General features: G+C 71.8%; 57 protein-coding genes and 1 pseudogene (1 of these 58 cut by a window edge). 41 read left to right on the top strand and 17 right to left on the bottom strand.

Annotated features, from left to right (window positions below; genetic code table 11):
- From AB0F91_RS40295 to AB0F91_RS40265, 7 genes are all read left to right on the top strand, one after another.
- A protein-coding gene (locus AB0F91_RS40295; RefSeq protein ID WP_360606616.1) for a thiamine pyrophosphate-requiring protein crosses the window boundary here: on the top strand, nt 1-1,598 show its 3' portion. 199 nt of this gene lie to the left of the window's left edge; the window shows 1,598 of its 1,797 coding nt (coding positions 200-1,797); the start codon falls outside the window, past its left edge; its stop codon occupies nt 1,596-1,598.
- On the top strand, nt 1,595-2,695 hold the full coding sequence (locus tag AB0F91_RS40290) for an enolase C-terminal domain-like protein (protein WP_360606614.1): 1,101 nt from the start codon (nt 1,595-1,597) through the stop codon (nt 2,693-2,695). The genes AB0F91_RS40295 and AB0F91_RS40290 overlap by 4 nt, the downstream gene beginning before the upstream one ends.
- A 13-nt stretch (nt 2,696-2,708) precedes the next feature.
- On the top strand, nt 2,709-5,774 hold the full coding sequence (locus AB0F91_RS40285; protein ID WP_360606612.1) for an FAD-binding and (Fe-S)-binding domain-containing protein: 3,066 nt from the start codon (nt 2,709-2,711) through the stop codon (nt 5,772-5,774).
- A gap of 79 nt (nt 5,775-5,853) precedes the next feature.
- The gene (locus AB0F91_RS40280) at nt 5,854-6,162 is read left to right on the top strand and encodes a hypothetical protein (RefSeq protein WP_360606610.1); all 309 of its coding nucleotides are present in this window, start codon (nt 5,854-5,856) and stop codon (nt 6,160-6,162) included.
- An 18-nt stretch (nt 6,163-6,180) separates the two neighbouring features.
- A complete protein-coding gene (locus tag AB0F91_RS40275; protein ID WP_360606608.1) occupies nt 6,181-7,203 on the top strand; it encodes an SDR family oxidoreductase in 1,023 nt (340 codons plus the stop codon).
- A complete protein-coding gene (locus AB0F91_RS40270; protein ID WP_360606606.1) occupies nt 7,200-7,664 on the top strand; it encodes a trehalase-like domain-containing protein in 465 nt (154 codons plus the stop codon). The genes AB0F91_RS40275 and AB0F91_RS40270 overlap by 4 nt, the downstream gene beginning before the upstream one ends.
- A 45-nt stretch (nt 7,665-7,709) precedes the next feature.
- Nucleotides 7,710-8,948, top strand: coding sequence for a glycoside hydrolase family 15 protein (locus AB0F91_RS40265; protein WP_360606604.1), 1,239 nt, complete (start codon nt 7,710-7,712; stop codon nt 8,946-8,948).
- Nucleotides 8,949-9,242: 294 nt separating this feature from the next.
- On the opposite strand, the gene AB0F91_RS40260 is transcribed toward AB0F91_RS40265, so the two are convergent.
- Nucleotides 9,243-9,767, bottom strand: coding sequence for a DUF2188 domain-containing protein (locus tag AB0F91_RS40260; RefSeq protein ID WP_360606602.1), 525 nt, complete (start codon nt 9,765-9,767; stop codon nt 9,243-9,245).
- 2 nt (nt 9,768-9,769) lie between these two features.
- On the opposite strand from AB0F91_RS40260, the gene AB0F91_RS40255 reads away from it, so the two are divergent.
- The 5 genes from AB0F91_RS40255 to AB0F91_RS40235 all read left to right on the top strand — a co-directional run bounded on the left by AB0F91_RS40255 (nt 9,770) and on the right by AB0F91_RS40235 (nt 14,498).
- Entirely contained in the window at nt 9,770-10,786 is a 1,017-nt protein-coding gene (locus tag AB0F91_RS40255; RefSeq protein ID WP_360606600.1) for a DNA topoisomerase IB, read from the top strand.
- A 157-nt stretch (nt 10,787-10,943) separates the two neighbouring features.
- Nucleotides 10,944-11,768, top strand: a complete 825-nt coding sequence (locus AB0F91_RS40250; protein ID WP_360606598.1) for an SDR family oxidoreductase — start codon at nt 10,944-10,946, stop codon at nt 11,766-11,768.
- A 232-nt stretch (nt 11,769-12,000) separates the two neighbouring features.
- Nucleotides 12,001-12,186, top strand: coding sequence for a hypothetical protein (locus AB0F91_RS40245; protein WP_360606596.1), 186 nt, complete (start codon nt 12,001-12,003; stop codon nt 12,184-12,186).
- A gap of 140 nt (nt 12,187-12,326) precedes the next feature.
- Nucleotides 12,327-13,268: a glycosyltransferase gene (locus AB0F91_RS40240; RefSeq protein ID WP_360606594.1), complete on the top strand. Its 942-nt coding sequence runs from the start codon at nt 12,327-12,329 to the stop codon at nt 13,266-13,268.
- Between the two features lie 21 nt (nt 13,269-13,289).
- Entirely contained in the window at nt 13,290-14,498 is a 1,209-nt protein-coding gene (locus tag AB0F91_RS40235; protein WP_360606592.1) for a glycosyltransferase, read from the top strand.
- A gap of 47 nt (nt 14,499-14,545) precedes the next feature.
- Here AB0F91_RS40235 and AB0F91_RS40230 read toward each other — a convergent pair whose 3' ends face one another.
- The 3 genes from AB0F91_RS40230 to AB0F91_RS40220 are packed head-to-tail and all read right to left on the bottom strand — an operon-like array spanning nt 14,546 to nt 17,141.
- Nucleotides 14,546-15,436 carry a glycosyltransferase gene (locus tag AB0F91_RS40230; RefSeq protein ID WP_360606590.1) on the bottom strand — a complete coding sequence of 297 codons (891 nt, stop codon included), beginning with the start codon at nt 15,434-15,436 and terminating at the stop codon, nt 14,546-14,548.
- Nucleotides 15,415-16,269: a glycosyltransferase gene (locus AB0F91_RS40225; protein WP_360606588.1), complete on the bottom strand. Its 855-nt coding sequence runs from the start codon at nt 16,267-16,269 to the stop codon at nt 15,415-15,417. Before AB0F91_RS40225 ends, AB0F91_RS40230 begins: the two co-directional genes overlap by 22 nt.
- Nucleotides 16,266-17,141: a polysaccharide pyruvyl transferase family protein gene (locus AB0F91_RS40220; protein ID WP_360606586.1), complete on the bottom strand. Its 876-nt coding sequence runs from the start codon at nt 17,139-17,141 to the stop codon at nt 16,266-16,268. The genes AB0F91_RS40225 and AB0F91_RS40220 overlap by 4 nt, the downstream gene beginning before the upstream one ends.
- A gap of 71 nt (nt 17,142-17,212) precedes the next feature.
- Between AB0F91_RS40220 and AB0F91_RS40215 the strand changes: the two genes are divergently transcribed.
- The 8 genes from AB0F91_RS40215 to AB0F91_RS40180 all read left to right on the top strand — a co-directional run bounded on the left by AB0F91_RS40215 (nt 17,213) and on the right by AB0F91_RS40180 (nt 25,111).
- Entirely contained in the window at nt 17,213-18,169 is a 957-nt protein-coding gene (locus AB0F91_RS40215; RefSeq protein WP_360606584.1) for a UDP-glucuronic acid decarboxylase family protein, read from the top strand.
- A 109-nt stretch (nt 18,170-18,278) separates the two neighbouring features.
- On the top strand, nt 18,279-19,949 hold the full coding sequence (locus AB0F91_RS40210; protein WP_360606582.1) for a carbamoyltransferase C-terminal domain-containing protein: 1,671 nt from the start codon (nt 18,279-18,281) through the stop codon (nt 19,947-19,949).
- The gene (locus AB0F91_RS40205) at nt 19,949-20,509 is read left to right on the top strand and encodes an SIS domain-containing protein (protein WP_360606580.1); all 561 of its coding nucleotides are present in this window, start codon (nt 19,949-19,951) and stop codon (nt 20,507-20,509) included. Before AB0F91_RS40210 ends, AB0F91_RS40205 begins: the two co-directional genes overlap by 1 nt.
- Nucleotides 20,506-21,873: a PfkB family carbohydrate kinase gene (locus AB0F91_RS40200; RefSeq protein WP_360606578.1), complete on the top strand. Its 1,368-nt coding sequence runs from the start codon at nt 20,506-20,508 to the stop codon at nt 21,871-21,873. Before AB0F91_RS40205 ends, AB0F91_RS40200 begins: the two co-directional genes overlap by 4 nt.
- A 48-nt stretch (nt 21,874-21,921) precedes the next feature.
- Nucleotides 21,922-22,608 (top strand): SDR family oxidoreductase, encoded by a 687-nt coding sequence (locus AB0F91_RS40195; protein ID WP_360606577.1) that lies wholly within the window; start codon nt 21,922-21,924, stop codon nt 22,606-22,608.
- Complete coding sequence (locus AB0F91_RS40190; protein ID WP_360606575.1) at nt 22,599-23,549, top strand: glycosyltransferase family 9 protein; 951 nt, start codon at nt 22,599-22,601, stop codon at nt 23,547-23,549. The genes AB0F91_RS40195 and AB0F91_RS40190 overlap by 10 nt, the downstream gene beginning before the upstream one ends.
- Nucleotides 23,542-24,861 (top strand): UDP-glucose/GDP-mannose dehydrogenase family protein, encoded by a 1,320-nt coding sequence (locus AB0F91_RS40185; protein ID WP_360606573.1) that lies wholly within the window; start codon nt 23,542-23,544, stop codon nt 24,859-24,861. The genes AB0F91_RS40190 and AB0F91_RS40185 overlap by 8 nt, the downstream gene beginning before the upstream one ends.
- 73 nt (nt 24,862-24,934) lie before the next feature.
- The gene (locus AB0F91_RS40180; RefSeq protein WP_360606571.1) at nt 24,935-25,111 is read left to right on the top strand and encodes a hypothetical protein; all 177 of its coding nucleotides are present in this window, start codon (nt 24,935-24,937) and stop codon (nt 25,109-25,111) included.
- 124 nt (nt 25,112-25,235) lie between these two features.
- On the opposite strand, the gene AB0F91_RS40175 is transcribed toward AB0F91_RS40180, so the two are convergent.
- On the bottom strand, nt 25,236-26,588 hold the full coding sequence (locus AB0F91_RS40175; protein WP_360606569.1) for an aldehyde dehydrogenase family protein: 1,353 nt from the start codon (nt 26,586-26,588) through the stop codon (nt 25,236-25,238).
- 88 nt (nt 26,589-26,676) lie between these two features.
- Here AB0F91_RS40175 and AB0F91_RS40170 point away from each other — a divergent pair, with 88 nt between their 5' ends.
- The 6 genes from AB0F91_RS40170 (at nt 26,677) to AB0F91_RS40145 (ending at nt 30,886) form a co-directional block, all read left to right on the top strand.
- The gene (locus AB0F91_RS40170) at nt 26,677-28,152 is read left to right on the top strand and encodes an HAD-IIIA family hydrolase (RefSeq protein ID WP_360606567.1); all 1,476 of its coding nucleotides are present in this window, start codon (nt 26,677-26,679) and stop codon (nt 28,150-28,152) included.
- Nucleotides 28,152-29,192 carry a glycosyltransferase family 9 protein gene (locus tag AB0F91_RS40165; protein WP_360606565.1) on the top strand — a complete coding sequence of 347 codons (1,041 nt, stop codon included), beginning with the start codon at nt 28,152-28,154 and terminating at the stop codon, nt 29,190-29,192. The genes AB0F91_RS40170 and AB0F91_RS40165 overlap by 1 nt, the downstream gene beginning before the upstream one ends.
- Before the next feature lie 42 nt (nt 29,193-29,234).
- The gene (locus tag AB0F91_RS40160) at nt 29,235-29,402 is read left to right on the top strand and encodes a hypothetical protein (RefSeq protein WP_360606563.1); all 168 of its coding nucleotides are present in this window, start codon (nt 29,235-29,237) and stop codon (nt 29,400-29,402) included.
- Nucleotides 29,403-29,433: 31 nt separating this feature from the next.
- Nucleotides 29,434-29,757 carry a hypothetical protein gene (locus AB0F91_RS40155; protein ID WP_360606561.1) on the top strand — a complete coding sequence of 108 codons (324 nt, stop codon included), beginning with the start codon at nt 29,434-29,436 and terminating at the stop codon, nt 29,755-29,757.
- Nucleotides 29,741-29,998 carry a hypothetical protein gene (locus AB0F91_RS40150; protein WP_360606559.1) on the top strand — a complete coding sequence of 86 codons (258 nt, stop codon included), beginning with the start codon at nt 29,741-29,743 and terminating at the stop codon, nt 29,996-29,998. The genes AB0F91_RS40155 and AB0F91_RS40150 overlap by 17 nt, the downstream gene beginning before the upstream one ends.
- Nucleotides 29,999-30,664: 666 nt before the next feature.
- Nucleotides 30,665-30,886 carry a DUF6480 family protein gene (locus AB0F91_RS40145; protein ID WP_360606557.1) on the top strand — a complete coding sequence of 74 codons (222 nt, stop codon included), beginning with the start codon at nt 30,665-30,667 and terminating at the stop codon, nt 30,884-30,886.
- A 47-nt stretch (nt 30,887-30,933) separates the two neighbouring features.
- Here AB0F91_RS40145 and AB0F91_RS40140 read toward each other — a convergent pair whose 3' ends face one another.
- The 4 genes from AB0F91_RS40140 to AB0F91_RS40125 form a co-directional block, all read right to left on the bottom strand.
- Nucleotides 30,934-31,125: a DUF2795 domain-containing protein gene (locus tag AB0F91_RS40140; RefSeq protein WP_360606555.1), complete on the bottom strand. Its 192-nt coding sequence runs from the start codon at nt 31,123-31,125 to the stop codon at nt 30,934-30,936.
- Nucleotides 31,126-31,318: 193 nt separating this feature from the next.
- Complete coding sequence (locus tag AB0F91_RS40135; RefSeq protein ID WP_360606553.1) at nt 31,319-32,599, bottom strand: ATP-grasp domain-containing protein; 1,281 nt, start codon at nt 32,597-32,599, stop codon at nt 31,319-31,321.
- A gap of 74 nt (nt 32,600-32,673) precedes the next feature.
- Nucleotides 32,674-34,704: a CocE/NonD family hydrolase gene (locus AB0F91_RS40130; RefSeq protein ID WP_360606551.1), complete on the bottom strand. Its 2,031-nt coding sequence runs from the start codon at nt 34,702-34,704 to the stop codon at nt 32,674-32,676.
- A 40-nt stretch (nt 34,705-34,744) separates the two neighbouring features.
- The gene (locus AB0F91_RS40125) at nt 34,745-35,167 is read right to left on the bottom strand and encodes an SPW repeat protein (protein ID WP_360606549.1); all 423 of its coding nucleotides are present in this window, start codon (nt 35,165-35,167) and stop codon (nt 34,745-34,747) included.
- A 167-nt stretch (nt 35,168-35,334) separates the two neighbouring features.
- Here AB0F91_RS40125 and AB0F91_RS40120 point away from each other — a divergent pair, with 167 nt between their 5' ends.
- The 4 genes from AB0F91_RS40120 to AB0F91_RS40105 all read left to right on the top strand — a co-directional run bounded on the left by AB0F91_RS40120 (nt 35,335) and on the right by AB0F91_RS40105 (nt 37,726).
- The gene (locus AB0F91_RS40120) at nt 35,335-35,481 is read left to right on the top strand and encodes a hypothetical protein (protein WP_360606547.1); all 147 of its coding nucleotides are present in this window, start codon (nt 35,335-35,337) and stop codon (nt 35,479-35,481) included.
- 325 nt (nt 35,482-35,806) lie between these two features.
- Nucleotides 35,807-36,073 (top strand): ANTAR domain-containing protein, encoded by a 267-nt coding sequence (locus AB0F91_RS40115; protein ID WP_360606545.1) that lies wholly within the window; start codon nt 35,807-35,809, stop codon nt 36,071-36,073.
- A 206-nt stretch (nt 36,074-36,279) separates the two neighbouring features.
- On the top strand, nt 36,280-36,669 hold the full coding sequence (locus AB0F91_RS40110) for a hypothetical protein (protein ID WP_360606543.1): 390 nt from the start codon (nt 36,280-36,282) through the stop codon (nt 36,667-36,669).
- Between the two features lie 316 nt (nt 36,670-36,985).
- Nucleotides 36,986-37,726 carry a GAF and ANTAR domain-containing protein gene (locus tag AB0F91_RS40105; protein WP_360606541.1) on the top strand — a complete coding sequence of 247 codons (741 nt, stop codon included), beginning with the start codon at nt 36,986-36,988 and terminating at the stop codon, nt 37,724-37,726.
- Nucleotides 37,727-38,110: 384 nt separating this feature from the next.
- Here AB0F91_RS40105 and AB0F91_RS40100 read toward each other — a convergent pair whose 3' ends face one another.
- The gene (locus AB0F91_RS40100) at nt 38,111-38,401 is read right to left on the bottom strand and encodes a hypothetical protein (RefSeq protein ID WP_360606539.1); all 291 of its coding nucleotides are present in this window, start codon (nt 38,399-38,401) and stop codon (nt 38,111-38,113) included.
- An 809-nt stretch (nt 38,402-39,210) separates the two neighbouring features.
- Nucleotides 39,211-40,008, bottom strand: a complete 798-nt coding sequence (locus tag AB0F91_RS40095; protein WP_360606537.1) for an SDR family NAD(P)-dependent oxidoreductase — start codon at nt 40,006-40,008, stop codon at nt 39,211-39,213.
- 247 nt (nt 40,009-40,255) lie between these two features.
- Here AB0F91_RS40095 and AB0F91_RS40090 point away from each other — a divergent pair, with 247 nt between their 5' ends.
- Both AB0F91_RS40090 and AB0F91_RS40085 read left to right on the top strand, forming a co-directional pair.
- On the top strand, nt 40,256-41,392 hold the full coding sequence (locus tag AB0F91_RS40090; protein ID WP_360606535.1) for a glutamate--cysteine ligase: 1,137 nt from the start codon (nt 40,256-40,258) through the stop codon (nt 41,390-41,392).
- A 10-nt stretch (nt 41,393-41,402) separates the two neighbouring features.
- Nucleotides 41,403-42,398 carry an iron-containing redox enzyme family protein gene (locus AB0F91_RS40085; RefSeq protein ID WP_360606533.1) on the top strand — a complete coding sequence of 332 codons (996 nt, stop codon included), beginning with the start codon at nt 41,403-41,405 and terminating at the stop codon, nt 42,396-42,398.
- Here the strand turns inward: AB0F91_RS40085 and AB0F91_RS40080 are convergent.
- The 3 genes from AB0F91_RS40080 to AB0F91_RS40070 all read right to left on the bottom strand — a co-directional run bounded on the left by AB0F91_RS40080 (nt 42,383) and on the right by AB0F91_RS40070 (nt 44,993).
- Nucleotides 42,383-42,598 carry a CDGSH iron-sulfur domain-containing protein gene (locus AB0F91_RS40080; protein ID WP_360606531.1) on the bottom strand — a complete coding sequence of 72 codons (216 nt, stop codon included), beginning with the start codon at nt 42,596-42,598 and terminating at the stop codon, nt 42,383-42,385. The two genes, AB0F91_RS40085 and AB0F91_RS40080, sit on opposite strands and share 16 nt — an antisense overlap.
- Nucleotides 42,585-43,325 (bottom strand): methyltransferase, encoded by a 741-nt coding sequence (locus AB0F91_RS40075; RefSeq protein ID WP_360606529.1) that lies wholly within the window; start codon nt 43,323-43,325, stop codon nt 42,585-42,587. Before AB0F91_RS40075 ends, AB0F91_RS40080 begins: the two co-directional genes overlap by 14 nt.
- A gap of 309 nt (nt 43,326-43,634) precedes the next feature.
- Nucleotides 43,635-44,993 carry a cytochrome P450 gene (locus AB0F91_RS40070; protein WP_360606527.1) on the bottom strand — a complete coding sequence of 453 codons (1,359 nt, stop codon included), beginning with the start codon at nt 44,991-44,993 and terminating at the stop codon, nt 43,635-43,637.
- Nucleotides 44,994-45,234: 241 nt separating this feature from the next.
- Here AB0F91_RS40070 and AB0F91_RS40065 point away from each other — a divergent pair, with 241 nt between their 5' ends.
- Nucleotides 45,235-45,801, top strand: a complete 567-nt coding sequence (locus AB0F91_RS40065) for a hemerythrin domain-containing protein (RefSeq protein ID WP_360606525.1) — start codon at nt 45,235-45,237, stop codon at nt 45,799-45,801.
- 205 nt (nt 45,802-46,006) lie between these two features.
- Here AB0F91_RS40065 and AB0F91_RS40060 read toward each other — a convergent pair whose 3' ends face one another.
- The 3 genes from AB0F91_RS40060 to AB0F91_RS40050 are packed head-to-tail and all read right to left on the bottom strand — an operon-like array spanning nt 46,007 to nt 49,391.
- A complete protein-coding gene (locus AB0F91_RS40060) occupies nt 46,007-46,501 on the bottom strand; it encodes a DUF6098 family protein (protein WP_360606523.1) in 495 nt (164 codons plus the stop codon).
- Nucleotides 46,502-46,512: 11 nt separating this feature from the next.
- Nucleotides 46,513-46,992, bottom strand: a complete 480-nt coding sequence (locus AB0F91_RS40055) for a hypothetical protein (RefSeq protein WP_360606521.1) — start codon at nt 46,990-46,992, stop codon at nt 46,513-46,515.
- Nucleotides 46,989-49,391, bottom strand: coding sequence for a molybdopterin-dependent oxidoreductase (locus AB0F91_RS40050; RefSeq protein WP_360606519.1), 2,403 nt, complete (start codon nt 49,389-49,391; stop codon nt 46,989-46,991). The genes AB0F91_RS40055 and AB0F91_RS40050 overlap by 4 nt, the downstream gene beginning before the upstream one ends.
- Before the next feature lie 91 nt (nt 49,392-49,482).
- On the opposite strand from AB0F91_RS40050, the gene AB0F91_RS40045 reads away from it, so the two are divergent.
- The 8 genes and pseudogenes from AB0F91_RS40045 to AB0F91_RS40010 all read left to right on the top strand — a co-directional run.
- Nucleotides 49,483-50,400 (top strand): alpha/beta hydrolase, encoded by a 918-nt coding sequence (locus AB0F91_RS40045; protein ID WP_360606517.1) that lies wholly within the window; start codon nt 49,483-49,485, stop codon nt 50,398-50,400.
- A gap of 120 nt (nt 50,401-50,520) precedes the next feature.
- Nucleotides 50,521-50,895 (top strand): hypothetical protein, encoded by a 375-nt coding sequence (locus AB0F91_RS40040; protein WP_360606515.1) that lies wholly within the window; start codon nt 50,521-50,523, stop codon nt 50,893-50,895.
- Nucleotides 50,896-50,977: 82 nt separating this feature from the next.
- Entirely contained in the window at nt 50,978-51,661 is a 684-nt protein-coding gene (locus tag AB0F91_RS40035) for a DUF6766 family protein (RefSeq protein ID WP_360606513.1), read from the top strand.
- A 171-nt stretch (nt 51,662-51,832) separates the two neighbouring features.
- Nucleotides 51,833-52,303 (top strand): MarR family transcriptional regulator, encoded by a 471-nt coding sequence (locus tag AB0F91_RS40030; RefSeq protein ID WP_360606511.1) that lies wholly within the window; start codon nt 51,833-51,835, stop codon nt 52,301-52,303.
- Between the two features lie 3 nt (nt 52,304-52,306).
- Nucleotides 52,307-53,137: an EamA family transporter gene (locus tag AB0F91_RS40025; protein WP_360606509.1), complete on the top strand. Its 831-nt coding sequence runs from the start codon at nt 52,307-52,309 to the stop codon at nt 53,135-53,137.
- Nucleotides 53,138-53,280: 143 nt separating this feature from the next.
- A complete protein-coding gene (locus tag AB0F91_RS40020) occupies nt 53,281-53,730 on the top strand; it encodes an ANTAR domain-containing protein (RefSeq protein WP_360606507.1) in 450 nt (149 codons plus the stop codon).
- 888 nt (nt 53,731-54,618) lie between these two features.
- Nucleotides 54,619-55,230 carry a hypothetical protein gene (locus tag AB0F91_RS40015; protein ID WP_360606505.1) on the top strand — a complete coding sequence of 204 codons (612 nt, stop codon included), beginning with the start codon at nt 54,619-54,621 and terminating at the stop codon, nt 55,228-55,230.
- An 8-nt stretch (nt 55,231-55,238) separates the two neighbouring features.
- Nucleotides 55,239-55,420 (top strand): annotated as a pseudogene (locus tag AB0F91_RS40010) (cyclase); the annotation flags it as partial.

The raw sequence follows: 55,420 nt of genomic DNA, 5'->3' as shown, positions 1-55,420 counted from the left end.
GGCCCGGAGTGTGCCTGGCGACGTCCGGGCCGGGCGCGATCCACCTGCTCAACGGCCTGTACGACGCGAAGCTCGACCACGTTCCTGTCGTCGCGATCGTCGGGCAGACCGCGCGCAGTGCAATGGGCGGCAGCTACCAGCAAGAAGTGGACCTGCAGGCGTTGTACAAGGACGTGGCGAGTGAATACCTCGTCGAGGTCAACGTGGCCGAGCAGCTGCCCAACGCGCTCGACCGCGCGTTCCGCACCGCGATGGCAGGGCGGTGCCCCACGGCCCTGATCATCCCGGCCGACCTGCAGGAAGAGCCGTACTCACCGCCGCAGCACGCGTTCAAGCAGGTGCCCTCCAGCCCGCCGAGCACGGCGTGGTCACGGCCGGTCCCGTCGGAGGCTGACCTCGACGCCGCCGCCGAGGTGCTCAACGCGGGTGAGAAGGTCGCCATCCTGGTCGGACAGGGGGCCCGCGGCGCGGCCGCCGAGGTCCGCCAGGTCGCCGAAGTGACCGGCGCCGGCGTGGCGAAAGCGTTGCTGGGCAAGGACGTCCTGCCCGACGACCTGCCCTGGGTCACCGGCTCCATCGGCCTGCTCGGCACCCGCCCGAGCTACGAGCTCATGCGCGACTGCGACACGCTGCTGATCATCGGCTCGAACTTCCCGTACTCGCAGTTCCTGCCCGACTTCGGCCAGGCGCGCGCCGTGCAGATCGACCTCGACGGGCGCGTGATAGGGATGCGCTACCCGACCGAGGTCACCCTCGTCGGTGATGCCGGCGCCACCTTGCGCGCGCTGGTGCCCCGCCTGGCGAGCAAGGAAGACCGGTCCTGGCGGAAGAAGATCGAGAAGAACGTCGCGTCCTGGTGGGACACCGTCGACCGCGAAGCCGCCGTGGCGGCCGAGCCGGTGAACCCGATGAGCATCGTGTCCGAGCTGTCGCGCCGCCTGCCGGACAATGCGATCATGACGGCCGACTCCGGCTCGTCGACCAACTGGTACGCACGCAACCTGCGTATCCGCGGGGACGTCCGGGCTTCACTGTCGGGCACGCTCGCCACGATGGGGCCGGGCGTGCCGTACGCCATCGGCGCCAAGTTCGCTCACCCCGATCGGCCCGTGATCGCACTGGTCGGCGACGGTGCCATGCAGATGAACGGCCTCGCCGAACTGATCACCATCGCCCGTTACCGCAGCCTGTGGAGCGACCCGTGCTGCGTGATCTGCGTGTTCCACAACAACGACCTCAACCAGGTCACGTGGGAGCTGCGCGCGATGGGCGGCGCGCCGAAGTTCGAGGAGTCGCAAAGCCTGCCCGACGTCGACTACGCCGGGTTCGCCCTGTCCCTCGGCTTCACCGCCGTGACCGTCGACAAGGCCGAGCAGCTCGCCAGTGCCTGGGACACCGTGCTCGCCGCCGGCAAACCCGCGCTGCTCGACGTCCGCTGCGACCCCGAGGTGCCGCCGATCCCGCCGCACGCGACGTTCGAGCAGATGAAGTCCGCCACCCAGGCCGTGCTCAAGGGTGACCCCGACGCCCTGCACCTCGTGGTGCAAGGCGTGAAGACCAAGATGCAGGAGTTCCTGCCGAGCCGACGGGACAAATGACGCGCGGCTCGCCCCCGGTCGAGCGCGTCACCGCCCGCGCTCACCGGGTGCCGACCCCCGCACCCGAGGCCGACGGCACCCTCGAGTGGGACAGCACCACCATCGTGGTCGTCCACGTCGACGCCGGGCCGGTGCGCGGCCTCGGCTGGACCTACGCCGACGCGGCCTGCGCGCCGCTGGTCGAGCGCACGCTCGCGCCCGCCGTCCTCGGGGCGCCGGTGGCCGACGTCCGGGTGTGCTGGACAGCGATGCAGCGCGCGATCCGCAACCTCGGCCGCCCTGGCCTGGTCTCCTGTGCACTGTCCGCGGTGGACATCGCATTGTGGGACGCCGCCGCGCGATCGCTCGACGTGCCGCTGAGCCGGCTGCTCGGCCGCGTACACGACGACGTCGCCGTGTACGGCAGCGGCGGGTTCACCACCATGGCCGACGACGAGCTCACCCAGCAGCTCGAAGGCTGGGTGCACCGGCAGAGGATTCCGCGGGTGAAGATCAAGGTCGGCGAGTCGTGGGGTACGCGCGTGGACCGCGACCTCGAACGCGTGGCGCTCGCCCGCGACGTCATCGGAGACCGGGCGGCGCTGTACGTGGACGCCAACGGCGCCTACTCCGCCGGTCTGGCCGGCCGGCTGCTCGAGCCGCTGCGCGAGGCGGGCGTCACCTGGTTCGAGGAGCCGGTGTCGAGCGACGATCTCGACGGCCTGTCCCGGCTGCGCACCCCCGGCGGGCCCGACATCGCCGCCGGCGAGTACGGCTACGACTTGCCGGCCTTCGCCCGGCTGGTGCCTGTGGTCGATTGCCTGCAGATCGACGTCACGCGCTGTGGCGGCTACACCGAATGGCTCCGCGCCGCCGCGCTCGCGGCCGCCGTGAACCGCGAGGTGTCGGCCCACTGCGCGCCGAACCTGTCCGCGCACGTCGCGGTGGCGACACCGAACTTCCGGCACATCGAGTGGTTCGCCGACCACGACCGCATCGAGAACCTGTTGTTCGACGGCTGCCTCGACCCCGCGGGCAGTTCAGTCACTCCATCCCCTGCCGTGCCCGGCCACGGCCTGACCGTCCGGGCCGACGTCGCGGCCGGGTACCCGGCCTGAAGGAGGACCGCTGATGACCCACGTGGACCTGCCTGACCCTGTCGTCCGGCACCCACCGGCACCCGAACTCGACCTCGTCACGCTGGGCGAAGCGCTGCGGGCGCGCGTGCGCGGCGAAGTCCGGTTCGACGACGGCACGCGCGCGGCCTACTCCACCGACGCGTCGAACTTCCGCCAGGTACCACTCGGCGTGGTGGTGCCACGCTCACCCGACGACGCCGTCGAGGCACTGGCGGTCGCGCGCGAGTTCGGCGCTCCGGTGCTCTCGCGCGGCGGCGGCACCAGCCTCGCCGGGCAATGCACGAACACGGCGATCGTGCTCGACTGGTCCAAGTACTGCACGACGCTGGAGTCCGTCGACGAAGCCGCCCGCACGTGCGTCGTGCAGCCGGGAATCGTGCTCGACGAGCTGAACCGGCAACTGGCCCACACCGGCCTGCGGTTCGGGCCCGAACCGGCCACGCACATGAACTGCACCCTCGGCGGCATGATCGGCAACAACTCCTGCGGTGCCACCGCCCAGCGGACCGGCAAAGTCGTCGACAACATCGCGCGCCTGGAAGTCGTACTCGCCGACGGCACGCGCTTCTGGTGCGGCGAGACCACCGACGAGGAGTACGCCGAGATCGAACGTCACGGTGACGCACGGGCCGCGATCTACCGCCAGTTGCGCCGGCTGCGCGACGAGTACGCCGACGAGGTCCGCAATCGCTTCCCGGGCATCCCCCGGCGCGTGTCGGGGTACAACCTCGACTCGCTGTTGCCGGAGCACAACTTCGACGTCGCGGGCCTACTGGTCGGTTCGGAGTCCACTTTGGTCACTGTGCTGCGTGCGGAGCTGGAGCTGGTGCCGGTGCTGCCCGAGCGGACGCTGGTCGTGCTCGGCTACCCCGACATCGCCAGGGCCGCCGACACCGTGCCGAAGATCCTGCCGCACGAACCGGTCGCGCTCGAAGGTGTGGACCACAAGCTGATCCGCGACCAGCAGCTCAAAGACATGAACCCGCAGGCGCTGGCCGAGATGCCGGCGGGCCGCGCGTTCCTCATGGTGCAGTTCGGTGGACAGACCACCGAGGAGGTCGAACGCCGCGCACACGGGTTGCTGGAGGCGTTGCACGACACCGAACACGAAGCCGATGTCGCCTTCCTCGACGACCCCGCCCACGAAGAGGAGCTGTGGCAGGTGCGCGAAGCGGGGCTCGGCGCAACCGCGCACGTGCCCGGCAAGGCCGATACCTTCGAAGGCTGGGAGGACTCCGCCGTCGCCCCGGAGCGGCTCGGCGAGTACGTCCGGAAACTCACCGCTCTCTACGAGGAATTCGGCTACGCCAGTGACACCGGGCCGAGCCTCTACGGTCACTTCGGACAGGGCTGTGTGCACACCCGGATCCCGTTCGACCTCTACACCGCGGACGGCGTGGCCACCTACCGGCGGTTCATGGTCCGCGCGGCCGACCTCGTCGCCGAGCTGGGCGGTTCGTTCTCCGGCGAGCACGGTGACGGTCAGTCACGCGGGGAGCTGCTGCCGAAGATGTTCGGCACCGAGCTCGTCACCGCGTTCGGCCGGTTGAAGGCGATCTTCGATCCGGCCGACCGGATGAACCCGGGCAAGGTCGTCGCGCCCTACCGGCTCGACGAGAACCTCCGCCTCGGCGGCACGTGGTCACCCGCCGACCGGCAGGACCTGTACTTCCGCTTCCCCGACGACGGCGGATCGTTCGCGCAGGCCGCCAACCGCTGCGTGGGTGTCGGGCGCTGTCGCCAGCACGACACGTCATCGGGCGAAGTCATGTGCCCGTCCTACCAGGTCACCGGCGAGGAGGAACACTCGACGCGGGGGCGGGCACGGCTGCTGTTCGAGATGCCGCGCGGCCACGGCGACAGCCCGATCGGCGACGGCTGGCGCTCGACGGAGGTGAAGGACGCGCTCGACTTGTGCCTGGCCTGCAAGGGCTGCAAGACAGACTGTCCGGCCAATGTGGACATGGCGACGTACAAGGCTGAGTTTCTGGCCCACCACTACGAGGGCCGCCCGTGGCGCCGGCCGCGGTCGGACTTCACGATGGGCTGGCTGCCCGCGCTCGCACAGGTCGCCGGGCGGCTGCGGGCCGGGAAACTGGTCAACACCCTCACCCACGCGCCGGGCCTCGCGCGGCTGGCGACGCTCGCCGCAGGCGTCGAGGACCGCGAGGTCCCGGAGTTCGCCGGGGAAACGCTGCAGCAATGGTTCGCCCGCCATCGCCCGGCCGGCAACGGCGCGCGCGGCACGGTGCTGCTGTGGCCCGACACGTTCACGAATCACTTCCACCCGCGCGTCGGCCGAGCCGCGGTCCGCGTGCTGGAGGACGCGGGGTGGCGCGTTACCATGCGCGTGTCGCCGCTGTGCTGCGGGCTCACCTGGATCTCCACCGCGCAACTCGGCGCTGCCAAGCACATCCTGCGACGAACCGTCCGGGAGCTGGCGCCGCATGTGCGCGAAGGAGGCTTCGTAGTCGGCCTCGAACCCAGCTGCACGGCGGTGTTCCGCTCCGACGCGGCCGAGCTGTTCCCCGGCGACCAGGACGTCCGGCGGCTGCGGAACCAGACCGTCACGCTGGCCGAACTGCTCACCGAGCATTCCCCCGGCTACCGGCCGCCCCAGCTCGACACGAAGGCGATCGCCCAGGTCCACTGCCACCAGCACGCGATCATGGGCTGGTCCGCGGACGAACGGCTCCTGGCAGCGGCGGGCGTGGACGCCGAGCACCTCGGCTCCGGCTGCTGCGGCCTGGCAGGCAACTTCGGGTTCGAGAAGGGGCACCGCGAGGTCAGCGAAGCCTGCGCGGAGCGCGTGCTGCTCCCCCGGGTGCGCTCGGCACCCGCCGACACGGTCGTGCTGGCCGACGGGTTCAGCTGCCGCACGCAACTCCACGAGCTCGACAGCGGGGGCCGCGAAGGCGTGCACCTCGCGGAACTGCTCGCCTCCGCCCTCGGCACCTCCGAACCGGAGCCCGCGCGCCGCGGCAAGGGCATCGCGGCGGCCGCCGCGCTCGGCCTCGGTGCGGCCGCGGTGGCGGTGACGCGCCGGGTGCGAGCGTGATGAGGCCGCCGCTCGAGTCCACTCCCCCGTCGGGCGGTGGGCGGCGAGCACCTGGCGACCGTCCTGCGGTGAGGGCACGATGAGCCCCCGTGGAGTCGCGCTCGCGCGGGCCGGCTGGGGTGGGGTCTTGCTCACCGCGGCCCGCACGGTGCGTGGGCGTGAAGGGGTCGTGTTCGCCGGGCTCGGGGTGCGTCACCTCCTGCAGGCTGCGGTGGTGCTGGCTTGGCCGCGCAGCCGCGGCGCGCGGTGGGCGTGGGTACCCGACGTGGCACACGGCGTGAGCATGGTCGGTCTGGCCGGGGTGTCCCGGCGGTGGCGGACACCCGCCCTGGTCGGCGTGGTGGAGGCGGCGGCGTGGGCGGGCGCCGCCCGGACCTCGCGGCCCTGAACGGATCGGAGGGTCCAGATGACGGACAACGCGAACCCGGCTCCGGTGGTGGTCGTGACCGGGGCGAGCGGGGGCATCGGCCGGGCGGTGGCGCGGGCGTTCGGCGCGCGCAAGGCTCGCGTCGCGCTGCTGGCGCGGGGCAAGGAGGGGCTGAGCGCCGCGGCCGAGGACATCCGGCGGGAAGGCGGGACAGCGCTCCCGATTCCCACGGACGTGGCCGACTTCGCGCAGGTGGACGCGGCCGCCACGCGGGCCGAGTACGAGCTCGGGCCGATCGACACGTGGGTGAACGTGGCGTTCACGTCGGTGTTCGCCCGCTTCTCCGACATCCGGCCCGAGGAGTTCCGGCGGGTCACCGAAGTCAGCTATCTCGGCTACGTCCACGGCACGATGGCCGCGCTCAACCGGATGAAGCCGCGTGACCGCGGCACCGTCGTGCAGGTCGGGTCGGCGCTCGCGTACCGCGGGATCCCGCTGCAGAGCGCGTACTGCGGAGCGAAGCACGCCATCCAGGGCTTCAACGAGGCCCTGCGGTGCGAGCTGCTGGCCGAGCACAGCGGGGTCCACGTGACGATGGTGCAGATGCCGGCCGTCAACACCCCGCAGTTCTCGTGGGTGCTGTCGCGGCTGCCCCGCCACGCGCAGCCCGTGCCACCGATCTACCAGCCCGAAGTGGCGGCCGGCGCGGTGCTGTACGCCGCCGACCACCCGCGGCGACGCGAGTACTGGGTGGGCGGTAGCACGGTCGGCACGCTCGTCGCGAACGCCGTCGCCCCCGGGATCCTGGACCGCTACCTCGCGCTGACCGGCTTGCGCTCGCAGCAGACGAAGGAGCCCACTCCGGCTGACCAGCCGGCGAACCTGTGGCAGCCGGCCGACGGGACCGGGGGCCATGACTTCGGCGCGCACGGCGAGTTCGACGCCCAGGCCACCCCGCGCAGCGTCCAGCAGTGGGCCAGCCGGCACCACGGCCTGCTGGCAGCAGCGGGCGGCGCGCTCACGGCGAGTGCGCTCGGCGTGTGGCGATGGGCTCGGGCATGAGCGACTGGCAGGACTTCGCGCCCCACGTCCTGCGCGAGTACGCCCTGCTGGCCGACGGTGAGCGCGGCGCGCTGTGCGGGCCGCGGGGCAACATCGCGTGGCTGTGTGCGCCCGGTTGGGCCGACAGCGCCGTGGTCTCCACGCTCATCGGCGGGCGCGGGAGCTACTCCGTGAGCCCGGTGGAAACCTGCGTCTGGGGCGGGTACTACGAACCCGGCACGCTGATCTGGCGCCACCGGTGGGTCAGCCCGCGCACGGTCGTCGAGTGTCGGGACGCCCTGGCCTACCCCGCCGACCCGCGGCGGGTCGTGGTTCTGCGGCGCGTCGAAGCGGTGGAACGGGACATCGCCGTGCGCGTGCAGCTCGACCTGCGCGACGGATTCGGCGGCCGCTCGATGCGTGAGCTGTCGCGCGACGAGCACGGCGTCTGGACCGCCCGCACCGGCGACCTGCGCCTGTGATGGAGCGGCGGGGCCCGCGCCCGCCCGGACGGAGAAGGCCGGCTCGTGCTGGACCTCGAGCTGCCCGGCGGAACAAGCCACGACCTCGTTCTCGAGATCAGCGCCAGGCGGCTGCCCGAACGACCCGTCGCGGAGGAACTGTGGAGCGCCACGGAGCACACCTGGCAGCGGGTCGTGCCGCCGCTCGACGGCACCGTCGCGCCCCGCGACGCCCGGCACACCTACGCGGTGCTGCGTGGACTCACCACCGCCGCAGGCGGCATGGTCGCCGCGGCCACACTGGGCCTCCCCGAACGCGCGGAGGCCGGGCGCAGCTACGACTACCGCTACGTCTGGCTGCGTGACCAGTGTTATGCCGGGCTGGCCGCGTCCGTCGTCGAGGGCGACCCGCTGCTCGACGACGCCGTCGCGTTCACCTCCGCGCGGGTGCTGGAACACGGCGACAAGCTGCTGCCCGCCTATCGCACCGACGGGCGGCCTCCACCGGACGAGACCACTCTCCGGCTGCCGGGCTACCCGGGCGGAAGACCGATCGCCGGCAACCACGTCAACGGCCAGTTCCAGCTCGACACGATCGGCGAAATGCTGCAGCTCTACGGCGCCGCCGCCCGGCACGACCGGCTCACGCCCGACGCCGAACGCGCCGTCGACGTGTGCGTTGACCTGATCACCCGCCGCTGGAACGAGCCGGAAGCCGGCGTGTGGGAACTGGAAGACGACTGGTGGACCCACTCCCGGCTGGCGTGCGTCGCGGGTTTGCGCGCGATTGCCCGGCACCGTGCACCTGCTGCCGCCGCGCAGCTGGCCGGCCTCGCGGATCGCCTGCTCGCCGAGACGACCGACCGCTGCGTCGACCACCGGGGAGCGTGGTTACGTGCGCCCGGGCGCATCGGCACGGACGCCGCTCTGCTCCTGCCCCCGGTCCGTGGCGCCCTGCCCGCCACCGACCCGCGCACCCTCGCGACCTTGCAGGCCGTCCGCACCGAGCTGTGCCAGGACGGCTACGTCTACCGCTTCGCCCCGGACGGCCGCCCCCTCGGCGAGGCCGAAGGGGCCTTCCTGCTGTGCGGCTTCACCATGGCCCTCGCCTGCCGGCACCAGGGCAACGACGTCGACGGCTTCCGGTGGTTCGAACGCAGCCGCGCTGCCTGCGGCCCGCCCGGCCTGCTGGCCGAGGAATACGACGTGCGCCAGCGGCAACTGCGCGGCAACCTGCCTCAGGCATTCGTGCACGCCCTGCTGCTCGAGACCGCCCACCGGCTCGCGGGCGACGCACAGTCTTGACACCGGGTCAGCGACACCGCCCCGGCCCCGCCACGGCGTGCAGCGGGAGCACTGTGGCGCCGAGTCGCCGGGACAGCGGCAGCAACCGCAGCGCCGGCGTCTCCGCGACGTGTTCCGAGTGCCGTGCGGAGACCTCTCGGCCTCGCGCCGGAAGCCGGGCGAAACTCGGTGCGCCGCGCTCGGCGCCGCACGGTCGCCCGGCCCCTGGCTCAGCCGGTAGAGCGCCGGTGTTCCCCGGCGAGCACCCGCGCCGCCATTCGCAGTGAACCTGCCGCGCGTGTCCGAAACCCTGGCTCAGGAACTGGGTTCCACCCGAACACCCTTGTGGCTCTGGCCGTAGTCGTCGTGGCTGACGAGAGAACCCAGCTCGTCGCGCACGCGGTGCGCTACGCGGCGGGCCTTGGCCATATGCCGCCCCGTCTTGACGGCGAGCGCGCGATCCTTGAAGGTGTTCGACGCACGTCGATGACCGTCGATCTTGTTCTTCCACAAGCCATTTTCGTGAAACGTCTCCACGTCGCCGTCCATGAGGCGACCCTCCTCTCGTTTCTCAGGAAAGCGCTGGGTACCCGACGCGGCGCCGTCCACACGCGCCTGTGTCGAAGCACGCCGGTCCGGTAGCCGGCCGGCCACGCGCAGGGCGCGCGACTGTTGCTCGTGCTCTGCGCCACGGCCGCGAGATCGCGCGCGGAATTCGTCACAGACCTCCGCGCAGCACGCGCGATAGACGACCTCGCGCTCGACGACCGGCGCGACGACGTGGCGCGGGCGTGACCCCTCAACGGTGGTTGCCGTGCCCGAACAGCGGGTAACGACCAAGCGTGACCTCGACCAGGCTGCGGCGCAGCGACCCTGCGTCGCCCGGCATCCGGCGCCACCGGCGCGGCCGCGGCTTCTCCTACACCGGCGTCTCGGGTGAACGGCTCGCCGACGCCGAAGCGCTGGCGCGCATCGACGACCTCGTGATCCCCCCGGCCTGGCGCGACGTGTGGATCTGCCCGTGGCCCAACGGGCACATCCAGGCCGTCGGCACCGACGCCGCCGGCCGCCGCCAATACCTCTACCACGAACAGTGGCGGCGTCGGCGCGACGAGGAGAAGCACGACCGCGTGCTGGCCATGGCCCGGCGGCTCCCCCAGTGGCGCGCGGGCGTGGCAGAGGACCTCGCCGGACGCGGCCTCACCCGCCGACGCGTGCTGGCCGCGGCCCTGCGCATGCTCGACCGCGGCATCTTCCGCACCGGCGGCGAAGAGTACGCAGAGGAGAACGGCACGCACGGCGTCGCGACGTTGCTGCGTGAGCACGCCTGCGTCCGATCCGGTACGTGCGTGTTCGAATACCCGGCCAAGGGCGGGATCGACCGGGCGGTGTCGATCGAGGACCCCGAGCTCGCGAAGGTGGTCCGTGCGCTGCTGCGCAGCCGGGCCGGAAGCGACCGGCTGCTCGTTTACCACACTCGTGAGGGCTGGCACGAGATCCACGCCGCCGATGTCAATGACCGTTTCAAGGAGCTCGCGGGCGAGGACTGCACCGCCAAGGACCTACGGACGTGGAACGCCACCGTGCTCGCGGCCACCGCCTTCGCGTCCGCTGAGCCGCCCCGGTCCCAGCGTGGGCGCAAACGCGCCGAGGCCGCCGTGATGCGTGAGGTGGCCGAGGCGCTCGGCAACACCCCGGCCGTGTGCCGCTCGTCCTATGTGGACCCACGGCTGGTCGAGGCATACCGCTCGCGGCAGACCATTGCCGCAGCCGTGAAGCGAGCTGCGAAGCTGGAGGGCGATGCGGCGCGGGCAGTGCTCGAACGCGCCACCGCACGGTTGCTCGCGAAGCTCCGCTGAACCCGGCGCGTGCCCTGGATCTCCTCCGGCCCACACACCCGGCACCGCGATCGGTCGGCCCCACGCGCGGGCCGGCCCGCCGCCCACGTCGGCCGGCTGTGTTTGACGAGGTGGCCCGCGGGTAGCCGCGAGCCATCGAACGGAGGAGGAGAAGTCGATGGCGTTTCCCGCACCCCTGCCCGCGGACACCGACCGGCCCCGCACCGCCATCGTGACCGGCGCGGACTCCGGCATCGGCCGGGCCGTGGCGGTCGCGCTCGCCGGCGGCGGCCTCGACGTGGGCATCACCTACCACTCCGACGGCCAGGGCGCCGAAGACACCGCGGCCGAGGCCCGGGAAGCGGGCGTGACGGCTGTCGTGCGGCAACTGGACCTCACCGAGCTGCCGGGCGCCGCCGAGGTTGTCGACGACCTGGCGGGCAAGCTCGGCGGCGTCGACGTTCTCGTCAACTGCGCCGGCACCGGCAGCCGTGAGCCGGCCGTCGACATGGACTTCGCGAGCTGGCGTCAGGTGCTCGAGGTCGATCTCGACGGGGTGTTCCTGTGCGCGCAACGCGCCGCGCGGCGCATGATCGACGCCGGGCGCGGCGGGCGGATCATCACCATCACGAGCGTGCACGAGCACGTGCCCCGCGTCGGCGCGGCGCCCTACTGCGCGGCCAAGGCCGGTGCGGGCGCACTCACCCAGGTGCTGGCACTGGAACTCGCGGAACACGGCATCACCGTGAACTCCGTCGCGCCCGGCGAGATCTCCACGCCGATGACCGGCCAGACCGACGCCGATCCACGCGAGCAGGACCGGCCCGGCATTCCGCTCGGCCGTCCGGGTCACGCGCGCGAGGTCGCCGCCGCTGTCGCGTTCCTGGCCACGCCGGCCGCCGGATACATCACCGGTGCTTCCCTCGTCGTCGACGGTGGGCTCATGCTGATGGGCGCGCAGGCAGGCACCGCGTTCCCGGACCAGAGCTGGCGCACGCCGTAGGTTCCCGGCGCCGCGCGGGTACTCCCGACGCATGAGCAAGTCGCTGTACAGCCCGCTGTACCTCGTCGGAGGCGCCCTTGGCGGGCTTGCGACCGGCCTGGTGGTCACACTGCCGGGATCGCACAGGACGCGACCTTCGATGCGGTGAAGGCCGCCGCCGAACGGGCCGCCGCAGCCGGCTTCGAGAAGGCGCGCGCCGAGTGGCCCGACGAGGATTGAACCTGGAGGAACCATGGACGACGAACCCCGAACCCGAGAACCGCGCCATCCGGCCGGCGAAGAAGACTCGAGCGGCAATCACCCGGGCGAACCGGCACCACCGCGGCGCAACCCCCGCGATACACCGCTCGAAGACGACGAGGGCCGCGCGCGGCCCGGGCACCCCGGCGGGTCGGAGAACTTCCGCGGCGGCGACTGAGCGGTACCCGGCGGGCCCCGATCGGGGAGGGGGCCCGCCCGGCGTCTGCACCCACCGCGGCACCCACCGCGTAACCGGCGCGGCCGGATACCCCGTTTTCCGGCACGTTTAACGTGCGTTCTGCGGGAAATCAGGGAGCCATGATCGCACCCGATTCCCGGCGTCTTCGTGTGCTGCTGTGGCACGTGCACGGGTCGTGGACCGACGCCTTCGTCCGCGGCCGGCACCACTACCTCCTGCCGGTCTCTCCCGCGAAAGCGCCGTGGGGTCTCGGGCTCGCCGGGCGCGACTGGCCCTCGGCGAGCGAGGTGGCGCTCGACGAGCTGGCCGAGGCGGAACCCGACGTCGTCGTGTTGCAACGGCCCGAGGAACTCGGCGTGGCCGAGCGTCTGGGGGTCCCGGCCGTGTATGTCGAGCACAACGCCCCACGGCCCTATGCGGCGTCGAGCGAGCACCCGCTGGCCGGGCGCTCCGACGTCCCCGTCGTCCACGTGACGCACTTCAACGAGGCCATGTGGGACTGCGGAAGCGCCCCGACGAGGGTGATCCCCCACGGCATCCCCGACCCCGGCGCGCGCTACACCGGCGAGCTGGAGGCCGGCGTCTCGATGATCAACGAGCCGGTGCGCCGCCGCCGGGTGACCGGGGCCGACCTGCTGGACGTGTTCGCCGAGGTCGCGCCCGTCGACGTGTTCGGCATGGGGACCGAGGAGCTGACCGGCCGCGTGCGCGGGCTCGGGGACGTGACGGCACCAGCGCTGCACGACGAGATCGCGCGCCGGCGGGTGTTCCTGCACACCGCGCGCTGGACGTCGCTGGGCCTGTCACTGCTCGAGGCGATGCACCTCGCGATGCCGGTCGTCGTCTTCGCCTCGACCGAAGCGGTCACCGCCGTGCCGCCCGAGGCCGGCGTGCTGTCCACTGATGTCGCCGCGCTGGCCAAGGGGTTCCGCGAGCTGCTGCACGAGCCGGACTTCGCCGCACTCGCGGGACAGAACGCGCGCGCGTACGCGCTCAAGCACTTCGGCCTCGACGCGTTCCTGAGCGCCTGGGACCACCTCCTCACCGAGATCACTCGCTGACCCGAAGGGAGCACCACACCGATGAAGATCGCGATGGTGTCCGAGCACGCGAACCCCCTGGCCGCACTGGGTGAAGAAGACGCCGGCGGGCAGAACGTGCACGTCGCGGAGCTGTCAGCCGCGCTCGTGCGGGCAGGCCACGACGTGACCGTCTACACGCGGCGGGAGGATCACGACCAGAACGATGAGCTCACCACCCCGCACGGCTACCGCGTGGTGCACGTGCCCGCCGGCCCTGCGCGGAAGCTGCCGAAGGACCAACTGCTGCCGCACATGGGCACGTTCGGGAGTTACCTGCGCGACCGCTGGCGCGTCGAGCGGCCCGATGTCGCCCACGCTCACTTCTGGATGTCGGGCGTCGCGACCTCGCTGGCTGCGAATGCCACCGGCACACCGACCGCGCAGACCTTCCACGCACTCGGTGTGGTGAAGAAACGGCATCAGGGCGACAAGGACACGAGCCCCGCCGACCGGATCCGCCTGGAGCGCCTCGTCGGTCGTCGCGCCGGCCGGGTGATCGCCACCTGCTCCGACGAGGTTTTCGAGCTTTCCCGCATGGGTGTGCCCCGCACGCGCATCTCGATCGTGCCGTGCGGCGTCGACCTCAAGCGGTTCACCCCGGACGGCCACGTCGCCAAGTGCCGGGCCGCCCACCGCCTCGTCGCCGTCGGCCGGCTGGTGCCGCGCAAGGGGTTCGACACGGCGATCGCGGCCCTCGCGCGGCTGCCCGACACCGAACTCGTGATCGCCGGCGGCCCGGAGAAGGGCCGGCTGGCATCCGATCCGGAGGCGCTGCGCCTGCGGCAGCTGGCGCAGCGAACCGGGGTTGCCGATCGCGTCCGGTTCGCCGGCCAGGTGTCCCGTTCGACCATGCCGGCGCTCCTGCGCTCGGCCGACGCGGTGGTCTGCACGCCTTGGTACGAACCCTTCGGCATCGTCCCGCTCGAAGCCATGGCTTGCGGCGTGCCCGTCGTGGCCGCGGCGGTGGGCGGGCTCACCGACACCGTCGTCGACGGCGTCACGGGTCTGCTCGTGCGCCCCCGCCGCGCCGACGAACTCGCCGCCCGCGTCCGGCTGCTCATCGAGGATCCGGGGCTGCGCCACGCCTACGGATCCGCAGGCCTTGATCGGGCCCGAGCGCGGTACTCCTGGGATCGCGTGGCGGCGGACACCGTACGGGCCTACCACAAGATCGTGCCGGAACTCGCTGCGACCGCGGAAGCCCGCTGACCGCGGGCCCTGCCCGGGCGGTGCACTCGCTCGGGCAGGGCCCGCGCTCAGCCGACGTAGCGGCGGGCTTTCGAATTCCGCTGCGGCCCCTCCAGCATCTGCAGCCCCTCCTCCACCGCCGGCGGCACCACGCGGCGCTCGGCCAGCACCCACGGCAGCCCCCGCATCACCTCACCCAGCGCAGCCAGCGTCGCGCCGTCCAGAGGCGCCGAGCGCAGCACATCGGCGCCGCGGCGGAAGACCGCGGACCAGGGGCGGCGCAGGAGCAGCGTCCACAGGGTGTTGCGGATCCCGAGCCGCCGGCGGCGGCGGGGATCGCGCAGAGGTGAGGGGGCGTGGTGGATCACGACGTCCTCGGCCCAGCACATCCACCAGCCGCGCGCGGCGAGGTCGAGAGCGAAGAGCTCTTCCTCGCCGCCGAGCCACATCCTGGGCGAGAAACCACCGACTTCACGGAAGGCGTCGACGCGCACGGCGGTGAGGCCGGCCATGATCCCGAGCAGCGCTGGTCCGGGGAGCCAGTCGGGGCCGGGCACGGGTGACCCGCGCAGCTCGGGGGTGATGGGGTCCTCCGCCAGGCCGGGCTCGACGAGGCATCGGCCCGTCACGGAACCGAGCCCGGGGTGCTGGTCCAGCAGTTCGGCGGCGCGGGTGAGGGCACCCGGCTGCCAGCAGGTGTCGTCGTCGCAGAAGGCGACGTGGGGCGTCGTCACCTCGGCGACCGCGACATTGCGCGCGACCGCGCCCAGGTTCTCGTCCAGCCGCAAGAGCCGGACGCCGGGGAATTCGCGCGCCACCATCGACGCCGAGCCGTCGGCGGACGCGTTGTCCACGACGACGATCGGCGCGTTGTCGGGCAGCGACGTCATGTGCGCCAGCGTGCGCCGCAGCTGTTCGCGGCGGTTGCAGGTGATGATCACGACGGAGATGCGGGGCACTTCGCGGTTCCTTCCAGTGTGCGGGCCTGGTGTTCGACGGGGGTGGGCAGCACGCGTCGTTCGCGCACGGCGCGCGGCAGCCGCGGCAGCGCGCCCAGCATGGCCGACGGTGCGGTTCGGGCCGTGCGCAGTACTTCACGCCACGGCCGGCGCAGCACGGCGATGAGCAGCCGGTTGCGGGCTTCCGCACGGCGGCGCCACGACGAAGGCGGCCGCGAGCGCGACGGGTGGTGGTGCGCCCGCAGGTCCTCGACGTAACAGAGGTCCCACCCGCGCGCGGCGAGGTCGTAGGACAGCAGCTGCTCCTCCGCGCCGAAGTGCAGTAGCGGGCTGAAGCCGCCCACCTCCAGGTAGGCCTCGCGGCGCACGATCGCCGAGCACGCCAGGAAGCCGAGCACGAGCGGCCCGGGCGCGTTGCGGGGCCGGCCCAGCGGGCTGTCCGCCATCTCGGGGGTCACGGGATCCTCGCGGCACTCGGGGCCGACGAGCGTGCGGGCGGCGAGCAGACCTACCCGGGGGTACTCGCCGAAGATGCGCTCCGCCTCGCTCAGTGCGTCCGGCGCCCACCAGGAGTCGTCGTCGCTGAAGGCGACGTACGGCGTACCAGCCACCCGCACGCCCAGGTTGCGCGCCGCGGCACCGAGGTTGTGCGGCAGCTTGATCAGACGCACCTGCGGGTACGACGACGCGACGGCCGCGGTGTCGTCGCAGGAGGCGTTGTCCAGCACCACAACCGGAGGTTTCGGCTCCAGTGTCGACAGTTCCGCCAGCGTCCGGTCGAGCTCGCGAGCGCGGTCCCGGGTCACGATGACCACCGTCGTGCGCGCGCTCACCGCGAACCCACCAGCTCTCCGACCAGACCTGCCAAAGTGGACTCCGGCCCCGGCACACCGGTGACCGCGCGGGCGCGCCCGCGCGGCGAAAGGCACCACGCCAGCCGGTCGTCCAGCAGCGCGCGATCGCCCGCGCCCGACGCCGAGACGACCGGCCAGCCCAGTACGTGCCCTTGCACCGTCACCTTGCCGCCTCCCGAGATCGGGTCGACCGCGACCACCGGCACCCCGGCCTTGAGGCCGAGCACCAGCCCGTGCAGCCTGGTCGTCACGACCACGTCCATTCTCGACAGTGTCGTGACGAACTGGTCCGGCGTGGCGCACCGCTGCCAGTCCTCGTGCGCGAGCCGTGAATCCAGCGAGACGCGGGCGCAGTCGAGGCCGGCGAGCCAACCGGTGAGCGCGTCGTGCACCTCGTCGTGGCGGCCGGCCGTGCCGTACTCCGGCTGTCGTGGTGCGAGCACAACACCGAGCACGGGCGCCGGCGACGTGGCCGCGCTCAACGACAAGTCCGGGGCCGACGTCGTGGCGTCGTCACGCGGGAGGATGCGGTGGAACCCGGTCACGGCCGCATCGTCCGGATCGGGCACCGACACGCCCACCGCGATGCGCCGGCACGCCGAGTACCGCTCGTGCAGTTCACGCAGCTGCGGCCCGTGCACGGGGCCGCAGGCGAACACCACGTGCGTGTAGTCCCCAGGTGGCGCTGCGCCCAGGTGCAGCGTGCCCGGGCGGAACGCCGGGCTCCACGCGACGTCGTGGTCGATCCCCGCGGCCGCCAGCGCGGCCCCGGCAGCGCGCAACCCCAGGACGTCACCGGCCGTCGCTTCGCCGTGGAGAAAACTGGCCCAACCCGTGAGCAGAACTCGCATGATCGCCGGATACCCGCCCACGGGCGCCTCACACGGTTTCGCCGCCACCGGTGCCGGGTAGCCGCCACGGCATGACGACCAGGCGATTCGATCGCGCCGTGGTGACCGGAGGCGCCGGTTTCGTCGGCGCTCACCTGTGCGCGCTCCTGCTTTCCGAAGGTCTCGAAGTGACCGCTGTGGACAATCTGGCGACGGCTTGTCCTGCCACGCTCGAAGACCTCCGCCGCCACGACCGCTTCCGGTTCGTGCGCCACGACGTCACCGAGCCGATCCCGCTCGATGACCCGGCGGACGTCGTGTTCCACCTCGCGTCCGCGGCCTCACCGCGCGACTACCTCGCGCTGCCGATCGAAACCTTGCGCGCCGGCTCCCACGGCACGGAGCAGGCGCTCGAACTCGCCCGCCGCGACGGCGCCCGCTTCGTGCTCGCCTCCACCAGCGAGGTCTACGGCGACCCCCTCGAACACCCGCAGCACGAACGCTACTGGGGCAACGTCAATCCGATCGGGCCGCGCAGCGTCTACGACGAAGCCAAGCGCTACGCCGAAGCGCTCACCTCCGCCTATCGCCGCGAGCACGGCGTCGACACGGCCATCGCCCGGATCTTCAACACCTACGGCCCCGGGATGCGCGTGAACGACGGCCGCATGATCCCGGCGTTCTTCACCCAGGCGCTGGCCGGAGAGCCACTCACCGTGACCGGTACCGGCGAGCAGACGCGCTCGATCTGCTACGTCGAGGACACCGTCGGCGGCCTCGTCGCGCTCGCTCGCTCCGGGTACCCGGGGCCGGTCAACCTCGGCAACCCCGACGAGCTGACCGTCCGTCAGGTCGCCGAACGCATCAAGGCGATCGTCAGGTCCGACTCGGCCGTCGAGTACGTCGACGCGGTGGTCGACGACCCGCAGCGGCGGTGCCCCGACATCTCACTCGCGCGCGAGGTCCTGGGCTGGGAACCCAAGATCGACGCGGACGACGGGCTCCGTCGCACGGCGGCGTGGTTCCGGCAGTTCCGTCGCGCTGAGTAGCGACGCCCAGGGCTTTTGCCGTCGGCCGTTTATTTATGACTTCGCCGGGTAGCGCTACGAGCGAACGCGGATCCGCCGGCGGGTCCGCCCGGACGCCAGAGGCAGGTCGATGCGCATACTCGGGATCAACGCCGTTTTCCACGACCCGGCCGCCGCCCTGGTCGTGGACGGCGAGATCGTCGCGGCGGCGGAGGAGGAACGCTTCAGCCGCCGCAAACACGGCAAGCAGGCCGTGCCGTTCTCGACTTGGGAGCAGCCGGCGCAGGCCGCCGCCTGGTGCCTCGAGCAGGCCGGTCTGGCACCCGACGACCTCGATGCCGTCGGCTACTCCTACGACCCCGCCCTGGTCGAGCCCGGCCTGCCCGGGCACGACCACAGCGGCGAGGAGCTGCGGACCGAGTTCGCCGAACGCGCGCCGAAGTTCCTCCGGGCCGCGCTACCCGGGCTGGACCCCGGAATCGTGCGGTTCGTGCGCCACCACGTCGCCCACGCCGCCTCCGCCGCGCTCGCGGCCCCGTTCGGCGACTGCGCGGTGCTGGTCGCCGACGGCCGCGGTGAGAGCACTTCGGCGCTGGCCGGCGAGTACCGCGACGGCCGGTTCAAGGAACTGGCGGCACAACGGCTCCCGCATTCGCTCGGCCTGCTGTACGAAGACCTCACCGAGCACCTGGGGTTCGCGCGTTCGAGCGACGAGTACAAGGTGATGGCACTCGCCTCCTACGGCACGCCCGGCCACCTGGACCACCTGCGCGAAAAGGTCTATGCGACCGGCGACGGCGGGTTCCGCGCCGACGGCGTCGATCTCGCGGAGTTCGCCCCACGGCGTGGAGCCGGTGACGAGCTGACCCGCCGCCACGCCGACCTCGCGGCGAGCGTTCAAAAAGTCCTCGAAGAGGTCCTGCTCGACCTGGTGGGCTGGCTGCACGAGCGCACCGGGCAGCGGGACCTCGCGCTGGCGGGCGGGATCGCGCTCAACTGCGTCGCCAACACCCGCCTGCACGCCGAAGGCCCGTTCGAGCGCGTCTGGGTACAGCCGGCGGCCGGCGACGCGGGTACCGCGCTCGGCGCCGCCCTGCAGCTCGCCGCCGAGGCCGGCGAGGTCGGCTCGCCGATGGTCGGGGCCGACCTCGGCCGCGGCTGGACCGACGACGAGCTCGAAGCCGTGCTGCGCAAGGCGAAACTGCCCTATGAACGGCCCGCCGACCTCGCGGAAACCGTCGCCGAGGCGCTGGCGAACGACGAGGTCGTCGCGTGGTTCCAGGGCCGCGCGGAGTTCGGCCCTCGCGCCCTCGGGCACCGTTCCCTGCTGGCGCACCCCGGCCGTTCGGCCAACCTGGAGCGGCTCAACGATGTCAAGGGCCGTGAGCAGTTCCGGCCGGTGGCACCGATGGTCCGTGCCGAGCGGGCCGGCGAGATCTTTTCGCGCGGCCCCTTGCCCAGCCCCTACATGCTCTTCGTGCACGACGTGGCGGTGGACTGGCGCGACCGCATCCCGGCGGTCACCCACGTCGACGGCACAGCCCGCGTGCAGACCGTCGACGAGCGCGAGAACCCCGTGCTCGCCCGGGTGCTCGCCGGTTTCGAACGCCGGACCGGCCTGCCGGTCGTGATCAACACCAGCCTGAACACCGCGGGCCGGCCGATGGTCGACTCGCCGCGGGACGCACTCGAATGCTTCGGCTCCGCACCGATCGACCTGCTCGCGCTGGGGCCCTTCGTGCTCCGGCGCTCCCCACGGACCGGCGCGGGGGCGCCGGAGGAGAAAGAGGAGGCGCACTGATGGAGGATCATTTCGCCGCGTTGCGGGAAGCTGCGCTGCGAACCAGCCGATCCGTGCCCACGATAACCGCGTGGGGGCGACAGCTCGCGACCGTCTTCACGACCGGCGGCCGATTGCTCGCTTGTGGCAACGGCGGCAGCGCCGCCGAAGCCCAGCACCTGACCGGCGAGCTTGTCGGTCGCTTCCGCGCCGAGCGGCGGCCGCTGTCGGCGATCGCGCTGCACGCGGACACGTCGGCGACCACGGCCATCGTCAACGACTACGGCAACCACGAGGTTTTCGCCCGCCAGGTGCGCGCGCACGGGCGCCCAGGCGACGTGCTGGTGTGCCTGTCCACGAGTGGCAGCAGCCACAACGTCGTCGCCGCCGCGAAAGCCGCGCACGAGCTGGGGGTGACCACGTGGGCGCTGACCGGGCCCGCGCCCAACCCGCTCGCGGCGCTGTGCGACGACGCCGTGACCGTCGAGGCGCCGTCGGTGGCCACCGTGCAGGAGATGCATCTCGCGCTGGTGCACGCCCTGTGCGAGGAGCTGGACAAGGCGCTCGGGGTGGCCGCGTGAAGCCGCTGGTCGTACTCGGCGACACGCTGCTCGACGTCGACGCCGAAGGAACTGCCGACCGGCTCTGCCCGGAGGCGCCGGTTCCGGTCGTCGACCTGACGGCACGGCGTCGCCGCCCCGGTGGGGCCGGGCTCGCCGCTCTGCTGGCCGCGCGGTCGGCGGCCGAGGTCGTGCTGGTGACGCCGCTCGGCGACGACGAGCCGGGGCACGCGCTCACCGGGCTGCTGGAACCCGACGTCACGGTGCTGTCCCTGCCCTTGCGTGGCACCACGGTGTGCAAAACGCGCGTCCGTGCGGGCGGACAGTCGTTGCTCCGTCTGGATTCCGGTAACGGAACGGCGACCGCCGAACCGCTCCCCGAGGGGGTCCGCGAAGCCCTCGGGGACGCAGGAGCGGTACTCGTCGCGGATTACGGCCGAGGCCTCACGCGCAACCCGCACGTCCGCCGGGCCCTGCGCGAACTCGCCGGGCGGGTGCCGGTGGTCTGGGACCCGCACCCGCGGGGCACGGAACCGGTGCGCCACGCCCGGCTCGTCACCCCGAATCTGGCGGAAGCCCACAGCACGCTGCCTGGCCACGACGAACCGGCCGAGCTCGCGAAACTGCTGCGGGATCACTGGCACGCCGAGGCCGTCGCGGTCACCACGGGTGCGCGCGGCGCGGTCCTCGCCGACGGCTACGGGCAGACTGCGGTGCCGATCCCCGCGTCCGCGCGAACGCCGGGCCACGCGGCTCCGGATACCTGCGGGGCGGGTGACCGCTTCGCCGCGGCCGCCACCGCGGCCCTGCTGACCGGCGCGGACACCACCGAAGCCGTCGCGACCGCCGTCGAGGCAGCAGCCCGTTTCGTCGCCGACGGCGGCGCCACGGCACTGTCCACCCACGACGGCCCGACTCCGGAACCGCAACCGGCGACCGATGCGTTCGGCCTGGCACAACGCATCCACGCGGAGGGCGGCCGGCTGGTCGCCACCGGCGGGTGCTTCGACCTGCTGCACCCCGGGCACGTCAGCCTCCTGCGGCAAGCGCGCGCTCTCGGGGACGCCTTGGTGGTGTGCCTCAATTCGGACGCTTCCGTGCGGGGCCTCAAGGGGCCCGCACGGCCGCTCGTACGCGACCGTGACCGGGCGCGGCTGCTCGCCGCACTGTCCTTTGTGGACGCAGTGGCCGTGTTCGACGAACCTTCCCCCGCAGGAGTGCTGGAACGGCTACGCCCGCACGTGTGGGTCAAGGGCGGCGACTACACGCACGCCGACCTGCCCGAACGCGAGGTCGTGGAACGGCACGGCGGCGAAGTCGTGCTCGTCCCGACCGTCCCGGGTTACTCGACGTCGCGGCTGGTCGCCGCGGCCGCGAGTGCCTGACCCGACGGTGCTTGATTCCAAACCGACTCCGACTCACGAAGGAGACCGATGCGACCCCTCGGCAACATCCTGATCACCGGTGGCGCCTCCGGGCTCGGCGCAGCCACCGTCGACGCCGTGCGCAAAGCCGGTGGCACGCCCTACGTCCTCGATCGCGTCCGCCCCGAGGACCCGGCCGAGTACGTCGAAGCCGATCTCACCGACACCGCCGCGACCGAGCGGGCGGTGCGTGAACTGGCCGAGCGCGCCGGGGGGCTCGACGGCGTTTTCACCGCTGCGGGCACCGACGCGTGCGGTCCCCTTTCCGAGGTGGCCACCGCGGACTGGGAACGGGTCGTGAAGGTGAACCTGCTGGGCACGGCCGCCGTCGTGCGCGCCGCGCTGCCGTACCTGGAGCGCTCGCGCGGCACGGTCGTCACGTGCGCGTCGACGCTCGGCGTCAAGGCGGTCAGCGACGCGACCGCCTATTGCGCCTCGAAGTTCGGCGTTGTCGGGTTCACCCGCGCGCTGGCGGCTGAGCTGGCCGGGCGCGTCGGCGTGACCCTGCTGATCCCGGGCGGGATGTGGACGCACTTCTTCGACAACCGCACCGACCAGTACAAGCCGCCGCCCGACGCGAAGCTCAACGAGCCCGAGCACACGGCGAGCACGGTGGTTTTCGCCCTGCAGCAGCCGCCGGGCTCGGAGGTCCGCGAACTGGTGGTCTGCGCGTCGGAGGAGGGGTCGTGGCCGTGAGCGCCGCGATCCTCGTGCTGCGTGCGCTCGGTATCGGGGACCTGCTGACGGCCGTGCCCGCGCTGCGCGCACTGCATGCAGCGCACCCCGACGAGCGCTTGGTGCTCGCCGCGCCGCGGGAGCTGCAGGACCTCGCCGAGCTCATCGACGCCGTCGACGAGTTGCTGCCGGCCCCGGGGCTCGGAGCGCTCGCCTGGTCTGGTCCGCCGCCCAAGCTCGCGGTGAACCTGCACGGCCGCGGCCCCGAGAGCATTCACGACCTGCTCGCCACCGACCCGGGCGAGTTGCTCACCCACCACCACCCCGACTTCCCGAACGTGCCCGGTCTCGACTGGCGCGCTGACCTGCACGAGGTCGACCGCTGGTGCCGGCTGGTCGAGTACGCGCACCTCGAGGCCGACCGCTCGGCGCTGCGGCTGCCGCCGCCGCCCGGGCCGAGCCCCGCACCCGGGGCCGTGGTCGTGCACCCCGGCGCGGCGTTCCCGGCCCGGCGCTGGCCACCCGAACGATTCGCGCGCGTGGCACGTGAGCTCGCCGCCGCGGGCCACCGGGTCGTGGTCACCGGAAGCGTGGCCGAACGAGACCTGGCGCATGGCGTCGCCGACCAGGCGGGGCTGCCCGGGGCCGCGGTACTCGCCGGGCGCACGGGCTTGGCGGAGCTGGCTTCGCTCGTGGCCGAGGCGGCGCTGGTGATCTGCGGTGACACCGGTATCGGACACCTCGCGACGGCGTTCGGCACGCCGTCTGTGCTGTTGTTCGGCCCCACGCCACCACGGCTGTGGGGGCCGCCACCCGAAGCCCCGCAGCATGTGGTGCTGTGGGCCGGGGACGTCGGTGATCCCCACGGCGACCGGCCGGACGGAGGACTGCTGCTGCTCGGTGAGGAGCGCGTGCTCGCCGCCGCGCGGGTAGCGGTGGAAGCGCAGGTGCCGCATGGCTGAGCACATCGGAATCGTGGGCGCGGGGTACGTCGGGCTGACGAGCGCCGCGTGTTTCGCCCGCCTGGGGTACCAGGTCACGTGCGTGGACACCGATGAGTCCAAAGTAGACGCATTGGGTCGCGGTGAGGTTCCGATCGCCGAACCCGGCCTGCCGGAGCTGGTCGCCCAGGGGCTCGCCGACGGCACCCTTGTCTTCACGACCGCGCAGGCGGAACTGCACGGCACGGACGTCGTCTTCCTGTGCCTGCCCACCCCGCCCGACGGCGAAGGCCGGCCCGACCTCGGCGTGCTGGAACAAGTGCTGCCGCAGCTCGGGCGGATCCTGCGGCCCGGCTGCGTGCTCGTCACCAAGTCCACGGTGCCGGTCGGTACGGCCGCCCGTGTGCCGCGCCTGCTGGGCCGCGGCGACCTGCCGGTGGTGAGCAACCCCGAGTTCCTGCGCGAAGGGCATTCGGTGGAGGACTTCCTGCACCCCGACCGCGTCGTGATCGGGACCGATCCGCCGGCAGCGCCGTCCGCGCACCGCGTCGAGAAGCTGTACGAACCGACGGGCGCGCCGGTGGTCCGGACCGACACCGCCAGCGCCGAGCTCGCGAAGTACGCCAGCAACGCGTTCCTCGCGGTGAAGTTGTCGTACGTGAACGTGCTGGCCGAGCTGTGCGAACGGTTCGGCGCCGACGTCGGCGAAGTCGCCCGCACGATGGGCCTCGACGCGCGCATCGGCCCGGAATTCCTCGTACCGGGGCCGGGCTGGGGTGGTTCCTGCCTGCCCAAGGACACCTCGGCGCTGCTGCACGCGGCCGACGCCGCGGGCGTCGACTTCGGCATCCTGCGCGACGCAGTCCGGGTGAACGCCCGCCAGCGCGCCCGCGCGGTGCGGACCGTGCGGGAGGCGGTCACGGGCTCGCCGTCCGGCTCCCTCGCAGGCACGCGGATCGGCCTGCTGGGCTTGGCGTTCAAGGCGGGCACCGGCGACCTGCGCGACTCGCCGGCGCTGGCGATCGCCATCGCGCTGGCCCGCCACGGCGCTGAGCTGACCGCACACGATCCGGCGGTCGAAGCCGTGCCGGAGCTCGACGCGGTGCAGGTCGTGGACGACCCGTACCTGGTGGCGAAGGACGCCGCCGCGCTCGTCGTGCTCACCGAGTGGCCGGAGTTCCGCGACCTCGACTGGGCCCGGCTCGCCGCCGCGACGGCCCGGCCGGTGGTCGTGGACACGCGCAACCTTCTCCACCCCGAGATGCTCGCCAACGCCGGGTTCACTCACTTCGGCGTCGGACGGCCGCACCCGGAGGCTACTCCGTTCGGGTGATGTCGACGGATTTCCCGAGTGTGGTCCGGACCGTGGGGTACGCGGTCCGGACCACCATCCCGAGGGAGACCCCGTGACGAACCGGATCCTGATCAGCCAGGAGAGCCAGCCGATCCCGTGTGAGAAGTGCGGTCAGCCGACCTTGCACGTCGCCCGGCTCGTCACCGGCGACGGTGCGCTGCTCGGGCAGACGATGGTCTGCACCGAATGCCGCCGCGGCCGGCCGGACAGCACCGAGTCGTCGGTTTGACACCGGCGCGAGCGAGGAGAAGCGCGGCGACCGTTTCCGAGGGTGGTCACCGCGCTTCTCCTCGCCGCTGGATGCCGGTGCCCGTCAGCCTCGGACAGGCCGGCGCCGACCGGTTCGGCGTGGGTCAGGCGCCCGGCGGCTCCACGTGCACCACCTTGGTCTGCGTCATCTCGTCGAGCAGCTCGGGTCCGTAGCCATAGCCGTTGCCGCTGCGCCGCCGCGGGTGCGCGGCCCCGCCGGGTGCGCCGCCGAACACGGAGTTGACCTTCACCGTCCCTGCGGGGAGTTCACGCCACGCGTGCTGCGCGCGGGCCATCGACGCGGTCAGCACGGTCGCCGCGAGCCCGTAGTCACTGCGGGCGGCCGCGGCGAGCCCGTCTTCGAAACTCGAGACGACCTGCACCGGCGCGACCGGGCCGAACGTCTCCTCGACCATCACGCGCAGGTCCGGCGTGCACCCCGTCAGAACGGTCGCCGGGTAGTGCGCGCCGGGCCCTTCGGGCACCACTCCCCCGGTCAGCGCCCGCGCGCCCCGCGCCAGGGCGTCCTCCACGTGCGAGTGCACGTGCTCGCGGTGGCGGAGGTCGACCAGCGGCGCGAGGGTGCGCGCCTCGGCTTCCTTCACCAGCGCGGCCAGGAACGGTTCGGCGATGGCTTCGTGCACGTAGACCCGCTCCACGGCCACGCAGATCTGCCCGGAGTTGGCGAACGCGCCGAGCGCGACCTGCCCGGCGGCCCACGCGGGATCGACGTCCTCGTCGACCACCACGGGGTCGTTGCCGCCGTTCTCCAGCAACGTCTTCGCGCCGGTCGCAGCCGCGCTGGCGGCGATCGACCGGCCGGTCGCGGTGCTGCCGACGTGGGCGATCACGTCGACGTCGCCGCGCATCGCCAGCAGGGCGCCTACCCCGCCTTCGCCTTGCAGGGTCTGGAAAACACCGTCCGGCAGCACGCCGGAAAGCACCTTGCCGAGCAGCGCGCCGGTGTGCGGCGCGCGCTCGCTCGGCTTGTGCACCACGGTGTTCCCGGCCGCCAAGGCCGCGCCGATCAGCCCGCACGCCACGGCGACCGGGTCGTTCCACGGCGTCAGCGCGACGACGACTCCGCGAGCTTCCGGGACCATCAGGTCGGTCGCCCCGAAGTCGCCGAGCAGGCTGCGCCCACGATGGACGGGGCCCAGCTCCGCGTACTGGTCGAGAGTGCCCGCACCGGCAAGCACGCCCTCGGCCGCCTCGGCCCGCGGACGCCCGGTCTCGGCTTCGTTGCGCGCGGCGAATTCGTCGACGTGCTCCCGCAACCGCGCCGCCGCGGAGTGCAGCAGCCCACCGCGCTCGGCCGCCGGCGTGCGCGCCCAACCGGGCCACCTGCGGTTCGCCAGCGCCAGCGCGGCGTCGACCTCGTCTTCGCCGGCGGTGGGCACCGTGCCCACCACGCTCCCGTCGGCCGGGTTCCGGATTTCGATCGTCCCTGCGGTCATCCGCACCTCCTTCGCGTCGCTGTGTGGTTACCCCGGTGCGCCGGTTCGACACCCGTTTCGGCGGGCCCCCACCGGGTAGTCAGCTCCAGTGACTGCTTCGCTCGACTACACCGTGGTCATCCCCACGACGGGCCGCGACAACCTGCGGCCGCTGCTGCAGACCCTGCTCACCGGCCGCGGCCCGCGGCCGGCGGAAGTCCTCGTCGTCGACGACCGGCCCCACGGCCGCGACCTCGATGTCCCCGCCGGCGTCCGCGTGCTCCAGTCGGGCGGGCGTGGACCGGCAGCCGCGCGTAACCTCGGCTGGCGCAACGCGGCGAGCGAGTGGATCGCGTTCGTCGACGACGACGTCGTGCTGGCCGACGACTGGCCACAGCAGCTGGCCGACGACCTCCTGCCCCTGGGCTCGGACGTCGCCGCTTCCCAGGCGCGCATCACGGTGCCGCTCCCGGCGGACCGGCGCCCGACCGACGACGAGCGCGGCACCGCCGGCCTCGAACACGCGTTGTGGATCACCGCCGACATGGCTTACCGGCGCAGCGCGCTTGTCGAAGCCGGCGGGTTCGACGAACGCTTCCCCCGCGCGTTCCGCGAAGACTCGGACCTCGCGCTGCGCGTGACGCTCACAGGGCATCGCATCGAACGCGGCCGGCGGCTGACCACGCACCCCGCCCGCAACTCCGGTTTCTTCGCCAGTGTGAAAGCACAGCGGGGCAATGCCGACAACGCCTTGATGCGGGCCAAGCACGGCGCGCTGTGGCGTCAGCGCACCGCGGCGGGGCGCGGGCGCCTCGGCGAGCACGCGGTGTCCACAGTGGCCGGTCTGGCCGCGCTCGGCTTCGCCCTCACCGGCCGGCGGGCCCCGGCCGCGCTTGCCGGTGGGGTGTGGGCGAGCCTGACAGCGGAGTTCGCCGCGCGCCGTGTGCTGGCGGGCCCGGCCGCACCGGGCGAAGTCGTGCGGATGGTCGTGACCAGCGTCCTCATCCCGCCGGTCGCCTGCTACCACCGGGTGCGCGGCGAGATTTCCGCCCGGCGCCGCCGGCCCCCGGCCGCGGTGCTGTTCGACCGCGACGACACGCTGATCACCGACGTGCCCTACCTCGACGACCCCGAAAGCGTGCGGCCGGTGCCCGGGGCCGTCGAGCTGGTCCGCGGGCTGAGGGAACGGGGAGTGCCGGTCGGGATCGTGAGCAACCAGTCGGGGGTCGCGAAAGGACTGATCACGCCTGAGCGGCTGGCTGCGGTGAACGCGCGCGTGGAGGAGCTGCTGGGGCCGTTCGGGACGTGGCAAGTCTGCGTACACGACGACGGCGACGGTTGCGACTGCCGCAAACCCGCGCCCGGGCTCGTGCGCCGGGCCGCTGCCCAACTGGGGGTCGACCCGGCGTCGTGCGTGGTCATCGGTGACACGGGGGCCGACGTGCGCGCCGCCCTCGCGGCCGGGGCCCGCGCAGTGCTCGTGCCGACGGAGCGCACGCTCGACGTCGAAGTGCAGCACGCGCGCCGGTACGCCGCGGTCGCGCGGAACCTGTCCGAAGCGCTGCGCGTGGCCGGGGTCGCCTGATGACCCACGTCCTGGTGGCCCGGCAGGACAATCTGGGCGACGTCCTGCTGGCCGGCCCGTGCATCCGCGCCGTGGCCGCGCACGCTTCGCACGTGACGCTCCTGACCGGACCGAACGGGCGTCCGGCCGGCGAGCTGCTACCGGGCGTCGACGATCACCTCACCTGGCGTGCGCCCTGGATCGACCCGGAACCGCCGCCCACGACCGCCGCGGACACCGGCGCGTTCGTGGCGGAGGTCCGCAGGCGGGCACCGGACCGCGCGCTGATCCTCACGTCGTTCCACCAGTCCCCGCTGCCGCTCGCGCTGCTGCTGCGGCAGGCGGGAGTGCCGTGGGTCGGCGCGATCTCGGACGACTACCCGGGCAGCCTGCTCGACCTGCGCCATCGCGTTGACGGCGACCCGCCGGAAGCCGTGCGCATGCTCACGCTCGCCGAGGCGGCGGGGTTCCGGCTGCCGCCTGGCGACCACGGCGGCTTGGCGCTGCGCCGGCCGCTGCCCGACTCCACTCGGCTGACCGGAGGTGGGCCGTACGTCGTGGTCCACCCCGCCGCTTCGGTACCGGCCCGCCACCCGTCGGCAGAGTGGAGCCACCGGCTCGTCCGGGCTCTGATCGCGCAGGGCCACCGTGTGGTCGTGACCGGCGCGCGGATCGAGCGGGAGCTGACCCGGCAGGTGGCCGGCGGCACGGGCATCGACCTCGGCGGCCGGACGACCCTGGCCGAGCTGGCGTCGGTGCTGACCGGCGCCCGAGTAGTGGTCGCGCCCAACACGGGTGCCGCGCACCTGGCCGCCGCGGCCGGAACCCCGGTCGTGTCGCTGTTCGCGCCGGTGGTGCCGGCCGCGCGCTGGGCGCCGTACGGCGTGCCGGTCGCTCTCCTCGGGGACCAGCACGCGCCGTGCCGCGACAGCCGCGCACGCACGTGCCCGGTGCCAGGCCACCCGTGCCTGGACCGCGTCGACCCGGCGCAGGTGTGCCGCGCCGTCGCGGAGCTCGCGGAGCCCGACAGCGCCGGGTTTCGTGACCGGATCACCGGGTAGCCACTGCGGAGCCGATCAAGCCAGCACATGTCGGAGGTGACCATGCCGCGCGAAAGCGACCAGCACTCGCCCCGTGAGGACGACGAGCTGAAGGCCGAACTGCAGGGGGAGCTGAAGGGCAACGGCCCCACCCGTGCGGAGGACTGGCGCGACCCCGAGCTCTCGGCCGACGACGACGAACCCATCCCGCCACCCGTCGGCGAGGATTGAGCTGCCCCGCTTCGACCAGGAGGTGATCCGCGTGGACAAAGCGCTGTGGACGGAATTCCCGCGCGTGGTGGTCGGCGTGACCTCGCGCGGGCCCTCCGACCAGCGGTGCACCCACGACACCGGCGCCGAGCAGCTGCTGCCCGACCGAGCCGAAATCCCGGTGGGACACGAGGTCCAGGAGATCCCTGGCCAGCGAAAGTCCGCTGTGGATGGGCACCACGAGACCGTGCCGTCCCCGGCGGCTGAACGTGCGCGGGCCGAACGGCGCGGCGGCGTGGAGCTTGTCGCCGATGAGGGTCCACTCGCGGCGCCGACCGACTCCGAGTCGGGGAGGTGTCGTGCCGGACGGGGATGACCAGCGCACGCTGCAGGGCCTCGAAGCCGAATTGAACCTCAGAACGTTCACGACGTGGGCGTTCACCGCCCACGCTGCAGCCGAGCACGTCAGCTGGCTCGCCGTGCTCGTGTTCGCCGACGTCACGGCGGTGCTCGCCTTCCTGACAGGCGTCTTCGCCGCCAATGGCGCGCTGGCGTTCGCGAGCTTCCTGGCCGGCTGCGCCCTCCTTTTCCTCCACACCGCACGGATGAAGCGGTGAAGACGTCTGGTTGTCGTACCACCAGGTGGCCGGCCTCCGGGGCAAGGTTCGCTGGGGCTGCTCCTGGCGACCGGGCCGGCGGCGATCGCCGAGCACGAGCAGCCGCCCGTCGACCGGCTGCTCGGCGGGTCCGACCGTGACCGGTTCCGGCGCGCCAGCATCACGAGGGCAGCCGAGCCGCCACGCATCGTCGTGCCCCTCGGCCAGGACATCGGCGTCACCGGCCTTCGCTGCGGCTCGCGGAGGGCGACATCGAAGCCGGTGCCCGACGGACGAGGTCGCCGGAGGTCGGAAGATCTCCCCGTGTCGCTGTCCGCGGCAATCGGCGGGTTGCACCCCACACGCTGCGAGGCGGCCGGGCAACGCCAAGAAGTCCTTCGCCGGGCAGGGGCCGCGAGGGTCGCGCAGCACCGCGCGCGGCCACCCCGGGCTTGATGTCGACGTCGCTCACCATCACCCGTAGCTGCGAACTTTCGCGGACCCCGCGGCGATCAGGGGGCCGGAGAGCACCTGCGCGCCCGGCCCGGCGAACGTCGTGGGAACGCCGGTCGAGCGTGTTCGAGTCTCGTGGGGGTACGGGGAGCGGGCGCGTGCAGCCACGGCGTTTATCCGCCGCCACAGGCGGTAGCCATGGAGCCCGGACCACGCAGACGGAAGGTGATTCCCATGACCGCACCCGGACCCGAGCCGAACGAGGTCCCCGGCCTGGAACCCGGGGGCTCGGTGACCCCGGGCGACACGCCGCCGGACGCCGGGCAGACCTCGGGACTGTCGCACCCGCAACCCATGCCGTCGCGCAAGCTGCCTGCCGGATGGCTGATCGTCCTCGCGGTCTTCGTGTTTTTGGTGGCGGCGTTTTTCATCGTGCTGGGCCTCGGTTACCTCTGAGGCGGTGGTGTGGGGCCGGACCTCCCTCCAGCCCGGCCCCCTCCCGCTCAGCTACCGCCGAGTTCCTTGCTCACCCCGCTAGGCCCCTCGTACTGCCGGTCGGGGATCCCCCTCAGCTGCTCGAGCGTCTCCTCGTCAGCTCCGTTTCGCTGCGCCGCCGCCACCAGGTCGTCGCGGCCGGCGGGGTAGTCCACTCCGGACAGATATTTCTGCACCTGGATCGGGTTGGCGCCCGTCATCGCTCCTCCTTTCCTGACCCGCCGGGGAAGACCACCGGCGAACGCAGCGGCTACCCGGGGAAAGCGCCGGCAAACATCGCTGCCCTGGGTCTACGGCACCGCGACCGACGACCACAGGCGGGGCTGCACCTCGGCCCCGGCGCTGAACCGGTGCCGGCGCTGTGCGGAATCCGCCGCACAGCGCCGGTACGCCTCAAGCTGCCTCGTCGAACTCGAACCGGAGTTCGTCGACGCAGCGCTGGTACTTCTGCTCCATCTCCTGCTCGCTGTTCGCCGCGATGAGGAACTGCGCGAGCTCGTAGGAGTAGCTGTCCTGCTCGGGCAGCTCCGAAAGCCGCTGCCCTTCCTTCGGCGACACGCTGATCTCCACCCCGCCGAGCCGGCCCTGCAAAGCGGTGATCTCCGCCGCCGTCGGCACGCGCGTCACCACGGCGTCACCCGAGAAGCGGCGCAAGTACCAGCGCCCGGCGATGCCGTACGGACCGGCGCCGGTGCGACGTCGCGGCGCCTGCCCGAGGCCGAGCCGAACCATGAGGTCGTGGTTGGTCAGGCCGTCGACGAGCTCGAACAGCTCGGCGTGCGACTGCGAGTGCCGCGGGTTGATCTCGAGCAGCCACACCTGACCGGACTGCACATCGCAGAAGAACTCGATGCTGAACGTCCCGTTGTCGAAGCCGATCCGCCGCATCACTCTCTTCGCGACGTCCGCCATGCGCCGCTGCACCTCCTGCGGAAGCTGTGAGGGGTACTGGTGGCGCAGGAACGAGGAGCTGTCGGGGTAGTCGACCGAGTCGAGCGCCGCGTACACGGTCACTTCGCCCTGGTACACATACCCCTCCACGGCGGCCTGCACGCCGTGCAGAGCCTCCTCGGCCAGGCACGCCGCCCCCCCGACCTCGGCGATCTCGCGCGGTAGCTCGACCTTCCCGAGGACCTCGTCGAAGGGCTCACCGACCCGCCCCACACCCTCGCGGATGGCCCCGACCGCCGCGGCGAAGTCGTCATCGTCGGTGACGCGGAAGGCGAGCTCCGAGGAGAAGGACTTCACCGGCTTGAGCCACACGGGGTACGAGACCCCCTCGGGCAGCTTCGGTTCGGCGTCGTCGAGGTCGACGATGCCGAAGCGCGGCAGCTCGCTGATCACCTCGCGCTGCTCCAGCCGGCTCCAGTACTTGTGCTCGCACTTGAGGATCGCCTCCAGCGGCACGTGCGGCAGGCCGCGGCTCTCGCACAACAGTGGGACGAGCGACGCCGCCGGGAAATCCCAGAACGTGACGATCGCGTCGATCGAACCGTCGAACGCGTCGAGCGTCGTTGTCGCCTTGTCGAGCAGCCCGCCGATGTCGATTTCGCCGTGCTGGAGTTCGTCAGGCGTCAGAAGTCCATGGAATGCGTACTGGTCGGAGTCGGGCAGCCGCTCGAGCACCTGTGCGTTGTTGTCGTCCAGGCCGACCACGAAGATGTTCGCCGTCATCGGTCTGTCACTCCTCGTTCGTTCCGGTTGGTTCATACCTTCCGGATTTCCCCTTCGCCCTAACGGCAAACGCGTCAGATCAGGTCCCGCGGCACGGTGCGGTGCCAGTTGCGGGACACGATCCGGCGGTCGCCGTGGTAGGCGTCGAGGCGCGCGTCGACCACGAACTCCTCGGGCGTGCAGGACACCCGTGTGCTGGTTTCGCTGCGAGCGGACCAGTCGCCGCGCTCGAACGTCACGACCCACTCCGTCTCCGCGACGGGTGAGCAGAAGTCGTCGGCAACCCACGTATAGCGCTCATGCACGTCGCGGGTGACGGTGAGGTCGATGTCGTCGTAGCGGACGGCGCCGGAGTTCTTCACGATGTCCAGCGCCGAGTGGTACGCGACCAGGTCGCGCGAGACCTCCCAGCTCTGCTCCGGCGGCGTCAGTTGCGTCGTCGCGATCGGCGGCGCGCCTTCCGGTTCACCGAACGGGTTCGCGGGCACCTCATCGGGCTCCGCCACCGGTCGCACCGGAAGCGTGAGGAAGCTCCCTCCGGTGTGGACGGACAAGGTGACCGGCTCCGGGGGCGGCCAGGCCAGCGGCCAGTACGAAGTGGACAGCGAAAGCCTGATCCGGTGACCGGCGGGGAAGGCCTGCGCCACTCCGTTCAGTTCGAACTCGACCTCGCACACTCGACCGGGCTCCATCGGCTTCGGTTCTTCGTGACCGTCGCGGTGGGTCAGGTTGAGCAGCCCGTACGTCACCCGGGTGGCACGGCCATCGGGGGCCACATCGGACAGTCTGGCAGCCACCATCGCCACCGGCCGGTCGGCCGAGACCGCGAGCCGCACGCGCGGCGCGCCGAGGATTTCGCAGCGCTCGGTGAGCACGTCGGTGTCGAAGACGAGGGAGCCGCCGTCCTCCTCACGCTGGTCGTAGGGCAGGTCCGGCGGGGCGCTGTACGAGGCCCACTTCCCGGCGAACTGCCCGACCGACAGCGGTGAGGAAACCTCCAGCACCGTTTCCGGCACGTCCTCCTCCGCCCGCGCGATGCGGTGCGGGGCCAGCGCGTGTTCCGAAGGCTTGACGTGCGGCGAGGGCCACCGCGCCTCGCCGACCCACCGGCCGGGGCGATCCTCGTAGGACGTCGAAGGCGGCACGCTCTCCTGCAGCCAGGTCTGGACCATGGGCCCGTCCAGCACACCGTTCTCGACGTCCTTGAGCCAGTGGTCCCACCACCGCACGACTTCCTGCAAGTACCCGATCGCCGGGCCGGGCTCGCCGAGGTGCGGGTACTTGTGCGACCACGGCCCGATCAGTCCGCGGCGCGGCACGTCGAGGTGGGCCATCAGCCGGGTCACTGCGTTGGAGTACCCGTCCGCCCAGCCGCTGGAGGCGAGCACCGGTACTTGCACGTCGCTGTAGTTCTCCGACACGGACGCGTGGCGCCAATAGCCGTCACGGCGCTGGTGGCGCAACCACTGCTCGGCCCACAGGCTGCAGCCCTCAAGCCGCTCCCGCCACAGCTCCAGCCACCGATCCCCCACGACCGCCGGGTCCGGCGGCAACGTCGAGTCGGAGAACATGGTGCCGGATTCGGCGACGTTGTCCGAGAGCAGGCAGCCACCCATGTAGTGCATGTCGTCGGCGAAGCGGTCGTCGGTGAACGAGGAGATCACGATCGCCCGCAGGCTCGGCGGTTTGCGCGCGGCGACCTGCAACGCGGCGAACCCGCCCCAGGAGATCCCCATCATGCCGGTCACGCCGCTGCACCACGGCTGGTCCGCGAGCCACGCGAGCACGTCTTCGGCGTCGCGCTGTTCGGACTCGAGGTACTCGTCCGCCAGCACGCCTTCGGACTCACCGGTGCCGCGGATGTCGACGCGGACACACGCGTAACCATGGCCGGCCAGATAAGGGTGGTGGATCGAGTCGCGCACCGAGGTCAGGTCACGCTGGCGATACGGGATGTACTCCAGGATTCCCGGCACCGGCAAGGACTCCGAGCCCACCGGCCGCCAGATGCGGGCCGAGAGGCGGATCCCGTCGGACACGGGGATCCGGACATTCTCGTCCTCGAGGATCTCGTACGGCAACGATGCGAGAGCGCGAGTACCCATGGGCCTTCGCATACCCCGACGCGTGCGCCGGAAAACGCGATCACCGGCCGGGCGCGAAGCTTCCGTACCGGCGCCTCAGTGCCACCGTCAGCGCGATCGCGCTGAAGATCGCCAGCAGGACCCCCGCCACGAGCGCGTTGGTCCGCAGCGCGTCGCGGTGCCCATCCGGCGGGTAGCCGAACGCGAACGGCGTGGCGATCAACCAGCACCCGATGACGAAGTTCACCACGCCGAGCCACCACAGCCGGCCCGGCACCGCGAGGCGGGCAAGCGCCACCACGGCGACGACCACACCACACACGAGGGTGTTCCAGAACCCCGCTTCGCCGGCGAGTGTGGCCGCCCAGGTGAACACGCAGGCGGCGACGATCAACCACACGCCGGTCAGCAGCTCGGCCGCCAGCGGCAGCCTGCTTTCTCGCAGCTTCTGGTCCTGGGCGCTGAGCGCCGAGGTCTTGGTCATGGCGTCACTCCTTTCAGCGCTGGTCTCGCGCGAATGCCCGGTGAGCGTCGAAAGAAACACGCGGTTCCACCCTCGTGCCACCGGGCAGGTTCCCGGGGCGAGAGGCGCCGGTACGGACCGCGACACGGGCGGCGCGTGGACTGGCGAAGCCGCTCGCCGGCGCGCGGATGGGTTCGACGGGTGCGCTGGTCGTCGGCGGCGACGTCAGCGTGGCCTGCACGCAGGTGGATCGAGGGCAGGCCTCGGCCATGGCGAGTGCCGCGGGGCTCGTGATCGGCGGCGCGAGAGACCTGGGCACGGTCCGCGCGAGGTGAACCGGGCGGCGGCGCAGGAGCCGAGGCAGCGCCGCGGGTGGAGGACACCTCGTCGCCTCGGCCTCGTCCACCGTGAGGCCCCGCGCGCCGTGCCACCCAGTCCGGAGGTCCAGTCTCCGCACAGTGAAGCGTCTAGTGCAGGTGCACTAGACGGTGCGGTAAATTTTCACATCCAGCTGCGGATGGACGGGAGGGTGATGATCATGTCCGTGGTCGAGTCCCACGATCACGAGCCGGCCCGTTCGGAGCCCGAGCACCGCCAGGCCCCGAGCAAGCACGCCCCGGCGACGACGCCGAGATCGCCGAGCTCGCGGAGGCCATCGCCGTGGAGAACGAGCAGCTGCGCCAAGCGCTGCGCAGCCGCGAGCTGATCGGACAGGCCACGGGTGTCCTGATGGGCCAGCGCCGGTGCCGACCGGAGACTGCCTTCACCCTGCTGGTGAACCTGTCGCAGGACACCAACACCAAGCTGCGCGACGTCGCCCGCGCCTTTCTGAACGAGTTCCTCGACACGCTGCCCGAGAACTCGCGGGACACTGCCCCCTCCCCGCGTGAACCGCAAGTACAACCGCGTTTCGAATCAAGAAACTGACCGCCACCGGGGCGCGGCGCCAACGGTCCGGCACGGTTCACCATTCGCAGCAGCGGGACAGCAGGGCCGCGTAAGTCGCGGCGACGTGGCCGTCGTGCCAGGCCCGGAACACGAGGAGGCTCCGGATCCGCAGTGCACGTCGTCGACCGCGCGATCGGCGTCTTCGATCTCCAGGTGCGGCCGAAGGGCCGGCCACGGCGCGGTCGGTGCCGGATCAGCGCCGGCGCGCCCGGCTTGAACGACTCCTCGCGGCCCAGCCGCCGCTGCAGTTGGTGCCGAGCACGACTGACCGGACTGCCGCGATGGCGTGGATGCGGCCGGAGGTCCGCGCCGTGGGCATCGAAGGAGCAAGCAAGCTCTTCAATGCGCGTCGTCGACGCCTCGGCGGCTGGCGTCACCGGGAGTCCGGAGCGGTCGGTCGAGGCCGTGCCGGCACGACACACTGGCCGCGCGGCCTGAGCGTGATCAGCGAGAACAAGCAGTCTGGCCACGGTCTCCGCCGCCGATCTCGGCGCGCACTGACCGATGACGGCGATCAATTCGCCCTGCGGGCGCTCGGGTACCAGCGCGCCGCGGTGGTTGATCGTGCTTCGTAACTGCTCGTCGATGAGAGGTTCCGCCCGCGTGGGAGGGCTGCGGAGTTACAGTGGTGGAAGCTGAGGTATTTCGCGCGTTCCGGTCCGGCGGTGCGCCGCCTTCGCGGCATACCGACCTTGCGCGAACGACGAAGGGCTTCGCCGCGGGGAGGATGCGGCGCGTATTCTCTTCGTCCAGCAGCGGGCCTCGAAGCACACACCCACGTCGGCACCGGTAATTCCCCGGCGGCCGTGATGGTACCCGGTTCGCTGCCGCACTGCTCCTCATACGTGTCCCGGCCCTCGTTCTTCGGCGTAGCCGACGGGAGAGCTGGTCATGGACAACATGCGGAACAACTCGTGGCCGATGGTCCTCGATGAGGTCACCGGGGCGCTGGAGAAGCTGATCGCGGCGCTCGACAACGTCGACGACTCCGCGCTCCTGCTGCACGAGGTGTGCGAGCAGGTGACCCGGGCGATACCCGGCGTCGACGAGGCCACCATCACCCTGATCACCGCCGATATGCCCACGACGGCCGCGACGACCAGCGAGACCGCGGCCGCCTTGGACCGCGACCAGTACGCCGTCGGTGACGGGCCCTGCCTGCAGGCCGCGCGCACCGGTGCCATGGTGCGGGTATCGATCGCCGACGCCGCCGAGTGCTGGCCGGTGTTCGCGAAGGACGCGGCCGAGGCCGGATTCGGCAGTTTCCTGTCCGCGCCACTGGTGGTCAGCGACAAACACGCCGGCGCGGTCAACTGCTACAGCACCCGCGACCACGGCTTCGCCGAACTCGACGAGAAACTGCTCGACCTCTACACCACCGCCGCCACCGCCGCGCTGCGCACCTACAACCGCTACCAGCACGCGCACGAGACCGCCGAGCAGCTCCGGACGGCACTGTCCAGCCGTGCGGTGATCGACCAGGCCAAAGGCATCCTCATGGCCCTGCGCCGGATTTCCGCGGACGAGGCGTTCAGCCTGCTCGTCGAACAGTCCCAGCGGGAGAACGTCAAACTGCGCGACTTTGCCGCTCGGTTCGTCACCCACGCCACCGGCGTGACACCCACGACGTGAACCGGCCCGTGCTCGCCGCTGCGTTCCGGCTACACGACGGCGAAGGAAACCCGCCCAGGGTCCGGAGGCCGCAGTGGCGGGGTGAAGCCTGGCTGCGGATGATCGCCGCCAGCCCGCCGGGCACATGCTGAACAGGCGGTGGGCGTCGACGGTACGACACCCGCCCCGCTTGTCTGCCGAAAAGGGAGCGCTACCCGAGCCGCTGGCTGGCCGTGCCCACGGCGCGGCGCCACCTGGCCGCGTCGAACGTGAAGGTCACCACCACCCCACCCGTCCCGAGGGCGAGCACAGCAGCTGCGGTCGGCCGCTGAGCGTCGACCGGCCGTCCGGCCCGATCAAGTGCGCCCGAATCCGGAGCGAGACGGGCCTGCACAGCGCCGGGCACTACTCGTGCGAACTGCCGTACGGCCGTTGCGAAGCGCCTTTGTAGCCCTCCGCGTCCTCACCCGGGTCCGGGCCGATTTCCTCACCCCGACGGGTCGTGCTGTCGCCGGCGCCGAACGGCGAGCCGGGCTCCATGTCCGTGTCCGAGAGCGTGCCGGTGGGTGAGTAGTCACGCTGGGGGTCGGGCTCGTGGTCCGGCTTTTCACGGGATTTCCTGGCGCCCTCGGCGGCGGCGCCGCCCTCGGTGCCGATGTCCTCGGCCCAGCCGTGCTGGTCTTCCTGGCCGGCCATGACGCGCTCCCTTCGGCCGGGATGGACGGCGGCCCGAGCGGGCCGTGTTCCGGACACGTACCCGGCCCGGAGGTAACCAAACGCCCGGCAATTTCAGGGCGGCGCAGCGACTTTGGCCGCTCCTTCCCCGCCCGCGGCCTGGGCGGTGCCGACAGGCGACCGGGCTCGGCACTGCAGCCGGCGGCTGCCGGGGCGCTTGACCCGCCTTTCTCCTCGCCGCTGCCCCTCTTCTGGTAACCCTTCGCGTCCACGGCGTGCGCTCCATCGTCAGCGTGGGTCGTGCCGAGTCCGGCTCGGGGCTCGAGGCCCCAGCCCGACCGGCACGGGCCCACCGGCGTGCTGCGGTGCTCCCGGCCGTGGCGGTGCTTCGGTCGGCGCGGTTGGCCTGGCAGGCGTTGACGGTGTGCCGATGGCGGACGAGCGGGCGGCGGCAATGCCGCCCCTCCGCGGTTCTCACCGGGAATTGCCGACATGTCGCCCCAAGTCCTCGCGCCGAAGACCGTCCAGGCCGGTGATCGACCTGGACGGTCAGCTCGTCGAGGCACCCGACGGCCACTGTGGCCGCCGGAGGGATCCCAGCAACACCTCGCCTCAGCATCGACGGGTACTGACCAGGTAGCTGGCGCTGGCCGCGGCGACCGGGTCGGGGGTTGCTGGCGACACGCTCCACAACACCGCCGACGCGCTGATGGGCATCGCGTTCCGGTTGGGATGCCGTGCGGGATGTTCCCGGTCGCACCGGCGATCACGATTCGCGCGCTCCAGGATGACCCGGGCGCCGTGCACGGAAACCCCGACCGGCATCTTGGTCACTCCTGCGCCGAACCCGGTTTCATCATCTTCCCCTGCTGCGCCGCCTTCGCCTCGTCCGGCAGCATCCGCGACGCGGCGGCGGTCACCTTGTTCTTGGCCCCGACCACGACCTTGTCGTCGCCCGCCATGAGCGCGGCGAACCCGGCTTCGGCGACGTCGGACGCGCTGTCCTTCTTGCCCGCGCCGATCTTCGTGTCCTCCATGTCCGCGCGTTCGAAGAACTCCGTGTCCGTGGCGCCGGGCAGCAGCGCCGTCACTGTCACGCCCTTGTCCTTCACCTCTGCTCGCAAGCCTTCGGAGAACGAGGTGAGGAACGCCTTGGACGCGGAGTAGACCACCTGATACGGCGCCGGCGCGGTCCCCGCGATCGACGATGTGAACAGCACCCGCCCGTGCCCGCGCTCCACCATGGCCGGCACCACGCGCTTGGCCAGGTGCACGGCCGAGCGCACGTTCAGGTCCACGACGGTCAACTGGTCGTCGAGGCGCGTGTCGCCGGCGAACTCGCCGTTGATGCCGACGCCCGCGTTGACGGCGAGCGCCTCGACCGGGCGGCCCGTGGCGGCAACGCGCTCGACGAGTTCCTCCACGCCTTCGGGGCGGGTGAGATCCGTTCGCACCTGCTCGACCGCCGCGCCGCAGGACCGGACCTGCTCGGCGGCCTGGGTCAGCTCATCGTCTTCAGCGGCGAGCACGACGTCGAAGTCGTGCTGGGCGAACTGCTTGGCCAGTTCGAGCCCGATCCCGCTCGACGCGCCGGTGACGACGGCCAGTGGCTTCTCCGCGGTGGTCATGCGTGTTCCTTTCTCGTGATCGCTTTCTGCTCGGGTACCCCTATCCCCGGCCGGGACAACAACGCATTTCCGCGTAAGCGCTTCACCGCGCGACGGCGGGCCTGTCGCCGCCCACCGCGCGACGAGGGGAGCCCGCAACCCGGCTGGCTCGTGCCGATCTCGCCGTGGCTCGACGTCGTGGTGCGAGAGGCCGGAGTCCGGCGCGCGATCCCGGTTCACCGCCGCCCAAACGGGTACCCGGGTCCTCATGGACGGGCCGGGGACGACGATCGGGGTGGAGGAGGAGTTCCTCCTCGTCAACCCGCGCACGGGCCGGACGACGCCGTGCGCGGACCGTGTGCTGGCGCGCTCCGGGCACCACGGTCCGTTGCCGGACGGCGCGATCGTGCAACGGGAGTTGCGTCCGACGCAGCTGGAGCTGGCCACCGGCGTCTGCACGAGTGCCGACGAACTCCGGGCCCAGCTGACCAGCGGGCGCCGGTTGCTCGCCGCGGCCGCGGCCGCCGAGGACTGCGCGCTTGTCGCGTCCGGCACGCCCGTGTCGCTGCCAGGCCGGGGGGCGCAGCCGGCACCGCAGGGCCGGTACGCGCAGATCCACGAGGCCTACGGCCCTCTCGCCGCCGACTACGAAGCCTGTGGCTGCCACGTGCACGTCGGCGTCGAAGACCCGGACACGGCCGTCGCGGTGGTGAATCACCTCGGTCCCTGGCTGCCGGTGCTGCTGGCGCTGTCGGCCAACTCGCCGTTCTCCGACGGCCGCGACACCGGCTACCACAGCTGGCGGATGGTGCTGCAGACCCGCTTCCCCGGTTCCGGTGTCGCGCCGTATTTCCGCAGCCACGCCGAGTACCAGAGCACAGTGGACGCTCTCGTGGCGTGCGGGGCGCTGGTCGACCGAAACCAGAGCTTCTGGCTCGCCCGGCCGTCACCACGGCTGCCGACCGTGGAATTACGCGTGGCCGACACCGCTGTGACCGTCGACGGCGCGGTACTGCAGGCCGTGCTATCCCGCGCCCTGGTGCGGACCGCGCTGGCCGACCTGGAGCGGGGAGTCGAAGGCCCGCGCCTGTCGCCGCAGGTGTCCGCCGCCGCCGTCTGGGCCGCCGCGCGCCACGGCCTCACCGGACTCCTGGTGGATCCCCGGCTCGAACGACAGCGCCCGGCCGCCGACCTCGTCGAAGACCTGCTCACGCACACCGCCGGCGCGCTCGAGGAAGCCGGCGACCGCGCCCTCGCCGGATCACTGGCCGGCCGCCTGCTCCTCGACGGCACGGGATCGGCCGCGCAGCGCGCGGCGGCGGCCGGCGGGCTGCGCGCCGTGGTGCGGCTGCTCGAGGAACGCACCGTGCCCGTCGCGGGGCATGAAGCGCTCGCCGCGGGGTAACCCTCCGGCCATGACGACTCTGCAGTCCGCCGTCCTCCCCGCGCCCCGTGGGCCGTTGTCGGCCGCCGTCTCCGCGGCCCTGTCCGCTGCCCCGCCCGGGCGCACCCTTCCGCTCGACGCGACCGCGGACGCCGACCCATTGGGCGACGACCTGCAGCTGGCCCTGCACCTGTGTTACGAGCTGCACTACCAAGGTCTGCCGGGCGTCGACGCCGGCTGGGAGTGGGACCCCGAGCTGCTGCGGCTGCGGGCTGCGCTGGAAGAGCGCTTCCTGAGCGCGTTGCGCACCGCAGTGCCCGGTGGCGACGACGTGGACGGCGAGTTCGCCGCGCTGCTGGTCGAGCCGATCGACGCCGCCGGTGTGTCCCACTACCTGCGTGACGAGGGCGAGTGGTGGCAGGTGCGAGAGCTGTTCGCCCACCGCTCGATCTACCACCTCAAGGAAGCCGATCCGCACGCGTGGGTCATCCCGAGGCTGCGGGGCCGCGCCAAGGCGGCGCTGGTGGCCGTGGAGTTCGACGAGTTCGGCGGCGGCCGCGCGGAGTACGTCCACGCGCGGCTGTTCGCCGACCTGCTGCGCGGCGCCGGGCTCCCCGACGGCTACCTGGCCCTGCTGGACCACGTGCCCGCGCCGATGCTGGCGATCGTCAACGCGATGTCGCTGTTCGGGCTCCACCGCGCGCTGCGGGGCGCGCTCGTCGGGCACTTCGCCGCTGCGGAGGTCACCACCGCACCCTCGGCGCAGCGCATGGTGCAGGCGCTGACCCGGCTCGGCGCGGCCGCGGAGTGCACATTCTTCTACGCCGAGCACATCGAGGCCGACGCGGTGCACGAACAGGTGATGCGCCACGACGTGGTCGGCGACCTGCTCGAGCAGGAACCGGCACTCGCGGCCGACGTGGTGTTCGGTGTGCAGGCCACGAACCACCTCGAGGACCGCCTCGGCGAGCACCTGCTGGGGTGCTGGCGCGCCGGACGGTCCTCGTTGCGTCAGCCGTTGGGTTGAGTCCGGACCCGCTTGCGGTGGCTGGTGTCGCACAGCGGGAAGCACTTGCTGCGCCGGCAGGTGCACACCGCCACGAGGAATCGATCGCAGCGCACCAGGTCGCCCTCGGGCGTCTGCAGCTCCACCGGTCCTTCGATCAGCAGCGGCCCACCCGGGACGACCCGCACCCGCCGGTGGTCCCGGCCCTCACCGGTCGGCACGGAGCACCACCAGTTCCTCTTCGCGCACCTGCGGGGCCACGAATCCGGACCGCTCGAGGAACTCCGTCCGTCCGGAAAGGACCGGTCCGAACGGGACCACCGCCCGGGCGACGATCCGCGGCCGCAGGCCCGCGGCGGTGAGCAGGTGGACCGAGCGGTCCACGCCGGACAACACCGACTGCACCAGCAACAGGAACCCGCCTGGCGCGACGAGCGTCGGGGCGCCTTCGCACAACGGGTCCAGCACCGCGCGTCCGTCGGCACCGGCGTCGCACCGGCGATCGGGCCGGGCCCGTTCCGGCGACACCGGCACGTACGGCGGATTGGTCACGACGACGTCGTAGGGACCCTCGGTCGCGGCGGCGAGCAGGCCGCCGCGGCGCACGCGCACCGGCAGCCCGCGCAGGGCCGCGTTCACCCGCGCCGACGCCAGCGCCCGCCGCGAAAGGTCCACGGCCAGCACGGATTCCGCCCCCGCCCGGGCGAGCGCGATGGCAAGCGCGCCCGTGCCGGTGCACAGGTCGAGCGCGCGGGCGCCGGCCGGCACCCCGGCCCGGCGCACGGCGGACGCCAGCAGGCACGTGTCGGCTTGCGGGCGGTAGACACCGGGCAGGCGGAGCAGACCGCGCGCGGGTAATGCCGACCCCGCGGGGAACGCGGGCAGCACCTCCCGCAGGGTCGCGGCGCCGGCGGTCTCGTCCGCTTCTTCCGCGGGTACGGTCGTCATGGTGGCCTCCTCGGCGTCGGGGTCACCGCCGATTACCCGGCGAACGAGCGGACAAACTTCGCGCTGTCGCCCCGAAACCAGGTTTCGACCACTGCGCCGGCGCAACCACCGGTGCCTGGCGGAGCTGCGTTACCGCTCTCGCTGCCGGTGAACACCGCACCGCCGGCGAACGCAGGGCTACCGGGTTTTACCGCAAGGTTGCGGCCGGCGCGAGCCCAGAGCCCACTGATCGTCGCCGGCGACCTGGCCGACCCGGCCATGGTGGGGTGCGCGCCGCTCGCCGGTGACACCGTGACGAGGCAGTTCGGGTCACCGCGCGACGACGTCGAAGCTCAGCCCGAAGTTGTCCAGCGTCAGGGGCAGTTGGCCTGGGGTCAGCGTGGCGCCGTGGAGGTGGAAGTCGTGGGCCTGCAGCAGGTTCGCGAGCAGCATCGACGTCGGGAACAACACCAGGTCGCGGCCCGGGCACGCCCCGGGGCCGGCGCTGAACGGGACGAGCGCGGGGTTGTCCGCCGCGCGCCCGTCGAGCCAGATGGCGGGCTCGAAGCGGTTCGCGTAGGGCAGCTGGTCGGGGTCGCGGTGGAAGTAGGGCGTGTAGATGAAGAACGTTGTGCGGTCGCGGCCCCATTCGGTGGCGGTGCGGCTTTCGCGCAGCAACGCCGGGGTGGTCGGCCAGAGCCGCACGGATTCGAGCACGCTCGCGCGCAGCGCTGGAAGCTGCTGCGGCTGGGTGAGGTCCAGACCGGCCAGCTCGTCGCGGACTTCGGCGAGGCGGTCTGGGTGCGTTGCCAGCAGGGCCAGGGTCCGGAAGGTGACCATCCCGGCCGCGTCGAACGCGAACAGCCAGTGCGGGAGCTGGCCGGGCGGGTCGGTCTCGCCGTTGTCCGGCACCGCGGCCAGCGCGGCCGCGAGACTCTCCGGTCGCGCGAGGCCGACCTGCCGCCGCACGAGATCGAGGAACCGCCGGCGCGTCTCTCCGCGGCGCGGATGCAGGTACGCCCAGTTGGCGTCGAGGCGCAGGCGTTCCAGCAGATCCGTCAGCTCGCGGTCCTCGGCGGTGTCGCCGCCGAGGACGACCCGGCGGACCGCCCTCCACCAATGCACGGTGAAGGTGTCCCAGTCGAGGGTGCGGTCGAGCATCGGGACGGCCAGCTCGTGGAGGACCCGTGCCCAGGGGCCGGCGAGTTCGTGGATCGCCCGCCCGGGCTCCAGCACGGCCTCGTTGACCTTCCGCCGCACGGCTCGCTCGTGGCCATCGGAGATCAGCACGCCGTGCGGCTGGAAGTGCCCGAGTGCGGCCGATTTCTCCGTGGTGTCGGGGCTGAACGGCGACGGCGTGCCGGCCAGCAGCACCCCGACCTCGTCCGGTGACAGCACTACCTCGACCGACCGGCCGGGCACCCGCAACCGCAGCGGACGCGCTCCGTAACGACGTCGTAGGCGGCGCAGCTCGTCCACGGCCGGCCGGTCCGCGCGCAGCTTCTGCGCGAGCCCCATGGCCCGCGGCCTGCGCTTGATGACGCCACCCGCGAGCGTCGGCAGCAGCACCTGGGCCGCAACCCGGAGGGTGTCCGCCACGCTCGCGCGCGCCGCCGGCTCCGGCGGCCCGGCGGCGTTCGTGAGCGCCTGGTCCGAGGGAATGGCTCGCGGTCCTTGTCGAGTCGCCATGTAAGAGGCTTACCCACTTCGCCGGAGGGGTGAACACAATCCCCGGTCCGGGCCGGCAGCGCCGCTGGGACCGCGCCGGCCGACCTGAGCGCCGCAAGCCCAGGATGGGGGCTGCTCCCGCTCGGTGAAATGGACCGACGCAGGCCGACGATCATGCCACCGCAGATCGTCCGCGGCTGAGCCGGTTGACCGGCGGAGTGGTGGGTACTCGGAGCGCTCCGGACTGGCCCGAAGGAGGCTCATGACCACCACCAAGCACGAAACCGACCTGATCACTGTGATCGTCGCCGACCACCACGCGGTAGAACGCGTGTTCACCGAGCTGGAATCGGGCGCGAAAGACCCCGAGCACCGCAAGGACCTCGTCGACCACGTCATCGCCGAACTCGTGCGGCACTCGGTCGCCGAGGAGCAGCACATGTACCCGGCCGCGCGCAAGCACCTCGACGGCGGCAACGAGCTCGCCGACCACGAGATCGAGGAGCACGCCGAGGCGGAGAAGGTGATGAAGGACCTCGCCCGCCTCGACCCCGGCGACGAGCAGTTCGAGCCCCTCCTGGCCGAGCTGATGAAGGACATCCGCCACCACGTCAAGGACGAGGAAGAGGACCTCCTGCCGAAGCTGCGCGCTGCCTGCGCGCCCGAGGAACTGCAGGACCTGGGGAAGAAGGTGCTGGCGGCCAAGGAACACGCACCGACTCGCCCGCACCCCGCCGCGCCCGACCGCCCGCCGGCCAACCTGGTGCTCGACCGCGGCGCCGCGTTCGTGGACAAGATCCGCGACGCGCTCACGGGGCGCGACACCTGACCCGGTCGGCCCCTGCGCCCCAGCCGCTGGTGAAGCGGCTGGGGCGCAGCCGTGTCGCGGGCCGGTGGTGAGCGCTCCCTGCAAGGCGGGAGCGGCTCGCTCGGCGGCGATGTCGGCAGTGTGCTCGCGCGGCGACGCCGCCGGAGGACATGCTGAAGCCGCGGTCCGAGCCACCGCGGCGCGACGCCCGGGCTCCGGGCTTCGGCTACGGACGCCGATCCATCGGCCCCCACTCACGAGATCCTTGTGCGTCGATGAGCGCACGGCCTTCGCGCAGCACGGTGTCCGCCACCCACGACAGTGGCTCGTCGCAGCGCACGAGCGGCTCGTTGTCCGGACCGCGTGCGAGTTCGGTTCCGCGCAGCACCCACGGGCGCACGCCGGGACCACGTAGATCGCGCAGGTGCTGGTAGTCGTAGAGCCGCCGCGCGAGCCATATCCGGACGGGACGGTCCTCCCACCACGACTCCTTGCGCAGCGGGTTGGCCGACAGGCCCGGCAGTGACACGCCGGTCAGGCTGTCCCGGCTCTGCTGCGCCCCCGACGGGTCGAGGTCGACGGTGGGGCCGTGCGACCAGCGGACGTACAGATCGTCGCCGCCGTCGGAGGTGAACAACGCGCACAGCTCATCGAGGCTGCGGACCGTGGGCAGGTCTCGCTGGCGCGGGTGGCCGGGCAGCGGCCTCCCGGGTCCGGTCATCGTCAGTCCGTTCAGCTGGTGAGGATTTGCGGGGACATGATCTTCAGCATGGCGTTGGTCCACTTCATCTGCCGCAACGTCTGCGGGTGGCAGCGGCTCGCCAGTTCGAGCAACTCCTGGTCTTTCGCGGCCTGCGCGCCCTGGGCGAGCAGTTCCCAGTCGAGCGACACACCGGCGGCCTTGCGGTGCAGCCTCCGCAGGTCGGCGAGCAGCAGCAACCCAGGCTCCGGACGACCGGCGCTCAGCCCTGCGAGAGTGGTCCGCAGCGGCGCCAGCGGTCCGGAGCCGGGGACATCCTCGTCGAGGTGGAGGCCGTAGCCGCGGGCGTGGCGAGCGAGTTCTCGTACGTGGTCGGCCGACCAGCCGGCCAGGTCCCGGGCGACGTGGTGCACTTCGTGTTCCACCTCGTGCCGGTCGGCGGTCTTGCGCAGATCACGCGCCAGGGACTTCTCGGCTCGGTGGAGTTCGCGCAATGCCAGGCCCAGCTTCATCGCGTCACCCCTGAAACGTCGTCTTCGTGGACGCTCGTGTGCGCCGGCGTGATCGTCGGCGCGGGCTGCTCCTCGCTGACCTTCCGCAGCGCGGCGGCCGCGACCTTGAACAACGGCTGTTTCGAAACGGGATCCCAGTCGGTGAAGGTCAGCTCGTTGGCCGCGCGGTCACCGTCCTTGCCCGCGGCGTGGTCGACGTCCCAGTAGCCGTAGTGGAACGGCAGGAACAGCACGCCCGGGCGGATGCCGCCGATGCGGACGTGAGCACGCACCGCGCCGCGCGGAGTCGACACTTCCGCCAGGTCTCCCTCGGAAAGCCCCGCCGCATTGGCGTCCACTTCGGACACTTCCAGCCACACCTGCGGGGCCGCGGCGTCCAGTTGCGGTACGCGCCCGGTTTTCGTCCGGGTGTGGAAGTGGTGGATGGTGCGGCCGTTGACCAGGAAGAACGGATGGCCCTCGTCCGGGACCTCATGCGGGGCGAAGTAGCCCGCGGCCTTGAGCATCGCCTTGCCGTCGGGGTTCATCGCCCGGTACTCCCCCGGCTCCACCGGGGCTCCGGTCACCAGGTCACGGCCGTAGCTCTCACAGTAGTCGGGGTCGGCGAAGAACTTCCCGTCGGTGTAGAGGCGCTCGGTGCCGTCGGGGTGCTCGTCGGTGCACGGCCACTGGACTCCACTGACTTCACGCAACTTGCGGTAGCTCAGACCGCTGTAGTCACACGGCCGCCCGGCCGAGGCGCGTTTCCAGGCTTCGAACGCCGACTCCGCGTCGGACCACGGCGGGAACGGTGCCCCGTCGGCGTCGCGCAGGTCCATCCGCCGGGCGTAGTCGAGGAAGATGTCGAGGTCCGCCCGCGCCTGCCCCGGCGGGTCGACGGCCTTCTCGGACAGGTGCACCGTGCGGTCGGCGTTGGTGAACGTGCCGGTCTTCTCACCCCAGACCGCCGCGGGCAGCACGACGTCGGCGAGTTCGGCGGTCTCGGTGCGGAAGGCGTCCTGCACCACGAGGAACAGCCGGTCCTGAGACAGGATCGAGCGAATCCGGTGCAGGTCGGGCAGGGAAACGGCCGGGTTGGTCGCCGAGACCCACAGGAATCGCAGGCTGCCGTTTTCCGCGTAGCGCAGCATCTGCATGAGGTGGGTCGGCGGCCCGTAATGCGGAATCCGGGTCACGTCGACGTTCCACAGCTTCGCGAGGTCGCGCACGTGCTCGTCGTTGGCCCAGTTGCGAAAGCCCGTCAGGTCGCCGTCGGCGCCGCACTCGCGGGTGTTCTCGGCCGTGGGCTGGCCGTTCATCTGCAGCACGCCGGCGCCCGGCTTGCCGAGCATCCCGCGCAGCAGGACGACGTTGTTCACCTGTACGGCGGCCGCCGCGGCCTGATGCGACTGGTAGAAGCCCTGCAGCACGGTGCACAACAGCCGTTCGGCAGTGCCGAGCAGCCGCCCTGCTTCACGGATCTGCGCAGCCTCGAGCCCGCAGATCTCCGCCACCCGCTCGGGCGGGTAATCCGCGACGGTCGCCGCCAAGTCGTCGTAGCCCACGGTGCAGCGCTCGACATACTCGCGATCGACCCACCTGTTCTCGACGATCTCGTGCAGCAGCCCGTTCATCAGCGCGACGTTGGTGCCCGGCAGCGGTGCGAGGTGCAGCGTCGCCGCGCGGGCGACCGGCGTCTCCCGCGGATCGACGCACAGCAGCTTCGGTGGCTCTCGCCCGGCAAGCCGATCGAGGATCCGCTCCCACAGCACCGCCTGGGTCTCGGCCATGTTGTGCCCGAACAAGGCGATGACGTCGGCGTGGTCGACGTCGGTGTAGGACGCGGGCTGACCATCGCAGCCGAGGGACTCCTTCAACGCCGCCGCCGCGGTCGCCGTGCACAGCCGGGTGTTGCCGTCGAGGTGGTTCGTGCCGATCCCGCCCCGCGCGACGGCGGCCAAGGTGTAGTACTCCTCGGCGAACAACTGTCCGCTGGTGTAGAAGCCCAGCGCGCCGGGCCCTTGCTCATCGAGCAGTTCCGTGCTGCGCCGCACGACGACGTCCATCGCCTCGTCCCAGTCCGCCTCCACGAGTTCACTGTGCCGGCGCACCAGCGGGTTCGTCAGGCGGTCGGGTGCGGAGTTGGCCTGCCAGCCGAAGAGGTCCTTGGGGTCCAGGCGCCCACGGTTCACGCGGTCGTCGGCACGACCGCGCACCCCGGCGATCCGGCCCCCCGCGACGGCGATGTCGAGCCCGTCACCGTTGGAGTGCAGCACCGCCGCACTCCTAGCCCACCGCTCGACATCCTCCGGGCGCACGCCCTCGGCAAGATGACTGTCCACGCGCACCGGCCACGGCCCACCCGGCCCGTACGGCGTCCGCGCTCCCCATGGCTCCTTGATCCCGTCCCGCTGTGGCACGGTCGCACCTCCTGATCTTCGCGTCCGAATACCCGAGCGGGCCTGCGGCAAACGCGATTGGCACGCCACCGCCGCGGGGTATCCCGGGAACATGGTCAGTGCGAAGGCACAGCTGTACATGGCGTACTTGCGCGCCACCCGGCAGAAACGGTTCTACGACGACGCCCGCACGCTGCACCACCGGCTGCACCGCCACCAGCGGCCGTCGATGGCCCGCCCGCCCCGGCAGGTGCGGCGCGCGTGCGCCGTCGAGCGGTGGGAGGCGCGCGGCCGGCCGTGCTGGACGCTGCGGCCTCGACGAGGAGCCACCTCAGATCTGCACGTGGTACACCTGCACGGTGGTGGCTACGTCGAAGAGATCGAATCCCACCACTGGCGCTACGCCGCCGACCTCGTCGCGCGCCTCGGCTGCGCCGTGACCCTGCCGATCTACCCACTGGTGCCCCGGCACGACCACACCGAGACGCTGCCCATGGTGTACGCCGCCTACGACCACATCGCCGACCACCACCCAGCCGAGCGCCTGGTGATCTCCGGAGACTCCGCAGGCGGCGCGCTCGCCCTGGCCATCGCCCAGAACCTCCGCGAGCAAGCCCGGCCGCAGCCGGCGCGCTTGCTGCTGTACTCACCCTGGCTCGACATCACGCTGGAGGACCCGATCTCCGTCGTCCTCGACGAACACGACCCCATGCTCGGCATCACCGGACTGCGCGAGGCCGGCCGCATGTACGCCGAAGGCGCCGACCCGCACGACCCCCGCATCAGCCCCCTGCACGCAGACCTCACCGGGCTGGGGCCCTTCAGCCTCTTCATCGGCACCCGCGACCTGCTCCTGCCCGACGCTCGCCGCTTCACCGCCCGCGCCCGTGACGCGGAAATCGACGTGGACTACGCCGAGTACCCCGGCATGTTCCACAACTGGCTCATGCAGACCATCCCGGAAGGTCGCGAAGCGATGAACCACGTCGAACGCATCCTCCGTCGCCCCACAGGCAAAAGCGGCGACTGAACGGGTCTTTCCGCCCCGATACCCGCTCTTCCGCAGCAGCAGGGGCGGCGAGCCCTCGGACGGGGACCGCGCCAATGGCCGGACGAGGTGTGAACCACGGACAAGCGGGTATCCCCAGGCGTGCAGAAGGTCATCGGCGTGGTCGCAGCGGCGCTGGTCTCGGTTGCCGCCTGTGGCGCTGCCGATGCCCCGGATGCTCAGGTTACCGCGCAGGGGTTCGTCACCGCGGCCGCCACGGGTGCCGCCGTCGAAGCCTGCGCGCTCCTCGCGCCACGCGCACGAGACGCGCTCGGCCCCGCCGGGTGTTCGCCGGTTCTCCCCGAGGTGCCGCACGCGCCCGTCGTCTCCGCGTCCGTCTGGGGTGATGAGGCACAGGCGCGCTCCGCTGCCGACACCCTGTTCCTGCACGAATTCCCCGACGGCTGGCGCATCACCGGCGCCGGATGCCACCTGCGCAACGAGCAGGTCTACGACTGCGCGATCGGTGGGCGATGAGGGCCCGCGCGGTGTTCGCCGCCTACCTCGTGCTCGTCCTCGCCGGACTGGCCTACTTCATCGTGCTCGGGGTGCTGGGTCGATGAACTGGCTGCGGACGCTGCTGCGCGACAACGGCCTCTCGCTCGCGTTCGGCGCGTTGTTCCTGCTCAGCCTGGCCGGCCAGGCGTGGTCCGGCCTCGTCGACTTCAACAACCAGCAGCTCGCCCACGGCGCCCAGACCGTCGGGCTCGGGGACTACCTCACCTCCTCCTCGTTCGCGGTCGACGTCGCCGAGAACTGGCAATCCGAATACCTGCAATTCTTCCTCTACGTCTTCGCCACCGTCTGGCTCGTGCAGCGCGGCTCGCCCGAGTCGAAGCCGCTGGACAAGATCGGCCCGGAGGACGACCGCGACCAGGTGCTGGGCCGCCACGTGCGCGTCGGCTCCCCACGCTGGGCCAGGGCGGGCGGCTGGCGCACGGCGGTGTTCTCCCGTTCCCTGGGCCTGGTCATGGGGACCATCTTCCTGCTGTCCTGGCTGGCCCAGTCGATCGCCGGCGTCAGCGCCTACAACGCCGAACAGCTCAGCGACTTCGGCGACCCGGTCGACTGGGGCGAATACCTGCTCTCGGCCGACTTCTGGAACCGCACCCTGCAGAACTGGCAATCGGAATTCCTCGCCATCGGCTGCATGGCCGTCTTCAGCGTCTACCTCCGCCAACGCGGCTCGCCCGAGTCGAAGCCCGTCGGCGCCGAACACCACGTCACCGACGAATCAGGCTGACTTCGACTGGACCTCCCGGCCTCAGCTTCGGAGTGCGGTGCCTCGAGCTACCCACCCCTCTCGTCCCCGGCCCTTCGAGCGAGGACTCGACTTGCGAGCCGACCGGAGGCGAGTTATGCATGAGTCATGCAAGCGAGAACGGCGAATCTGCTTGGCGCGGCAGCGCTGGCGGTGACCGACAGGGTGTTGACGGGCGCGCACCGTGCGGCAGGAGTCAGCGCCAGCGGCGCGGCCGCCCTGGTGGTCGCCTCAGCCGGCCCGGGGTTGAGCGTGACCGAGCTGGGCCGACGGGTGGGGCTGAGCCAGTCCGCGGCCGCCCGCATGGTCGACTCGCTGGAGCAGAGCAGACTGCTGGAACGACGCCCTCGGCAAGGCCGAGAGGTGACCGTGGAGCTCACCCCGGAGGGCCGGCGCGCGGCTCACACCGTGCTGGAGGCGCGCGGAGCTGGGCTGACCAGCTTGATCGAAGTGCTCAGCGAGCAAGAGCAGGACCAGTTCGCCGACCTGCTGGGCAAGCTGCTGGCCCGGCTGTACGACGACGTGGGCAGCGCCGAGCTGTTGTGCCGGCTGTGTGATCGGGCCGGCTGCACCCGCGGCACCGTGTGCCCGGTCGGCCAAGCCGAGCGCGACCGCGGGAGCTGACCCGTGGGCGCGCTGCTCGCCTTGGCCTCCGCGGTCTGCTACGGCCTGTCCGACTTCGTCGGCGGTCTCGTCTCACGCCGCGCGCCGTTCGCCGCAGTGGCACTGATCGGGCAGGCCGGCGGGCTGCTGCTCGCGCTGCTCGTCACGCCGATCCTGCCGGCCGGCGCCGTCACCGCCGCCGACCTGGGCTGGGGAGCGCTCTCCGGCGTGGGCACCGGGGCGGGCATGGCGTTCCTGTTCCGCGGCTTGGCCCGCGGCGCGATGAGCGTGGTCGTACCCACCAGCGCCGTCGCCGGTGTCGCGCTGCCGGTGCTGGCCGGCGTGGCCTTCCTCGGTGAACACCCACCACTGCGGACGTGGCTCGGCATCCTGATTGCCGTGCCGGCACTGTGGATGGCGTCCCGCACCCGCACCACCGCCGAATCGGCAGCCGGGCCGGCCGTGGACGGACTGATCGCGAGCGTCGGCATCGCCGTGCAGTACCTGGCCCTCGCGCAAGCCGAACCCGCGGCAGGTGCGTGGCCCGTCGTCGCCGGACGCGTCGCGGCCATCCTCACGGTCCTGCCGTGGACGACCTTTCCCCGCCTGCGTCTCCCCGCGCCGCGCCTCGCCCTTTCCGCCGCCCTGTCCGGAGCGGCCGCCGCGCTCGCGCTCCTGTGCTACCTGCTGGCCACCCGGCACCAGCTCGTGGTGATCGCCGTGGTCCTCTCGTCGCTGTACCCCGTGCTACCGGTCCTGCTCGGCATCATCGTGCTCCGTGAACGGCTGCGCACAGCACAGGCCTGCGGCCTCCTCGCCGCCGCAGCAGCCATCGCCCTGCTCACCACAACCTGACCCACCCCACCCATGGCACCGCAACCGGCGGCGAACCGAGACCAGCGGTTCCGGCGTCCGCACGAGTCCAGGCTCATTGCACCCCGCCGTCCGTTGAATCCAAGACCCCATCGTCATACATTTGATGGCGCTACCCTGTGTAGTTGCTTCTCGCCGAGACCCGCGAAGGAGTGATCAGGATGCAGTTCCCCGAATCGACCCACGTCGCCGACCGTCTGCTGCTTTCCCCGCCGCGTCACAGCCGGCGCAGCGCAGCCGGTAATGGGCAGCACGGCGAGAGCGATCTGGCGGAGCGCTACCGCGCCGCGCAAACCGAGCTCGAGCAGTTGCGGCAGGCGTTGGTGTCGCGGGCGCCGATCGAGCAGGCAAAGGGCATCCTGATGGCGCAGCGTGCGTGCCCGGCCGATGAAGCCTTCGAGATCCTTCGCACGCTGTCACAGGACACCAACGTCAAACTCCGCGACGTGGCCCGCAGCTTGATCGAGGAAGTCGTGCCCACTTCGCGCCGCGACAGCCCAGCCGACAGCGCCGGCGGCCAGCCGGCAGACTCCCGCCGGCCGCTTCTTGACCGACGGGAGCCGGACGCCCCGTGACCTCCGCCGAGGTGCCCGACCTCTGACTATCCGCTCGTGGTTCGCGCAAAACGCGAGTTCACGCTGGTCGGCCCGCCGGCGGGTCATTCGCGCGTGTGGCCGGCGGCACCGTGCGCACCCGCGGGCAAATCGACGATCAACGCGCACAGGAGAAGCGTGAATCCTCGAACAGCTGGTCGAGCAATGGTCGACGACGGTCCAGTCGAGGTTGCCGGGGACGGTGACCCTCGCGCGCTGCGCGGAAATGGGGCGCTCAGGAACGCTGTCACCTCTGGGTGGCGCCTCCTCGGCCACGCAGCCGCGCCCTCGGTCTTCTCCACGGCTGCCTCGGGCAGCATGCCGCGCAGCCGTGGGCCGAGGCGCCGCCCCGGCGATCGGGCCCCTCCTGCCCGGCGTAGGGCAAGTCAGGCCCGCGCCTCATCGGACTGTGCGAAGTGGGCCGCCTCGACGCCAGCCCCTGCGAACCTCATCCTCGGTCGCGTGTGGACCCTGCGTGGCAGCACCCGCGTTTGCTGGGCCAAACGGCGCATTTCCGTGCTGCGCCCGGTCGGCGGCAATTCTGCGCCATTTGCGAAACCGTCACACGGGCCGGTCAAATAACAGGTGGCATCAGTTCGTGCATCCTGCCGGCCACCGCGCAGGCCAGGCCTCATTTTGCGGAAAAGCTACTTGCCAGTACGTACTGAATGATCTTTGGAACCGCTTCCGTAAAACGTTCTATCCCTGCCCAACTGCTGCGGAAATTTGTTTTCCTTGATCGCGTTTCCACCCCCCTCGAATCGGGTAGCTGAGTTGGGTGACGCAGCCAAAATTCCTGTTCGCCTTTTTCGGGGGCGGCGTGCGGGTCGGTCGTATGGATCTCGCTACCGAAAGATTCAGGAGGAGTGAATGAACGCAAGAACGCGGATGGCACTCGGCGTCGCGGCCGGTTACATGCTGGGGCGCACGAAGAAGATGCGCCTGGCATTGATGATCGCGGCCGCCGGGGCTACCGGCCGATCCGGGGTGTCGCCGACGAAACTCGTCCAAAGTGGTCTCAAGCAGTTGAGTTCTTCAGCCGAGGTTGGGCAGTTGACGTCGCTGGCGCGCGACGAGCTGCTCAGTGCGGCGAAGTCCGCGGCGGTGACGGCGGCCAGCGGGAGGATCGAAGCGCTGAGTGAACGCCTCCAGGACGGCGGCGGGCTCACCCGCGGCAAGAATTCCCGTGGCAAAGCCGACGACGCGCCCGACGAAGAACCCGAAGACGAAGCCGAAGTCGTGGACGAGAACGAGGACGAAGACCAGGAGGAGCCGGAGTCCGAGCCCGAAAAGCCCCGGCGACGGCGTGGGTCGAGCCGCAAGGCGAGCGAAGGCGAAGACGAGGACCAGAGCGCCGAACGGCCTCCGCGGCGACGATCGTCGAGCCGGCGCTCGGCCGCCTCACCCGGGGACGACGACGAAGGTTCGAGCGGTACGCGCACCGCCACCCGGCGTTCGCCCGTCCGCCGGGCGCGGAGGTGACGGCCGTGGTGACGAAGACCTTGAAGAACACCGGCAAGGTGACGGACACAGCAGGCAAAGCGACCGGCAAGGCCACCGGCGCCGCCTCGAAGGCGACCGGTGGTGACACGAGTGAGCTGACCGATGCCCTGCGTGGGCTGGGGCAGGCGGCGGTGGGCCGAGCAACGGGTGCGCTGACGAACAAGATGTC

The organism is Amycolatopsis sp. NPDC023774 (assembly GCF_040639695.1).
Lineage (GTDB): Bacteria > Actinomycetota > Actinomycetes > Mycobacteriales > Pseudonocardiaceae > Amycolatopsis.
The sequence above is the reverse complement of the archived record's forward strand: the minus strand, read 5'-3'. Positions and strand labels throughout refer to the sequence as shown.

Coding starts and splice junctions, on each gene's coding strand:
- AB0F91_RS40290 (WP_360606614.1), top strand. CDS start 1,595: ATGACGCGCGGCTCGCCCCCGGTCGAGCGCGTCACCGCCCGCGCTCAC.
- AB0F91_RS40285 (WP_360606612.1), top strand. CDS start 2,709: ATGACCCACGTGGACCTGCCTGACCCTGTCGTCCGGCACCCACCGGCA.
- AB0F91_RS40280 (WP_360606610.1), top strand. CDS start 5,854: ATGAGCCCCCGTGGAGTCGCGCTCGCGCGGGCCGGCTGGGGTGGGGTC.
- AB0F91_RS40275 (WP_360606608.1), top strand. CDS start 6,181: ATGACGGACAACGCGAACCCGGCTCCGGTGGTGGTCGTGACCGGGGCG.
- AB0F91_RS40270 (WP_360606606.1), top strand. CDS start 7,200: ATGAGCGACTGGCAGGACTTCGCGCCCCACGTCCTGCGCGAGTACGCC.
- AB0F91_RS40250 (WP_360606598.1), top strand. CDS start 10,944: ATGGCGTTTCCCGCACCCCTGCCCGCGGACACCGACCGGCCCCGCACC.
- AB0F91_RS40245 (WP_360606596.1), top strand. CDS start 12,001: ATGGACGACGAACCCCGAACCCGAGAACCGCGCCATCCGGCCGGCGAA.
- AB0F91_RS40240 (WP_360606594.1), top strand. CDS start 12,327: ATGATCGCACCCGATTCCCGGCGTCTTCGTGTGCTGCTGTGGCACGTG.
- AB0F91_RS40235 (WP_360606592.1), top strand. CDS start 13,290: ATGAAGATCGCGATGGTGTCCGAGCACGCGAACCCCCTGGCCGCACTG.
- AB0F91_RS40220 (WP_360606586.1), bottom strand. CDS start 17,141: ATGCGAGTTCTGCTCACGGGTTGGGCCAGTTTTCTCCACGGCGAAGCG.
- AB0F91_RS40215 (WP_360606584.1), top strand. CDS start 17,213: ATGACGACCAGGCGATTCGATCGCGCCGTGGTGACCGGAGGCGCCGGT.
- AB0F91_RS40210 (WP_360606582.1), top strand. CDS start 18,279: ATGCGCATACTCGGGATCAACGCCGTTTTCCACGACCCGGCCGCCGCC.
- AB0F91_RS40205 (WP_360606580.1), top strand. CDS start 19,949: ATGGAGGATCATTTCGCCGCGTTGCGGGAAGCTGCGCTGCGAACCAGC.
- AB0F91_RS40195 (WP_360606577.1), top strand. CDS start 21,922: ATGCGACCCCTCGGCAACATCCTGATCACCGGTGGCGCCTCCGGGCTC.
- AB0F91_RS40185 (WP_360606573.1), top strand. CDS start 23,542: ATGGCTGAGCACATCGGAATCGTGGGCGCGGGGTACGTCGGGCTGACG.
- AB0F91_RS40175 (WP_360606569.1), bottom strand. CDS start 26,588: ATGACCGCAGGGACGATCGAAATCCGGAACCCGGCCGACGGGAGCGTG.
- AB0F91_RS40165 (WP_360606565.1), top strand. CDS start 28,152: ATGACCCACGTCCTGGTGGCCCGGCAGGACAATCTGGGCGACGTCCTG.
- AB0F91_RS40160 (WP_360606563.1), top strand. CDS start 29,235: ATGCCGCGCGAAAGCGACCAGCACTCGCCCCGTGAGGACGACGAGCTG.
- AB0F91_RS40145 (WP_360606557.1), top strand. CDS start 30,665: ATGACCGCACCCGGACCCGAGCCGAACGAGGTCCCCGGCCTGGAACCC.
- AB0F91_RS40140 (WP_360606555.1), bottom strand. CDS start 31,125: ATGACGGGCGCCAACCCGATCCAGGTGCAGAAATATCTGTCCGGAGTG.
- AB0F91_RS40135 (WP_360606553.1), bottom strand. CDS start 32,599: ATGACGGCGAACATCTTCGTGGTCGGCCTGGACGACAACAACGCACAG.
- AB0F91_RS40130 (WP_360606551.1), bottom strand. CDS start 34,704: ATGGGTACTCGCGCTCTCGCATCGTTGCCGTACGAGATCCTCGAGGAC.
- AB0F91_RS40125 (WP_360606549.1), bottom strand. CDS start 35,167: ATGACCAAGACCTCGGCGCTCAGCGCCCAGGACCAGAAGCTGCGAGAA.
- AB0F91_RS40120 (WP_360606547.1), top strand. CDS start 35,335: ATGGGTTCGACGGGTGCGCTGGTCGTCGGCGGCGACGTCAGCGTGGCC.
- AB0F91_RS40105 (WP_360606541.1), top strand. CDS start 36,986: ATGGACAACATGCGGAACAACTCGTGGCCGATGGTCCTCGATGAGGTC.
- AB0F91_RS40100 (WP_360606539.1), bottom strand. CDS start 38,401: ATGGCCGGCCAGGAAGACCAGCACGGCTGGGCCGAGGACATCGGCACC.
- AB0F91_RS40095 (WP_360606537.1), bottom strand. CDS start 40,008: ATGACCACCGCGGAGAAGCCACTGGCCGTCGTCACCGGCGCGTCGAGC.
- AB0F91_RS40090 (WP_360606535.1), top strand. CDS start 40,256: ATGGACGGGCCGGGGACGACGATCGGGGTGGAGGAGGAGTTCCTCCTC.
- AB0F91_RS40085 (WP_360606533.1), top strand. CDS start 41,403: ATGACGACTCTGCAGTCCGCCGTCCTCCCCGCGCCCCGTGGGCCGTTG.
- AB0F91_RS40075 (WP_360606529.1), bottom strand. CDS start 43,325: ATGACGACCGTACCCGCGGAAGAAGCGGACGAGACCGCCGGCGCCGCG.
- AB0F91_RS40070 (WP_360606527.1), bottom strand. CDS start 44,993: ATGGCGACTCGACAAGGACCGCGAGCCATTCCCTCGGACCAGGCGCTC.
- AB0F91_RS40065 (WP_360606525.1), top strand. CDS start 45,235: ATGACCACCACCAAGCACGAAACCGACCTGATCACTGTGATCGTCGCC.
- AB0F91_RS40060 (WP_360606523.1), bottom strand. CDS start 46,501: ATGACCGGACCCGGGAGGCCGCTGCCCGGCCACCCGCGCCAGCGAGAC.
- AB0F91_RS40055 (WP_360606521.1), bottom strand. CDS start 46,992: ATGAAGCTGGGCCTGGCATTGCGCGAACTCCACCGAGCCGAGAAGTCC.
- AB0F91_RS40045 (WP_360606517.1), top strand. CDS start 49,483: ATGGTCAGTGCGAAGGCACAGCTGTACATGGCGTACTTGCGCGCCACC.
- AB0F91_RS40035 (WP_360606513.1), top strand. CDS start 50,978: ATGAACTGGCTGCGGACGCTGCTGCGCGACAACGGCCTCTCGCTCGCG.
- AB0F91_RS40015 (WP_360606505.1), top strand. CDS start 54,619: ATGAACGCAAGAACGCGGATGGCACTCGGCGTCGCGGCCGGTTACATG.